54 protein-coding genes and 1 tRNA gene (1 of these 55 running past the window's edge) are annotated in these 55,835 nt (G+C 67.8%); 29 read left to right on the top strand and 26 right to left on the bottom strand.

Features of this window, described 5'->3' with window-relative positions:
* Positions 1–12 precede the first annotated feature (12 nt).
* The 10 genes from ACK4SE_RS02585 to ACK4SE_RS02540 all read right to left on the bottom strand — a co-directional run bounded on the left by ACK4SE_RS02585 (position 13) and on the right by ACK4SE_RS02540 (position 8,879).
* Positions 13–1,560, bottom strand: a complete 1,548-nt coding sequence (locus ACK4SE_RS02585; RefSeq protein ID WP_409688346.1) for an alpha-N-arabinofuranosidase — start codon at positions 1,558–1,560, stop codon at positions 13–15.
* Complete coding sequence (locus ACK4SE_RS02580; RefSeq protein ID WP_409688343.1) at positions 1,557–3,143, bottom strand: GH39 family glycosyl hydrolase; 1,587 nt, start codon at positions 3,141–3,143, stop codon at positions 1,557–1,559. Before ACK4SE_RS02580 ends, ACK4SE_RS02585 begins: the two co-directional genes overlap by 4 nt.
* Positions 3,144–3,246: 103 nt before the next feature.
* Positions 3,247–4,179, bottom strand: a complete 933-nt coding sequence (locus ACK4SE_RS02575) for an MBL fold metallo-hydrolase (RefSeq protein ID WP_409688340.1) — start codon at positions 4,177–4,179, stop codon at positions 3,247–3,249.
* Between the two features lie 56 nt (positions 4,180–4,235).
* The gene (locus ACK4SE_RS02570; RefSeq protein ID WP_409688337.1) at positions 4,236–4,850 is read right to left on the bottom strand and encodes a superoxide dismutase; all 615 of its coding nucleotides are present in this window, start codon (positions 4,848–4,850) and stop codon (positions 4,236–4,238) included.
* 102 nt (positions 4,851–4,952) lie between these two features.
* On the bottom strand, positions 4,953–5,828 hold the full coding sequence (locus tag ACK4SE_RS02565; RefSeq protein WP_409688676.1) for a polyprenyl synthetase family protein: 876 nt from the start codon (positions 5,826–5,828) through the stop codon (positions 4,953–4,955).
* Between the two features lie 44 nt (positions 5,829–5,872).
* Entirely contained in the window at positions 5,873–6,226 is a 354-nt protein-coding gene (locus tag ACK4SE_RS02560; RefSeq protein ID WP_409688334.1) for a tRNA-binding protein, read from the bottom strand.
* Positions 6,226–6,492, bottom strand: a complete 267-nt coding sequence (locus ACK4SE_RS02555) for an exodeoxyribonuclease VII small subunit (RefSeq protein WP_409688331.1) — start codon at positions 6,490–6,492, stop codon at positions 6,226–6,228. Before ACK4SE_RS02555 ends, ACK4SE_RS02560 begins: the two co-directional genes overlap by 1 nt.
* Positions 6,493–6,558: 66 nt before the next feature.
* A complete protein-coding gene (locus ACK4SE_RS02550) occupies positions 6,559–7,182 on the bottom strand; it encodes a glutathione S-transferase family protein (protein WP_409688328.1) in 624 nt (207 codons plus the stop codon).
* Positions 7,183–7,268: 86 nt separating this feature from the next.
* On the bottom strand, positions 7,269–7,922 hold the full coding sequence (locus ACK4SE_RS02545; protein WP_409688325.1) for a histidine phosphatase family protein: 654 nt from the start codon (positions 7,920–7,922) through the stop codon (positions 7,269–7,271).
* A 39-nt stretch (positions 7,923–7,961) separates the two neighbouring features.
* Positions 7,962–8,879 (bottom strand): histone deacetylase family protein, encoded by a 918-nt coding sequence (locus ACK4SE_RS02540; protein WP_409688322.1) that lies wholly within the window; start codon positions 8,877–8,879, stop codon positions 7,962–7,964.
* Between the two features lie 62 nt (positions 8,880–8,941).
* Between ACK4SE_RS02540 and ACK4SE_RS02535 the strand changes: the two genes are divergently transcribed.
* Positions 8,942–9,469: an N-acetyltransferase family protein gene (locus tag ACK4SE_RS02535; RefSeq protein WP_409688319.1), complete on the top strand. Its 528-nt coding sequence runs from the start codon at positions 8,942–8,944 to the stop codon at positions 9,467–9,469.
* A gap of 68 nt (positions 9,470–9,537) precedes the next feature.
* Positions 9,538–10,158 (top strand): hypothetical protein, encoded by a 621-nt coding sequence (locus ACK4SE_RS02530; protein ID WP_409688316.1) that lies wholly within the window; start codon positions 9,538–9,540, stop codon positions 10,156–10,158.
* On the opposite strand, the gene ACK4SE_RS02525 is transcribed toward ACK4SE_RS02530, so the two are convergent.
* Entirely contained in the window at positions 10,155–10,829 is a 675-nt protein-coding gene (locus ACK4SE_RS02525; RefSeq protein ID WP_409688314.1) for a DUF1028 domain-containing protein, read from the bottom strand. The genes ACK4SE_RS02530 and ACK4SE_RS02525 overlap by 4 nt on opposite strands.
* Positions 10,830–10,973: 144 nt before the next feature.
* On the opposite strand from ACK4SE_RS02525, the gene ACK4SE_RS02520 reads away from it, so the two are divergent.
* The 8 genes from ACK4SE_RS02520 (at position 10,974) to ACK4SE_RS02485 (ending at position 18,693) form a co-directional block, all read left to right on the top strand.
* Positions 10,974–11,255: a hypothetical protein gene (locus tag ACK4SE_RS02520; protein ID WP_409688311.1), complete on the top strand. Its 282-nt coding sequence runs from the start codon at positions 10,974–10,976 to the stop codon at positions 11,253–11,255.
* 61 nt (positions 11,256–11,316) lie between these two features.
* A complete protein-coding gene (locus ACK4SE_RS02515) occupies positions 11,317–11,937 on the top strand; it encodes a glutathione S-transferase family protein (protein WP_409688308.1) in 621 nt (206 codons plus the stop codon).
* A 208-nt stretch (positions 11,938–12,145) separates the two neighbouring features.
* Positions 12,146–13,186 carry a rod shape-determining protein gene (locus tag ACK4SE_RS02510; protein WP_409688305.1) on the top strand — a complete coding sequence of 347 codons (1,041 nt, stop codon included), beginning with the start codon at positions 12,146–12,148 and terminating at the stop codon, positions 13,184–13,186.
* A gap of 144 nt (positions 13,187–13,330) precedes the next feature.
* Positions 13,331–14,410, top strand: a complete 1,080-nt coding sequence (mreC, locus tag ACK4SE_RS02505) for a rod shape-determining protein MreC (protein WP_409688303.1) — start codon at positions 13,331–13,333, stop codon at positions 14,408–14,410.
* Between the two features lie 8 nt (positions 14,411–14,418).
* Positions 14,419–14,925, top strand: coding sequence for a hypothetical protein (locus ACK4SE_RS02500; protein WP_409688300.1), 507 nt, complete (start codon positions 14,419–14,421; stop codon positions 14,923–14,925).
* Positions 14,922–16,964, top strand: coding sequence for a penicillin-binding protein 2 (mrdA, locus tag ACK4SE_RS02495; protein ID WP_409688296.1), 2,043 nt, complete (start codon positions 14,922–14,924; stop codon positions 16,962–16,964). Before ACK4SE_RS02500 ends, mrdA begins: the two co-directional genes overlap by 4 nt.
* Entirely contained in the window at positions 16,961–18,112 is a 1,152-nt protein-coding gene (gene rodA / locus ACK4SE_RS02490) for a rod shape-determining protein RodA (protein ID WP_409688293.1), read from the top strand. Before mrdA ends, rodA begins: the two co-directional genes overlap by 4 nt.
* Before the next feature lie 143 nt (positions 18,113–18,255).
* A complete protein-coding gene (locus tag ACK4SE_RS02485) occupies positions 18,256–18,693 on the top strand; it encodes a DUF6173 family protein (RefSeq protein ID WP_409688290.1) in 438 nt (145 codons plus the stop codon).
* Between the two features lie 4 nt (positions 18,694–18,697).
* On the opposite strand, the gene pip is transcribed toward ACK4SE_RS02485, so the two are convergent.
* The 4 genes from pip to ACK4SE_RS02465 form a co-directional block, all read right to left on the bottom strand.
* Positions 18,698–19,672, bottom strand: coding sequence for a prolyl aminopeptidase (pip, locus tag ACK4SE_RS02480; protein ID WP_409688287.1), 975 nt, complete (start codon positions 19,670–19,672; stop codon positions 18,698–18,700).
* Positions 19,673–19,807: 135 nt separating this feature from the next.
* Positions 19,808–20,920, bottom strand: coding sequence for a DegT/DnrJ/EryC1/StrS family aminotransferase (locus tag ACK4SE_RS02475; RefSeq protein WP_409688285.1), 1,113 nt, complete (start codon positions 20,918–20,920; stop codon positions 19,808–19,810).
* On the bottom strand, positions 20,917–21,531 hold the full coding sequence (locus ACK4SE_RS02470) for an acetyltransferase (protein ID WP_409688282.1): 615 nt from the start codon (positions 21,529–21,531) through the stop codon (positions 20,917–20,919). Before ACK4SE_RS02470 ends, ACK4SE_RS02475 begins: the two co-directional genes overlap by 4 nt.
* Positions 21,531–21,893: a DUF423 domain-containing protein gene (locus ACK4SE_RS02465; RefSeq protein ID WP_409688279.1), complete on the bottom strand. Its 363-nt coding sequence runs from the start codon at positions 21,891–21,893 to the stop codon at positions 21,531–21,533. The genes ACK4SE_RS02470 and ACK4SE_RS02465 overlap by 1 nt, the downstream gene beginning before the upstream one ends.
* 132 nt (positions 21,894–22,025) lie before the next feature.
* Here ACK4SE_RS02465 and ACK4SE_RS02460 point away from each other — a divergent pair, with 132 nt between their 5' ends.
* From ACK4SE_RS02460 to ACK4SE_RS02435, 6 genes are all read left to right on the top strand, one after another.
* A complete protein-coding gene (locus ACK4SE_RS02460) occupies positions 22,026–23,315 on the top strand; it encodes a dicarboxylate/amino acid:cation symporter (protein WP_409688276.1) in 1,290 nt (429 codons plus the stop codon).
* Between the two features lie 75 nt (positions 23,316–23,390).
* Positions 23,391–24,524, top strand: a complete 1,134-nt coding sequence (locus ACK4SE_RS02455; RefSeq protein WP_409688273.1) for an iron-containing alcohol dehydrogenase — start codon at positions 23,391–23,393, stop codon at positions 24,522–24,524.
* A complete protein-coding gene (locus tag ACK4SE_RS02450; protein ID WP_409688270.1) occupies positions 24,521–24,955 on the top strand; it encodes an acyl-CoA thioesterase in 435 nt (144 codons plus the stop codon). Before ACK4SE_RS02455 ends, ACK4SE_RS02450 begins: the two co-directional genes overlap by 4 nt.
* An 84-nt stretch (positions 24,956–25,039) precedes the next feature.
* Positions 25,040–25,114 (top strand) — tRNA-Val (locus ACK4SE_RS02445).
* Between the two features lie 149 nt (positions 25,115–25,263).
* Positions 25,264–25,656: a surface-adhesin E family protein gene (locus ACK4SE_RS02440; RefSeq protein WP_409688267.1), complete on the top strand. Its 393-nt coding sequence runs from the start codon at positions 25,264–25,266 to the stop codon at positions 25,654–25,656.
* 12 nt (positions 25,657–25,668) lie between these two features.
* On the top strand, positions 25,669–27,000 hold the full coding sequence (locus tag ACK4SE_RS02435; protein WP_409688264.1) for a glycosyltransferase family 2 protein: 1,332 nt from the start codon (positions 25,669–25,671) through the stop codon (positions 26,998–27,000).
* A gap of 186 nt (positions 27,001–27,186) precedes the next feature.
* Here the strand turns inward: ACK4SE_RS02435 and ACK4SE_RS02430 are convergent, their stop codons facing one another.
* Positions 27,187–27,504 (bottom strand): hypothetical protein, encoded by a 318-nt coding sequence (locus ACK4SE_RS02430; RefSeq protein ID WP_409688261.1) that lies wholly within the window; start codon positions 27,502–27,504, stop codon positions 27,187–27,189.
* 192 nt (positions 27,505–27,696) lie between these two features.
* On the opposite strand from ACK4SE_RS02430, the gene ACK4SE_RS02425 reads away from it, so the two are divergent.
* Positions 27,697–29,289, top strand: coding sequence for a carboxyl transferase domain-containing protein (locus ACK4SE_RS02425; protein WP_409688258.1), 1,593 nt, complete (start codon positions 27,697–27,699; stop codon positions 29,287–29,289).
* On the opposite strand, the gene ACK4SE_RS02420 is transcribed toward ACK4SE_RS02425, so the two are convergent.
* Positions 29,290–29,652, bottom strand: coding sequence for a DUF2200 domain-containing protein (locus ACK4SE_RS02420; RefSeq protein WP_409688255.1), 363 nt, complete (start codon positions 29,650–29,652; stop codon positions 29,290–29,292). It abuts the gene before it with no gap.
* A gap of 66 nt (positions 29,653–29,718) precedes the next feature.
* On the opposite strand from ACK4SE_RS02420, the gene ACK4SE_RS02415 reads away from it, so the two are divergent.
* The 7 genes from ACK4SE_RS02415 to gor all read left to right on the top strand — a co-directional run bounded on the left by ACK4SE_RS02415 (position 29,719) and on the right by gor (position 39,715).
* On the top strand, positions 29,719–30,618 hold the full coding sequence (locus ACK4SE_RS02415; RefSeq protein ID WP_409688252.1) for an enoyl-CoA hydratase-related protein: 900 nt from the start codon (positions 29,719–29,721) through the stop codon (positions 30,616–30,618).
* 22 nt (positions 30,619–30,640) lie between these two features.
* Entirely contained in the window at positions 30,641–31,699 is a 1,059-nt protein-coding gene (locus tag ACK4SE_RS02410) for a DUF3667 domain-containing protein (protein ID WP_409688250.1), read from the top strand.
* Between the two features lie 66 nt (positions 31,700–31,765).
* Positions 31,766–33,634, top strand: coding sequence for a beta-propeller domain-containing protein (locus ACK4SE_RS02405; protein ID WP_409688247.1), 1,869 nt, complete (start codon positions 31,766–31,768; stop codon positions 33,632–33,634).
* 46 nt (positions 33,635–33,680) lie between these two features.
* A complete protein-coding gene (locus ACK4SE_RS02400) occupies positions 33,681–35,741 on the top strand; it encodes a biotin carboxylase N-terminal domain-containing protein (RefSeq protein WP_409688244.1) in 2,061 nt (686 codons plus the stop codon).
* A 54-nt stretch (positions 35,742–35,795) separates the two neighbouring features.
* Entirely contained in the window at positions 35,796–37,136 is a 1,341-nt protein-coding gene (gene glmU / locus ACK4SE_RS02395; protein ID WP_409688241.1) for a bifunctional UDP-N-acetylglucosamine diphosphorylase/glucosamine-1-phosphate N-acetyltransferase GlmU, read from the top strand.
* Positions 37,137–37,329: 193 nt separating this feature from the next.
* On the top strand, positions 37,330–38,016 hold the full coding sequence (gene rpiA, locus ACK4SE_RS02390) for a ribose-5-phosphate isomerase RpiA (RefSeq protein ID WP_409688238.1): 687 nt from the start codon (positions 37,330–37,332) through the stop codon (positions 38,014–38,016).
* Positions 38,017–38,332: 316 nt separating this feature from the next.
* Positions 38,333–39,715: a glutathione-disulfide reductase gene (gene gor / locus ACK4SE_RS02385; RefSeq protein ID WP_409688235.1), complete on the top strand. Its 1,383-nt coding sequence runs from the start codon at positions 38,333–38,335 to the stop codon at positions 39,713–39,715.
* 4 nt (positions 39,716–39,719) lie between these two features.
* Here gor and ACK4SE_RS02380 read toward each other — a convergent pair whose 3' ends face one another.
* The 6 genes from ACK4SE_RS02380 to ACK4SE_RS02355 all read right to left on the bottom strand — a co-directional run bounded on the left by ACK4SE_RS02380 (position 39,720) and on the right by ACK4SE_RS02355 (position 43,381).
* A complete protein-coding gene (locus ACK4SE_RS02380) occupies positions 39,720–40,829 on the bottom strand; it encodes a serine hydrolase domain-containing protein (RefSeq protein ID WP_409688232.1) in 1,110 nt (369 codons plus the stop codon).
* Positions 40,830–40,971: 142 nt separating this feature from the next.
* On the bottom strand, positions 40,972–41,334 hold the full coding sequence (locus tag ACK4SE_RS02375) for a DUF559 domain-containing protein (RefSeq protein ID WP_409688229.1): 363 nt from the start codon (positions 41,332–41,334) through the stop codon (positions 40,972–40,974).
* Between the two features lie 223 nt (positions 41,335–41,557).
* Positions 41,558–42,103: a hypothetical protein gene (locus ACK4SE_RS02370; protein WP_409688226.1), complete on the bottom strand. Its 546-nt coding sequence runs from the start codon at positions 42,101–42,103 to the stop codon at positions 41,558–41,560.
* 199 nt (positions 42,104–42,302) lie between these two features.
* Positions 42,303–42,521: a hypothetical protein gene (locus ACK4SE_RS02365; protein WP_409688673.1), complete on the bottom strand. Its 219-nt coding sequence runs from the start codon at positions 42,519–42,521 to the stop codon at positions 42,303–42,305.
* Positions 42,522–42,855: 334 nt separating this feature from the next.
* Positions 42,856–43,131, bottom strand: coding sequence for a DpnI domain-containing protein (locus ACK4SE_RS02360; RefSeq protein ID WP_409688223.1), 276 nt, complete (start codon positions 43,129–43,131; stop codon positions 42,856–42,858).
* Positions 43,132–43,162: 31 nt separating this feature from the next.
* Entirely contained in the window at positions 43,163–43,381 is a 219-nt protein-coding gene (locus ACK4SE_RS02355) for a hypothetical protein (RefSeq protein WP_409688220.1), read from the bottom strand.
* Positions 43,382–43,793: 412 nt separating this feature from the next.
* Between ACK4SE_RS02355 and ACK4SE_RS02350 the strand changes: the two genes are divergently transcribed.
* The gene (locus ACK4SE_RS02350) at positions 43,794–44,405 is read left to right on the top strand and encodes a hypothetical protein (protein ID WP_409688217.1); all 612 of its coding nucleotides are present in this window, start codon (positions 43,794–43,796) and stop codon (positions 44,403–44,405) included.
* A gap of 486 nt (positions 44,406–44,891) precedes the next feature.
* On the top strand, positions 44,892–45,893 hold the full coding sequence (locus ACK4SE_RS02345; protein WP_409688214.1) for a reverse transcriptase family protein: 1,002 nt from the start codon (positions 44,892–44,894) through the stop codon (positions 45,891–45,893).
* Positions 45,894–45,991: 98 nt separating this feature from the next.
* On the opposite strand, the gene uvrB is transcribed toward ACK4SE_RS02345, so the two are convergent.
* The gene (uvrB, locus tag ACK4SE_RS02340) at positions 45,992–48,322 is read right to left on the bottom strand and encodes an excinuclease ABC subunit UvrB (protein WP_409688212.1); all 2,331 of its coding nucleotides are present in this window, start codon (positions 48,320–48,322) and stop codon (positions 45,992–45,994) included.
* A gap of 45 nt (positions 48,323–48,367) precedes the next feature.
* Entirely contained in the window at positions 48,368–49,891 is a 1,524-nt protein-coding gene (ilvA, locus tag ACK4SE_RS02335; RefSeq protein WP_409688209.1) for a threonine ammonia-lyase, biosynthetic, read from the bottom strand.
* 109 nt (positions 49,892–50,000) lie between these two features.
* Here ilvA and ACK4SE_RS02330 point away from each other — a divergent pair, with 109 nt between their 5' ends.
* On the top strand, positions 50,001–50,729 hold the full coding sequence (locus tag ACK4SE_RS02330) for an extensin family protein (protein WP_409688206.1): 729 nt from the start codon (positions 50,001–50,003) through the stop codon (positions 50,727–50,729).
* A 710-nt stretch (positions 50,730–51,439) separates the two neighbouring features.
* On the opposite strand, the gene ACK4SE_RS02325 is transcribed toward ACK4SE_RS02330, so the two are convergent.
* Positions 51,440–54,829, bottom strand: a complete 3,390-nt coding sequence (locus ACK4SE_RS02325; protein ID WP_409688203.1) for a class I SAM-dependent DNA methyltransferase — start codon at positions 54,827–54,829, stop codon at positions 51,440–51,442.
* Between the two features lie 174 nt (positions 54,830–55,003).
* Between ACK4SE_RS02325 and ACK4SE_RS02320 the strand changes: the two genes are divergently transcribed.
* Both ACK4SE_RS02320 and ACK4SE_RS02315 read left to right on the top strand, forming a co-directional pair.
* Positions 55,004–55,303 carry a PadR family transcriptional regulator gene (locus tag ACK4SE_RS02320; RefSeq protein ID WP_409688670.1) on the top strand — a complete coding sequence of 100 codons (300 nt, stop codon included), beginning with the start codon at positions 55,004–55,006 and terminating at the stop codon, positions 55,301–55,303.
* Positions 55,304–55,356: 53 nt separating this feature from the next.
* On the top strand, positions 55,357–55,835 hold the start of the coding sequence (locus ACK4SE_RS02315) for an HAAS signaling domain-containing protein (RefSeq protein ID WP_409688200.1). It continues 622 nt past the right edge of the window; the window shows 479 of its 1,101 coding nt (coding positions 1–479); its start codon is at positions 55,357–55,359; its stop codon lies off the right edge, out of view.

Here is a 55,835-nt window from a genome sequence, read left to right as displayed (position 1 = left end):
CGGGCCCAAACGTCAAGGCGCAGCGGGCGCCAGGGTGATCACGACCAGCGAATGGGCGGGCAGATCGACCGCCAGCCGACCGTTCGACAGGCGCGCGCCATCAAAGGGGCGGGGCGTGACCCGGTCAGGATGAGCAAAGGTGTTGTGTGTGTCCATGGCTTCAGCCGTCAGGACGCGGGCCCGCACGATGCGGGTGGCGCCGTCCATCTCGAACCCGATGGTCGCCGCGGCGGCGGGGTCCAGATTGATCAGCGCCACATGTATGCTTCCGTCCGCCCCTCGCGCCGCCGTGCCGTCCACCATGGGCCTGCCGCTCGCGTCGCCATCGTCCAGCGTCAACGGCAGCACACCCGCGCTCTGGAACGGCTGGTAGAGCATGAAGGCGTGGTAGGTGGGCGTCAGCACCATCTCCGGGCCGTCTGTCAGGATCAGCGCCTGCAACACGTTCACCATCTGGGCCACATTGCTCATGCGAACCCGCCCGGCGTGGCGATGGAAGATGTTGAAGTGGGCGGCGGCCACCAGGGCGTCGCGCAGGCTGTTCTGTTGTTGCAGGTGGCCATCGGGTGAGCCCGGGGTGGGGTCGTACCACGTGCCCCATTCATCCACCGCGATGCCGAGCCTACGCTCCGGATCGTACTCGTCCATCACGGCCGAATGCCCCGCGATCATGGTCTCGATGCGGTAGGCGTTGTCGAAGGTGGATGTCCATTCCTGGACCGGAAAGCCCGTGGCGGCGCCCTTGGCGGACCAGTCCCCGGTGGGCAGGGTGTAATTGTGCACTGACAACTGGTCGAAGTTGGTCATGCCGTCCCGCATGAGCGTACGGGTCCAGTCATAGTCATCTCCGCTGGGCCCCGCCGCGATCATGACCGACTCCTGCCCGAAGGGCGCGATGAAACCCACATAGTGCCTCAGCAGGTCGGTGTAATAGGCCGCGCGCATGCGTCCGCCGCAGCCCCAGGGCTCGTTGCCGATGCCGATGTAATCCAGCCGCCAGGGCTGCGCCCGTCCGTTGGCCCGCCGCTCGCGGGCCATCGAGGACTGGCTGTCCGAGGTGACGTACTCGATCCAGTCCGCCGCCTGCTGGGGCGTGCCCGTGCCCACATTGATGCTGAGATAGGTCTTCGCCCCGATCAATTCGGCGAAATCGAAGAATTCGTGGGTGCCGAAGGCATTGTCCTCCTCCGTTCCGCCCCACCAGCGGTTCAGGGTCACGGGCCGCTCCCCCCGCGGCCCGATACCGCTGCGCCAGTCATAGATGTCGGCGTAGCAGCCGCCTGGCCAGCGCACGACCGGAACCTCCAGCGCCCGCAAGGCTGCCACCACATCGTTGCGGAAGCCGCGGGTGTTCGGAATGTCGGAGTCCGGACCGACCCAGATTCCGCCCGTGATGCCGCTGCCCAGTTGCTCCATGAAGTGGCCGTACACCTCCGGCTGGATCACCGCGCCGGGGCTGTCCAGCTCCAGCGTCCCGGTGACCGTTCGGGGCTGCGCGAACGCGGCGCCGGCGAACGCGGTCAGGGCGACGGCCAGGGCGGTGGCGGTGCAGCGGGTCATCGTTCGGTCTCCAATTCCACCAGGATCACGTCATGCACAGCCATGGGCAGGGTCAGGACGGCGCGGCCATCGGCGTCAGCGCGCAGTGTCATCTGTTCGGGATCGTCACGGGTCCGGGCGTGCAGTTCGGCCAGCCGGCCTTCGTCCAGGGTGTCAGGGGAGCCCATTTCGAGCCAGGCGGTGTAGGCGTCGTTGTGGCGGAAACCGACCCGGCGGACCGATGCGGTATGGTCGCCGGGCTCCAGTCCCTCAAACCGCATCATCAGCGGCGGGGCGGGCGGGGAAGGCCGCACCTGCCGGAAATAGGGACGGTTGCTGACGTCCTGATCGCGGGGCGGCTCATAGGTCCAGGCCAGCACCTGAACCCCCGTTGCGTCGCGGGTGATGATGGTCTGGCTATCGCCGCCCTCAAGCTCCTGATCGCCCAGGGCGTTGAGATATTTGTAGGCGAACCAGGCCGGCTTTCGCACGCCCTGCGGGTTCATCAGGCCGAACCCGCCCTGGAACGGCAGGGTTTGGGGGCCCGGCTCCTCGAACAGGTCCGAAAAGGCCCAGTAACTCATGTTCTGGACCAGACCCTCGGCCTGACGCGTCTTGCTCAGGATGAAGGACGCGCTGATGTGGCTGTCATGGACCGGATCGCGCGGATTGTAGCTGGCGCTCCATTCCGTGAAATACAGCGGAAGGCCCGGCCGGGTCGATGCCTCGATCTGGCCGCGGACATTGCGGATGTCGCCGATGACGGAGTCCGGCGACCGGGACAGCATGTTGTCGTCCTGGCCGAACTCATCGAGGAAGCCGCCCTCGACGCCATAGGTGTGGGTGGTGATGAAATCGACCGGCACGTCGTTGGCCTCGGCATAGGCCAGGAACTCGGGAACCCAGGCGGCTCCCGCCGTCGACGGCCCGCCGACCCGCAGCGCAGGATCGACGGCCTTTATGGTGCGCGCCGTGCGGGCGTAGTGGTCGAAATAGGCCGGCTGGTCGGCGTTTTCCCAGAAGCCGTCCAGATTGGGCTCGTTCCAGAACTCGAAGTACCAGGTCCTGACCTCCTCGGCGCCGTAGCGATCGATCAGGTGGCGCACGAAAGCGTCGATCAGCCCTTCCCATTTCTCAGGATCAGGATGGGAAGTGTTGCCCTGCCAGTAGAAGATGGTCTGGTCCGAGGTCCGCATGTCGTGCGGCGTGAAGCCCAGCTCGATGAAGGGGCGGATGCCCATCTCCAGAAACTGGTCATACAGCCGGTCGATGCGGCTGAAGTCATAGACCGGTCGTCCGTCCACCTCGCGATAGACGCCCATGTCGTCATGGAAAATGGCGTGGAAGCGGATGTAGTCGAAGCCGAGTTCGTCGCGCACGGTCCCGAGCTGGGCCAGGGCGTCGCTCCGTCCCGTTACGCCGGGATAATCCGCGCCCACCGAATGCAGCGCCATCCGGTCGCGGGGACGGGCGGGGGCGTTCAGGTCAACGGTGACTTCACGGGCGCCAGCGGCGCCCGTCTCCTGTCCTGCGGCTGCACACGGGGTCTGCGCCAGCATCAAGCCGGCGCCGGCCAGAGCGGCCAACACACCATACCACTTCAAGGCATCCTCCCTCGGTCCTTCGGACTCTCAGGAAGACGGTAGCGCTAACATTCCAGATGTGCAAACCGCTTCACCCGCGCAAAGCCGGTGATCTGCGGCGCTATCAGGTCTCTGGCGTCCAGACGAAGCCGCCGTCACGCTGCTCGATGCGGCCCAGACCGGGATAGGGGAAGTGGACGCCGTAATAGCGTTGTCCCTCGCCGGCGCCACGTTCGACCAAGCCCTGCCGGGTGGAGACGGCGGTATCGCTGTCGATGTCCCAGGCGTTGACCAGTTCCGGACGCCGGACCGAGATCACCGCGCTGTGCAGCGCGTCGCCGATGTAGAGCAGACGCTCGTCGCCGGATATGATCGCAAAGCCGGAATGACCCGCTGTGTGTCCGTCCAGGGGCACGGCCGTGAGGAACGGCGTGATGGCGGCGCCATGCTCAAACGGCCGGACCTGCGGCGTGATGGCAGTGACGAGGGCCGCCAGACCCTGCGCTTCGGCGCCGGTCTGCAGGGCGCGCCATTCCGGGGCGCTCATGCGGATGACGGCGTTGGGAAAGGCCAGGGCGCCTCCGGCGTTCAGCAGACCGCCGATGTGGTCGCCATGGGCGTGAGAGATCAGGATGTCGGTGACTTCGGCCGCATCGACGCCGGCGGCGGCGAGTGCCCCCGGTAAGCCGTTCTGCGTGCCCATCTGGCCGCCCGCACCGGTGTCGATCAGCACCACCCGGTCGCCCTGGCGCACCAGCAGCGGCTGGACCGACAGATGCACGGCGTCGCCGTCCTCACCGGCCTCGGTCAGGATCGCGGCCACCACCGCAGCGTCGCCCCAAGGAGTGTGGTCCAGCGGCAGGGTGAGGGTACCATCCCTCAACGCCGCCAGTTGCAGATCTCCTATGGCGAAGGGATGCACGTCGGCGCTGGCGGGAATGGCGTCAGCAGCGGCTTCAATCCCGGCGGGCGCTTCGGCAGGCTGGCTGCAGGCGGCGGCGCCCAGCAGGACGGCGAGGGTGAGAGCGGCCGAAGCCACTTTGATGGAAGGCGTCATGGATCTTGTCCCCGAAAAGAAAAACGCCCCGCCGGCCAGGCGGGGCGCTGCTGTCATCAGCCCTTGGCGGCCGCGAACAGGTCGTTGACCTTGTTCCAGTTCACCACAGACCAGAAAGCCTTGAGGTAGTCGGGACGGCGGTTCTGGTACTTCAGATAGTAGGCGTGCTCCCAGACATCGGCGCCGAGAACGACCGCGCCGCGCTCGTCGGCCACGTCCATCAGGGGGTTGTCCTGGTTGGGGGTCGAGGTGACCTTCAGCTTGCCGTCCTGCCAGATCAGCCAGGCCCAGCCAGACCCGAACTGGCCGGCGCCGGCGGCGTTGAAGGCGTCCTGGAACTTGTCCATGCCGCCCAGGTCCTTGTCGATCTGGGCCTTCAGCTCGGCCGAGGGCTCGCCGGTTTCACCCTGCGGGGCCAGCAGCTCCCAGAACAGGCTGTGGTTCCAGTGGCCGCCGCCGTTGTTGCGCACGGCCTTGGGGGCCTTGGAGATGCCGGCGAACAGCTCTTCCAGCGACTTGCCCTGCAGGCTGGGGTCCGCGTCCACCGCCTCGTTCAGCTTGTCCACATAGGTCTTGTGGTGCTTGTCGTGGTGGAAGGTCATCGTCTCCTTGTCGATCGCCGGCTCCAGCGCGTCATAGGCGTAGGGCAGGTCGGGCAGGGTGAAGGCCATGGGGTGACTCCTTTTGTCGGCGATCGTTCGGTCTCAACGCCTCATGTAGGTGAAGCGATGCCGGACCCAAGCCATGCGGGCCGGATTTCTGGGGATTAAGGCTCAGCTTCGACGGTGCAGCACGTGATCGACGCTGGCCTTCAGCATCTCGGCGTCGGGACCGAACGGCGCCAGGTGGTCGCGCGCCTGCTGGGCCAGGTGGGTCACCCGCTCGCGCGCGGCGTCGACACCCAGCAGGGTGACGAAATTGGTCTTGCCTCGGGCCGCGTCCTTGCCGCCTGCCGCCTTGCCCAGAAGATCCTCGTCCCCCTCGGCGTCCAGCAGGTCGTCCACGATCTGATAGGCAAGGCCCAGATCGTGGGCGAAGGCGAGCAAGGCGTTGCGGTGCTCCTCGCGCGCATGGGCGATGATCAGGGGGATTTCGAAGGCGTAAGAGATCAGGGCGCCGGTCTTGAGCCGCTGCATGCGCGCCACGCCGCCGAGGTCGTCGCGCACGCCCATGAGATCGATCATCTGGCCGCCGGCCATGCCCCGCGCGCCCGATGCGAAGGACAGGCGCAGCGCCAACTCGCAGCGCACGCCCGGATCGTCGTGGGTGTCCTCGTCCAGGATGATGTCGAAGGCCGCGGTCTGCAGCGCGTCGCCAGCCAGCACGGCGGTGGCCTCGTCATAAGCCCGGTGCAGGGTGGGACGGCCCCGGCGCATGTCGTCATCGTCCATGCACGGCAGATCGTCGTGGATCAGGGAATAGGCGTGCACGCACTCCAGAGCGCAGGCCGCGCGCAGCACCGCTCGCTCCTCGATGTCGAACAACCGGGCTGCCTCCATGGCGAAGAAAGGCCGCAGCCGCTTGCCCGGGCCCAGGGCGGCATAGCGCATGGCCTCGGTCAGGCGCGCCTCGGGACCGTCGGCGCGGGGCAGAAGCTCGTCCAGCGCCACGGTGACCAGATCGGCTACTTCCGCCACGCGGTCGGCCACGGCCTGTTCCGGCGAATTGGCGGCGGGATACGGATCAGACCGGCTCAAAACAGACGCCCTCCGACCGGAACGTCGCGGTCGACCCCCACCAGCACCACTTCGCCGTCGGCGTCGGGAAAGCCCAGGGTCAGGACCTCGGACATCATCGGCCCGATCTGGCGGGGCGGGAAATTGACCACGGCGGCGACCTTGCGGCCATGCAGCTCGTCCAGCGCGTAGTGTTTCGTGATCTGGGCCGAGGAGCGCTTCACCCCGATATCCGGGCCGAAATCGATGGTCAGGCGGTAGGCGGGCTTGCGCGCCTCGGGGAAGGGCTCGGCCTTGAGGACCTGGCCGACGCGGACGTCGACCTTCATGAAGTCGTCGAAGGCGATCTGGTCGGCCGCCGGGCCGCTCATCACGAGAACTCGGCGGCTTCGACGCCCCTGGCCTGGCCATCGGCCCCAACCACGATCTTCTCGACCCGCAACTGGGCGGCCTTCAACCGCGCCTCGCAGTGGGCCTTGAGCGCCGCGCCGCGCTCATAGATGGCGATGGACCGCTCCAGCGGCGCCTGGCCGGACTCGAGCTCGGAGACGATCTGCTCAAGCTGAGCCAGGGCGTCCTCGAAGCTGAGATCGGCGGCAATGGTCTTGGGATCGTCGGCCATGGTCTTTTCGCGCATCCGGAGAGTCGGCCGACCCTAGACCATATCCGCCCCATGTCGGAACGGCCTGAATCCAAAAAATAGTCAGGCGGCCGGCGGCGGCGTCAGGGCGTCGTCCTTGGCGGTGGCGCGGCGCCAGGCGTCGCGGTCCATCACCCGGTGGGCGTAGTCGGCGAACTCGGGGCGCTTTTCGATGGTGCCGAACTGCAGGCCCCAGCCGATCTGGGCGCCCACATAGACGTCTGCTGCTGTGAAGCGGTCGCCGGCGATATACGGGCTGGCTTTCACCGCGCCCGAAACGGCGTCCAGCACCGCCGCCATGGAGCCGTAGCCCACGAAGCCCTGCTTGTCGGCCGGCACCTGCACCTGCAGCGCCTGGTTGGTGACGGCGGTCTCCAGGGGGCCGGCGGCGAAGAACATCCAGCGATAGTAGGCGCCGCGCCGGTCCAGCGCAGGCGCGAGGCCCGCCTCGGGAAAGGCGTCGGCCAGATAGGCGCAGATGGCCGCGCATTCGGTGATCACCTGATCGCCGTGGCGAATGGCCGGCACCTTGCCCATGGGATTGATCGCCAGATAGTCGGCGCCCTTCATGGTCGTGCCGTAGTCGAGCACGGTCTCGGCGTAGTCGGCCCCCGTCTCCTCCAGCATCCAGCGCGCGATGCGGCCCCGAGACATGGGGTTGGTGTAGAGCATCAGATCCTGGGCCACGGCGGTCTCCGTTTACGGTTAAGGCTGAACATAAGCAGAACATCGACGCCGCGTCATGTGAAACCTGCGCGACAGAGTTCGCTGGCTCAGTGCTTCTCGAAGCGGCGGCTGCACCAGTATTTGAAGCCCTGGTCGCGGGTGCAGCGCCAGCCCACGGCCTTGAGGCGGTGGCCGATCATGGCGTTGAAGAAGCCATGAGCCAGGACCAGAACCTCCTCGCCCTGCTCGGCGCGAGCAATCAGGACATCGGCGGCCTTGACCGCCCGGGCGCGGGCGAGGTCGCGGCTTTCCTCGCCCTCGTCATGAAAATCAAACGCCCACCACCAGATGCGCGAGACCACGCCCCACCAGCGGGGCGACAGCTTCACCCAGTCCGGGAAGGCGGGCGGGGGCAGGGGGGCTTCGATGAACACCGGATCGACGGTCAGATCCCGCTCGCCCGCCACATGGCCCGCCGTCTCCAGCGCACGGGGGCGGGTGGAGACGAAGATGGCGTCGGCGCGGGCGGCGGTCTCCACCAGGCCGGGCGGGGGCGTCTGTTTTTTGCACAGCCCCCCCACTTCATAGGCCGCCCACCAGTCCCGGTAGCCTTGCGAGGTGAGAAGGACTTTGCGGGACAGGGCCGGGCGCCCGTGACGCGCCAGGGTGATGGCGCCGGGCGCGGCCACGCGGGCGCGATCACCGGTCGCCGGAGCGGCCGTCGGGGAAGACGATTCTATCGAGAGGTTCTGGATCGTCATGACCGGACGCGGGCCTTTGCAGACAAAAGGTTCGCGCGTCTATTCCTCCCCTAGCGCCCGCAGGTGGGCGACGGCCGACAGGCCCAGTCCGGTCAGGTCGTAGCCGCCCTCGAGCGAAGAGACAACCTTGCCGCCGCAACGGGTGCGGGCGACCTCGATCACGGCCCGCGTGGCCCAGGCGAAATCTTCGGCCTCCAGCGACTGGTGGGCCAGCGGATCGCGGCGGTGCGCGTCGAACCCCGCCGAAATGATCACAAGGTCGGGATCAAAGGCGTCCAGCGCCGGCATCAGACCTCTGGCGAAGGTCGCCCGCCATGCCTCGCGCGCCGCGTGGGGCGGCACCGGCGTATTGACGATGTTGCCCACCCCGGTCTCATCCGCCGCTCCGGTTCCGGGGTAGAGCGGCATCTGGTGGATGGAGCCCAGGAACAGGCTGGCGTCGTTTTCGAAAGCCGCCTGCGTGCCGTTGCCGTGGTGCACGTCGAAGTCGATCACCGCCACCTTCGCCAGGCCGAGCGCCTGGGCTTCCCGCGCCGCTACGGCCACGTTGGAGAACAGGCAGAAGCCCATGGCCTTGTCCGGCTCCGCATGGTGGCCCGGCGGGCGTACCGCGGCGAAGGCGCGGTTGGTCTCACCGCCCGCCACCGCGCGCACCGCCTGGATCGCCGCGCCGGCCGCCAGTCGCCCGGCCCGCACGCTGCCTGGCGACAGCACTGTGTCGGGGTCCAGAGCCACGACCCCGGCGGCGGGCGAGGCGTCGAGGATTCGCTGCACGTGGGCTTCCGGATGGACGCGGATCAGGGCCTGAACCTCGGCCTCCACCGCCTCACGCCGGTCCAGCGACAGGCTCGCGTCGTCCACGGCGTCCAGTACGGCCGCCAGCCTCGCGGAGCGTTCGGGGTGCCCCTGACCCGTGTCGTGAGCCAGCATGTCGGGGTGGGTGATGAACAGGGTCATGAGTCGCACTCTAGCGAGTGGGCGGGGTTTGCGTCACGCGCCAGGAAAGCTATGCCGGCCTCATGACCGATTTCACCATCCGTCCCGCCACCCCTGACGATGCGCCGGCCCTGTCGGTGCTGGGCCGCGCCACCTTCATCGAGACCTTCGTCACCGAGTTCGGCATTCCTTATCCGCCCGAGGATCTGGAGCGGTTTCTGGGCCAAACCTTCAGCGAGGAAACCACGCGGGCGCGCCTGACCGATCCCGAATACCGCTACTGGGCAGCCGAGCGGGACAGGGAAATTCTGGGGTTCGCCAACACCGGCCGCTGCAGCCTGCCGCACCCCGATGCGCGTGCGAGCCATACCGAGCTTCACCGGCTGTACGTCTCGAAAGCCGCACAGGGCGTGGGCGTCGGCAAGGGCCTGCTCAAGGTTGCGCTGGAGTGGATGGAGGCCAACACCGACGGGCCGCTGTGGATCGGGGTCTGGAGCGGCAATCTGAAAGCGCAGAAATTCTACGCTGGCCATGGCTTCGAAAAGGTCGGGGAGTATCAGTATCCGGTCGGCGCCTGGCGCGACGACGAGTTCATCTTGCGCCGGGGCTGACGTCCGGATTGTCGATGGACGCCGCGCCAGTCCTCTGCTGATGTCAGTGGAAAAGGGGGAGGCTCGCGATGATCTGGATAGTGCTTCTGGCCGGGCTGGCGGCCCACGATGACGGAGCGGCTGCCGCGGCGCATGCCGAAGCGGACGCTCTCATCGCCGCCGCGGGGGCCGAGGGCGTGTTCGAGAATGTCACCGCCGACACCGTCCCGACCTTGCGTCATGTGCAGAGCGGCTTGACCTGTCACTTCACGCCGGCCGCGGCGACCAATTCCGTGACGGTCTATCCCGAGGCCCCTGGATTGGATCGGGGCGACAATGTGGGCTGCAACACCCGTGGCCAGAACATGGACGTGACGGTCTATGCGACCCGCTACGCCCATGACTATTCCGCAGCGGAGGTGCTGAACGACGCCATCGCCGCGATTCGTCATCGCTGGCCTGAGGCGCAGGCTCATGAGGACGGGTTTCCTCTGCTCACACCCCCGGATCAGGAGGAGCCTCCCGCGCACGCGGTCTTCAAGGTCACGGTTCGGGATGCGCCGTCCGTGACCTTCGTTCTCGTGCAGCACCTGGGGGCGTGGAGCTACAAGATGAGGGGCACACAGGCGGGCGATGACGTCATGATGGCCGGCCTCACCGGCGGCATGATGTTCATGAATGCGCTCAGCGATGTGGGGGGCGAGCCCTAGATCGGGATTTCGCCCTCCCCCCCCGCCGGGTTTTCCCGCGTGGGCATGGTCTTGATCTCGGGCACGACCCGATCCCTGAACACATCGTGCAGGCGGCGCAGCTCCGTGATCGGCTCGGGATGCTCGTCCACGCGGATATCCCAGAGCGGATAGTCCTCCGTGTCCATCACATAGATGGTGGCGGAAACCTCGCCCTGTGCATCGCCGCCGGCGGCGACGCCTTCGGCCAGGGCCTCCAGCAGCCGGTCGGCCAGCGGCTGGTCGCGCAAGGTCTCGAAACGGTCGGCCGCGCGCTCCAGAACCTGCGGCCCCGCCAGACGATTGCCCTGGACGCTGAAGCCGTCCCGCTGCAGCGATCCGCACCAGTCGAGGCACGCGTCGCCGGTGAAAGTCGCCGTGCGGCCGACCCGGTCGATCACGGCGAACTGGCGAAAGCGGAGGGCGGGGTCGGTGGTCAACAGCGCGTCACGGACCGCCTCGGCCGACAGGCCCAGCCCCAGCAGCTTCAGCCCGTCGATGCCCAGATAGGGGTTCACCCGCGCCTGGGTGGCCACAGCGCCTACGCCCGCCGCCGCGTGGGTCAGTAGCTTGCCCACGGCCGGCACCCCCGTCACGGCGGCGACGCCGAACTGTCCGGTGTGGGCGCAGTGCGCCACGAGGGAAAAGGTCATGGGGCAGGGGGCTCCGGTCGGGAAAGGGTCCGGCCCAAACGGGCGGCGGGCGTGGCGGTTGCGCGCCCGGCCTTGCATATGGCGAAGCTGGAACCTTCCGCATCCGGATCGGTTGGCGTCTCTCGATTGAAGCGGAGACAGGCCATGAGCGCAGGAAATGCGGATAGTGCAGACACCACACCCGGCGTACGCGCCATGACCAGCGCGGCATTTTCCTCGACCCTGCGCAGCCAGGGCGGGGTGGTCCTGCACAAGGTGGCGGAAATCGATCTCGGTGGCCGCGAGGTGACGGTCTATTTCCGTCTGACCAGCCCGCGGGGCCCCCGAATTCTTCACGATCTGGCTGAAGCCGAGGACGCCTTTGATCGGGAGAGAGAGCGGTCGATTTCCCTGATTGACTGGTCGCCCGGCGCCAGGGTGGCTTGAAACGGCCCTTCAGGCTTCTCACCTTTGCAGTTCCAACCCAGCCTGACCGAGGACGCAGACCATGCTGAAGCTCTATTATTCCCCCGGCGCCTGCGCCCTCGCTTCGCACATCGCCTTCGAGGAGGCGGGCGCGGACTACGAGGCTGTGAAGATCGATCTGAAGAAGGGCGAGCAGAGGACACCGGAATACTTGGCGGTCAATCCGGCTGGCGTGACGCCGGCGCTTGAGACGGATCAGGGCGTGCTGACCGAGAACGCCGTCATCATGCCGTGGATCGCGGACAAACATCCCGGGACGAACCTCGTGCCGACGGACGCCTTCGAGCGGGCCCGCATGAACGCTTTCAATGGCTGGGCGGGAGCGTCGCTGCACCCGGCGCTGAGCCGTCTGATGTTCTCGCGTCCGCCTCTGGAGGGCGAGGCGAAGGACGCCGCGCGGAAGCTGGTGAATGACAAGCTTGCCCTGGCCGAGCAGCACCTGCTGAAGGGCCCGTTCGTCATGGGTGATCAGTACACGGTGGCCGACGGCTATCTCTCGGTTTTCACGCGCTGGTGCCGTCAGACGGGCATCCTGGACGCCAGGACCTATCCGAAGTTGAACGCCCATCTGGACGCCGTGCAGGCGCGCCCTGCCGTTCAGCGCGCCCTCAAGGCCCAGGGGATCGAGCTGGTCGGCGGCTGACCATTGGTCGCCCACCGCAAGCTTTCCACAAGCCCTCGGATGAGGGCTTGTAATCCAGCCGATTGAGGGGCAAACGGGCCGTCAGGTCGGCCGAAGACGATCAGGGTGCGGTGCGTGACGGGATGCGCGCTCCGCCAGGGCTTCGCTGAGGCGGACTGACCGCAGACAAGCCCTTTTCAAGCCGCACAGCCACGGTACCCTAACGCCCATGAGCTTTTCCCTTTTCGGCGCCATCTCCAACGACATCGCCATCGATCTCGGCACCGCCAACACCCTGATTTACCAGAAGGGCAAGGGCATCGTGCTCAATGAGCCCTCGGTGGTGGCGCTGAGAAACGTCGGCGGGCGCAAGATCGTCCACGCCGTGGGCATCGAGGCCAAGCAGATGCTGGGCCGCACCCCCGGCCACATGGAGGCGATCCGCCCCATGCGCGACGGGGTCATCGCCGACTTCGAAGTGGCCGAGGAGATGATCAAGCACTTCATCCGCAAGGTTCACAACCGTAAGGGTTTCGTGAACCCCAAGGTGATCGTGTGCGTGCCGTCCGGCGCCACCGCGGTCGAGCGCCGCGCCATCAATGATTCCTGCCTGAACGCCGGCGCCCGCCGCGTCGGCCTGATCGACGAGCCTATGGCTGCGGCCATCGGCGCCGGCCTGCCGATCCACGAGCCCACCGGCTCCATGGTCGTCGACATCGGCGGCGGCACCACCGAGGTAGCGGTGCTGTCCCTGTCAGGCATCGTCTATTCGCGCTCGGTGCGCGTGGGCGGCGACAAGATGGACGAGGCGCTGATCAGCTACATGCGCCGCAACCATAACCTGCTGATCGGCGAGACCACCGCCGAGCGCATCAAGAAGGACATCGGCACCGCCCGCATCCCGCCGGACGGCGAGGGCCTGGGCATCGAGGTCAAGGGCCGCGACCTGATGCAGGGCGTGCCGCGCGAGGTGCGCATCTCCGAACGTCAGGCTGCTGAAGCCCTCGCGGAACCGGTCAGCCAGATCATCGAGGCGGTCAAGGTGGCGCTGGAAGCCACCCCGCCTGAGCTGGCGGCGGACATCGCCGACAAGGGCATCATGCTGACCGGCGGCGGCGCCCTGCTGCGCGGCCTCGATACGGAAATCCGCGACCAGACGGGCCTGCCCGTCTCGGTGGCCGACGATCCGCTGTCGTGCGTCGCGGTCGGCTGCGGCCGGGTGCTGGAGCATCCGCGCTGGATGAAGGGCGTGCTGGAAGCCACGCTCTGATCCAGGCCGCCTCGGGGACTGATGATTACAGCGTGATCAGCCGTTTCATTCCGCCCCGGATTTTGCGATAGGCTGGCGTGTCGGCGTGGGGCGTCCCGCTGATTCCAATCCGATGTCGGGCCTGAAAGCCCAGGAAGGCGCGCCGTGGCGTTTCGCGACGGACCGTTTGATAATCTGAAGGCTCCGCTGGCCTGGGTGTCGGCGGGGGCGGTGATTCTCGCGGTCATCGCCGCCATCGTGTTGCTGCTGTCCGACCGGCGCGATGTGGAGGACCCGAACTACGCCCTTGCCCGCTCCGGCGTCGACGCGGTCGCCGCTCCCGTCGGCGGCGTGTTCGCCGCGCCGGTGCGCTGGGTGGGTCAGGCCAGTGACTATGTGCGCGGCTATTTCTTCGCCGTATCCGAAAACCGCCGGCTGCGAGCGCAGGTGGCGGAGCTGGAGCCTTGGCGCGATCAGGCCATTGCGCTGAAGAACGTGAACGCCCGCTACGAATCCATGCTGGGCCTTCGGGTCGAGCCTGCGGTGGACATGGTCACCGCCCGGTCGGTGTCGGAATCGCGCGGGCCGTTCGTCAACGCCCGGCTGATCGACGTGGGCCGCGACGGCGGTGTCCGCATCGGCAATCCCGTCATCAACGAGCATGGCCTGGTGGGCCGCGTGGTGGGCGCCACCGGCGGGGTCAGCCGTGTTCTGCTGGCGACGGATGTGGCCAGCCGCACCCCCATCCTGATCGACCGCACCGACGCGCGGGCCATGCTGACCGGAGACGGCAGCGGCAACCCCCGGTTGGACTATCTGCGCGGCGAGGATGCCGTCCGTGAAGGCGACCGCATTCTCACGTCCGGCGACGGAGGCGGCATTCCCCGCGGCCTGCCGGTGGGCGTGGCCGCCCGGGGCATCGACGGCACCTGGCGGGTCAAGCTGTTCACCGATCGCGACGCCATAGATTATGTCCGCGTGCTGCTGTTCCAGGACTTCGCCCAGCTGGCGGATCCCGAGGCCCTGAATGCACCGCCGCTGGCTGCGGCGAACACCGCGCCGCCGCCCGACGCCGCGACCACTGCCCGCATCGCAGATCAGGAGGCTCGTCGCCGCACGCGCGACGAGGAAGAGGTGCGCCGCGTGGCCGAGGCCGAGGCCCAGCGTCGTCGGGACGCCGCAGCCCAGGCGGCCGCACCGGCCCCTGCCGCCCCCCAACCCGCGCCAGAGGAGCCTCAGGAGTGAGACGGGCGATGGCCGTGCGGGTCGTGGGGCCGATGCAATGGATGGTCTGGCCGGCGGTGATCGCGGTGGCCGGGACGGTGATCCTCGCCACGCCGGCCCAGCTGTTCGGCCTCAGCCTGCCCGAACCGATCCTGCCGCTGGCGCTGGCCTTCGCCTGGCCGCTGATCCGGCCGTCGGTGCTGGCGCCGCTGATTCTGCTGGGCCTCGGCCTGTTTCTCGACATTTTCTGGTATGCGCCGCTCGGGCTATGGCCCCTGTCGCTGCTGGCGGTGTACGGCGTGGTTCTGGCCGCCCGCAGCCTCCTTGCGGGGCAGGACACGCGCATGCTGTTCGCATGGTATGCCGCCTGCACCATTCTGGCCTTCATTCTGGCCTACATGATCATCAGCCTCATGGCGGGCAACGCGCCCAGCCTCCTGGCCCTGTTCTGGCAAGTGCTGCCAACCCTGGCCCTGTTCCCCGTCGCGGCCTGGATGATCGAGCGTTTTGACGACGGGGACGTGCGTTTCCGATGAGCAGCGAACCGTCGATCTTCTTTTCGGACGTCAATGAGCGGCAGGGCTCGTTCCTGCGACGCACCTTCCTGCTGGGCGGCGCCACCGCTGTCGGCCTTCTGGCGCTGGGCGGGCGTCTGGGCCAGTTGCAGGTCGTTCAGGCGGGCGAGTACGCCACGCTGGCGGTCAACAACCAGTTCAACTTCCGTCTCATCCCGCCGCCGCGCGGCCGCATCCTTGATCGGGACGGCGTGGTCATCGCCGGCAACCGGCCCAGTTTCCGGGTCATGGTGGTGCGTGACGAGACGCGGGATCTGGACCAGACGCTGGATCTTCTGGGGCGTCTGCTGCCCGACACCCTGGAACGTCGCCGCACCATCGTGCGAGAGGTCAACGCTGCGCCCCGCTTTGTTCCCGTGCCGGTCAAGAGCGACCTGACCTGGGAGGAGTTCTCCCGGGTCAACCTCTACGCCAACGAACTGCCGGGCGTCATGGCCGACATGAACGAGGCCCGCTTCTACCCGCATGGGGGCGCCTTCGCCCACACAGTGGGCTATGTGGCGAAGGTGTCGGACCGGGACGTGGCGGCGGTTCGCGAGCGTGGCGAGACGGTTTCCACCCTGATGTATCACCCCGGCTTCCGCATCGGACGCCAGGGCATAGAGCAGACGTTGGATGCGGATCTGCGCGGGGTGCAGGGCGGTCAACGGGTGGAGGTGGATGCGCGCGGCCGCGTCGTAGGCGAAGACGTGGAGGGCTCCGTCGCGCCGACGCCCGGCTCGGAAGTGATCCTGACGCTCGACACCGACATCCAGACCCGGGCGCTCGAGGTGTTCGGCGAGGAATCCGGCGGCTGCGTAGTCATGGACGTCCGCAACGGCGACGTTCTGTGTATGATGTCGGCCCCCGCCTTTGACCCCAACCTGTTCGTCTCGGGGGTGCCCGGGACCGTATACCGGGCGTGGGCGGACTATGAGCGCCGGCCTCTGCTGGATAAGACCATCTACGGCACCTTCCCGCCGGGCTCGACCTTCAAGATGACGACTGCCCTGGCGATTCTGGACGCGGGCATTGATCCGTCCGAGCGGGTGACCTGCGGCGGCGGCTACCGCTTCGGCAACCGCACCTTCCGCTGCCACCGGGCCAGCGGCCACGGCGCCCAGAACATGCACGACGCCATCAAGAACTCGTGCAACGTCTATTTCTACCACATGTGCAACCGCGCGGGCATCGACCGTATCGCGCGCACCGCCGAGGCTCTGGGCTTCCACCGCACCTATGATTTCGGTCTTTCCGGCCAGCGCGAAGGCACCATGCCCTCCACGGAATGGAAGCGGCACGCCTTCCGCAACAATCCCAATCCCGACTCCCGCAACTGGTATCCGGGCGAGACCCTGTCGGTGGCGATCGGGCAGGGCGCGACCGAGGTCAGCGCCCTTCAACTGGCGGTCATGACGGCGCGCATCGCCAACGGCCGCAAAGCGATCGAGCCGCGCATCATCAAGTCCGTGGGGGGCGTCGATCGGCCGTCCGGCGCGGCCGTTCCCGACCTGCCGTTCTCGGTCCAGCATCTGGACATCGTGCGCGCCGGCATGGCGGCGGTGGCCAATGACGTGACCGGCACGGCTTACCGTGTCAGCCAACTGGGTCTCGGCGACATTCAGATGGCGGGCAAGACCGGCACCGCCCAGGCGCGTTCGGGGCTTCGTCGCGGCACGACCGTGGAGTGGGCCAGCCGCGACCACGGCCTGTTCGTCGCCTTCGCGCCCCATGATGCGCCCCGCTACGCCATCGCGGTCGTTGTCCAGCACGGCGGCGGCTCGCGCGTAGCGGCCGAAAAGGCGCGCGAGGTCATGCGCGTTACGCTGCTGAAGGATCCGGACATGCGCACGCGCATCGAACGGCCGCTGCCGCCCGAGCCCGTTGGACCGCTGGAGGAGGAAGATCCCGCCGCCATCGCGCCGCCCGCGCCCGCTGCGCCGGCCGCAGCGTCCCGACCACAGACGGCTCCGGCTCCGTCCGGGCCCCAACCCTATCTGCCTCAGGGCGGCGCCCAGTGACCGCCTCGGCCCTGACCCGTCCCGGCCAGCGCGAGCGCCTGCCCGTCAAGCTGGCCGAAATCGACTGGCGCCTTGTCGGCCTCCTGTGCCTCGTCGCCGGGGTCGGGGCCATGATGCTCTATTCCCTGGGGGGCACCTCCTGGGAGCCGTGGGCCGCCAATCACCTGATCCGGGTCGGCTTCTGTCTGGTGATGATGCTGGTGCTGGCCCTGGTGGATCTCAGGCTGTGGTTCGCCCTAGCCTATCCTGTCTATCTGGCTGGCTTCGTCCTGCTCATTGGCGTGGAGTTGTTCGGCTACACCGCCATGGGCGCACAGCGCTGGCTGGACCTCGGCTTCATGCGGCTTCAGCCGTCCGAAATCATGAAGGTGGGCATCGTTCTGGCGTTGGCGCGCTGGTACCATGGGACCTCGGCCAAGGATGCGAAGCTGTCCTGGAAGCTGCTCATCCCCATAGCCATGATCGGGGCGCCGGTTCTTCTGGTGGCGCACCAGCCGGACCTCGGCACCGCCATGCTGATCGCCCTGACCGGCGCGGCCATCATGTTCATGGCTGGCCTGAGCTGGAAGCTGATCCTTGCCGCCGGCGCGGCTTTCGTCGCCGCCGTTCCGCCCTTCATCATGTTCGTGCTTCATGAGTATCAGCGCGAACGGATTCTGACGTTCCTGAACCCTGAAGCCGATCCGTCCGGGGCCGGCTACCATATCATGCAGTCGAAAATCGCCATGGGTTCGGGCGGATTTCTGGGCAAGGGGTACGGTCTCGGCAGCCAGAGTCAGCTTGAGTTCTTGCCGGAGAAGCACACTGATTTCATCTTCGCCGCCCTGTCTGAAGAGTTCGGTTTTGTGGGGTCCTTCACCGTACTGGCCGTATTCGCCGCCATTATCCTGATTTCCCTGCGTATCGCCTCCCTGTCTCACAGCCATTTCGGCCGTCTGGCGGCAGGCGGGGTGACGGCCACCTTCGCCCTCTACATCCTGATCAACGGGGCCATGGTCATGGGCCTGGCGCCGGTGGTGGGGGTGCCCATGCCGCTGCTGTCCTACGGCGGCACGGTGCTGCTGACAGTGATGGTGGGCTTCGGCCTGATCCAGGCCGTTCGGGTGCATCGCTATCTGGAGCTGCCCAAGGGCCGCGGCCTGTTCTAGAGCCTGATCGTTTGAGGTGGAATCGCTTCGCGATTCCGCCGATGCCGTGACTCAGGCTCCAGATGAGAGCGAGAACATGATTCACGCTTCAGCCGGAACCCGCTGCGGTTCCGCCCGAAACGATCATGTTCTAGACTCGACGGATGTCACAGCCCGTAAAGGCCGATCCGGCCATGTTCGCCCCGTGCCCGAAGCCGGTCACGTCTGAAAAGACCTCCGAGGAATCCGCCGCCCTGGCCGAGGGGCTGCACCAGACCGACAATCCCGCCGAATGGGCCTTTGTGCGCCTGTCCCGCCTCATCAAGGAGTTCGAGTCGCGCCTGGACCCGGACGACGAGGTCGGGGTGCGGGGCGTAGGCATGCCCGGAGACGGGGTGCTGATGATCCACGACCTGGGCTTCTGGGGGCCCGACCTGTTGATGTTCTTCGGGCGCGACCCCGAAGGTCAGCCGGTGACCCTGCTGCAGCACGTCAGCCGCCTCAACGTGGTGCTGTCCGCCAGGCCCAAGCCCGAACCGGAAAAGCCCGCGCGCCGCATCGGCTTCCGTCTCGACGAGATGGTGCGCGACACGAAAGGCTAGGGGCCTAAAGGCCCGCCGCCCAGTCCGTCGCCCGGATCAGGGAGTCCACGATGCCCGGCTCGCTGGAGGCGTGGCCGGCGTCGCCCACCACGTCCAGCTTCGCTTCCGGGAACGCCTGGTGCAGGGCCCACGCCCCGGACATGGGCGTCACCACGTCGAAGCGTCCCTGGGCGATCCACGTAGGGATGTGCCGGATGCGCTCCACATTGTTGAGGATCCAGCCGTCTTCGGGGAAGAAGCCGCCATTGGTGAAATAGTGGCACTCGATGCGGGCGAAGGCGACGGCGAACTCGGGCTCGGCGAATTTCTCGGGCCGCGCGGACGGGCCCTCGACGCTGACGGTGTCGCCTTCCCAGCTGGACCAGGCCACCGCCGCCTCGTTGCGCACCGCCACATCATCGCTGACCAGACGCCTGTGGTAGGCGGCCATCAGGTCGCCCCGCTCGGCCTCGGGAATCGGCTTCAGGAACCCTTCCCACGCATCGGGGAAGATCATCGAGGCGCCGTCCTGATAGAACCAGTGCAACTCCTTCTTCGTCAGCAGGAAGATGCCGCGCAGGATCAGGCTCTCGACGCGTTCCGGATGGGTGATGGCATAGGCCAGCGACAGGGTGGAGCCCCACGACCCGCCGAACACCGACCACTTGTCGACGCCGCAGCGTTCGCGCAGTCGCTCGATGTCCTCGATCAGGTCCCAGGTGGTGTTGTCCTCAAGGCTGGCGTTGGGCCGGGACTGGCCGCAGCCACGCTGGTCGAACATGATGATGCGGTACCGCGCCGGATCGAAATAGCGCCGCATGGTCGGATTGACCGCGCCGCCCGGACCGCCGTGCAGCACCAGCACCGGCTTCCCGTCCGGAGACCCCGACTCCTCATAGTAGATTTCGTGCGCCGTGCCGGTGGCCATGAAGCCGGACGCGAAGGGCTCGATTTCGGGATACAGGGTGCGACGGTCCGGCTGATCCGCGAAAATCGTCATGCGCACAAAGGTCTTTCTTACTGGGTATGGTCAAGCTTGGGGTGTCAGTCATGGGTAGCGAGCGAGTGGAGCAAATCCAACCTATTCGCCTGTTAAGAGGCATTTCCAACGCTTCGTCGGCAAAGCGCTTCAAATTCAGGTCAACCGGCCGCGGATGACGCCGATGATCCGGGCCTGATCGGCCTCGGTCAGGGTGGAGCTCGAGGGCAGGCACAGTCCCTGGGCGAAGAGTGATTCGGCCACGGCGCCGCCCACGCGGGGCGCATCCCGGAACACCGGCTGCAGATGCATGGGCTTCCACACCGGGCGGCTCTCTGTCCCCTCGGTGTGAAGCGTCAGTCGCAGGGTGTCAGGCGTGACGGGGGCTTCAGCGCCCAGCAGCATGACGCTGAGCCAGCGGGTATGCAGCCGCCCCGGCCCTTCGGGTGCGAAGGCGACGCCCGGCAGGTCCGACAGGGCCGCGCGATAGGTGTCGAAGATGGCCCGGCGCCGCGCCACCCGCGCCTCCAGCGTCTCCAGCTGCGCCCGGCCGATGGCCGCCGCCACCGCGCCGAGGCGGTAGTTGTAGCCCACCTCGTCGTGCTCATAGTGGACGGCGGGCCTGCGGGCAGCGGTGGACAGATAGCGCGCCCGCTCCATCAGGGCCGCGTCATCGCTCACCAGCATGCCGCCGCCGCCGGTGGTGATGATCTTGTTGCCGTTGAAGGAATAGGCCGCCATCAGCGCCCCGGCGCCGGCGTGGCGCCTGTTGAGCGTTGCACCGACGGCTTCGGCCGAGTCGAGGATCACAGGCACGCCCCGGTCCGCCGCGATATCGAGGATCGGTCCGATGTCGCAGCACTGGCCGTACAGGTCCGCCGGGACCACCGCCCGTACAGTCAGGCCCCGCGCCCGGGCCACGTCGAACGCCTCGGGCAGACAGGCCGGGTCCAGACCCCAGGTGACGGGGTCCACATCCGCGAAGATGGGGGTCGCGCCCTGATAGATCACCGGCGCCACTCCGCCCATGAAGGTCAGGGTCGGACAGATCACCGCCTCGCCGGGCTTCAGGTCCAGCAGGCGCAGCGCCAGATGCAGAGCCGCCGTACCCGATGACACGGCCAGGGCGTGGGCCCGTCCGGTCAGGTCTGCAAAGGCCGCTTCGAACGCGGCCACCTGCGGCCCCATGGCCACGTCGCCCGCCGCCAGGGCCTGTGCCACCGCTGCCTGCTCCCGCGCGCCGACCTCGGGCGCCGACAGGGGGATCATCGAGTGGGCCGGGCGGGCACACCCGCCACCGTCTGGCCCTCGGCCACGTCCTTCATCACCACCGCCCCGGCGCCGACCACGGCCCAGCCCCCGATGCGCACGCCGGGCAGGACCCGTGCGCCGAGACCGATCAAGGCCCCTTCGCCCACATGGACGCCGCCGCCCAGCACCGAGCCGGGCGCCACATGGGCGAAATCCTCGACCACGCAGTCATGCTCGACGATGGCGCCGGTGTTGACGATCACATGGGCGCCGATGGACGCCCCGGCCTGAACGATCGCGCCCAGCGCCACCAGACTGCCCGCACCGATCCGCGCCGCCGGATCCACCAGCGCCGAGGGGTGCACCGCCTGCATCCAGCCGCTTGGCGGCCTGGTCGCCGCCAGATCGCGCCGCACGCTGTTGTCGCCGATGGCCAGATGGGCGGGCAGAGGGGTGTTCAGCCCCGCCGCGCAGTCCCCCGACACCACCGCCCCGTCCACGGTTTCGCCCAGCCGCTCGGGCCGCTCGTCGTACAGGGCCGTGACCCGGGCGCCCGAGGCGCGCAGGGCGGCGATGACCACCCTCGCATGGCCGCCGCTGCCGATCACCGCGCAGGCGTCCCGCGCCATCAGCCGTCACCCCGCAGAGCCGCGAGCAACAGCATCGCCCACCCCGCGATCATCAGCACCCCGCCCACCGGCGCCACCATGCCCATGGCCGGCAGGCTCATCAGGACGATCATCGACAGGGCCAGCGAGAAGATCAGTCCGCCCGCCGCCGCCAGCCAGCCGGCAATCCGCACCAGCCGCCCGCCGCCGGTCCACAGGGCGCAGGCCACCGCCAGCACGGCGTGCACCATCTGGTATTGCGCGCCGGTGGTCAGCAGCGTCTTGACCGCAGGGCCGGCGCCGTGCGCGGCAAAGGCGCCCAGCATCACGGCCATGGCCCCGTTGGCGGCGGCGAAGACGATCAGGGGGCGGTGCGCAGTCATGACGACAGCTTGCCATGGATTCGCGGGGCATGGCGCCTGTTAGCGCGCATGGCCGTCGCTGTTAGAAACTCTGCCGTTGAACGCGGGAAGGCCAGCCAACATCTTGGCGGGCTACACTGAAACGGACAGCCGATGATCAGACGCGCTTTTTCCATTCCCCTGTGGCAGAGAATCTTCGTCGGCTTCGGCCTCGGGATCCTGGCCGGCCTGATCCTGAGGGAGCAGGCGCCGGCCTGGTTCGGGTGGATGGGCGAGGTCTATCTGAACCTCATCCGCATGGTGGTCGTGCCGCTGGTCCTGTTCACCATCGCGTCCTCCATCGCCCGGCTGGGGGGCGAGACGAACGCCGCCCGGCTGGGCGTGCGCACGATTGTCTGGTTCGCCATCACCTCGCTGCTGGCGGTGCTGGTGGGTTTCGCCTTCGGGCATCTGATCAATCCGGGCCTGGGGCTGGCTGAACTGCCGCTGGGCGAGGTTCGGGAGCGCGACATCCCCACGCCGCTTCAGGTGCTGATCAGCGTGGTCCCGGCCAATCCCTTCGCCGCCATGGCCGAGGGGCGTATTCTGCAGGTGATCTTCTTCTCGGCGCTGATCGGCGCCGCGCTGGTGGCCCTTGGCGACCGGGCCCAGGGGGTCCGGCGTCTGGTGGACGAGGGCGCCGCCCTGATCTTCCGCATCACCCGCTGGGTGATCCAGTTGACGCCCTTCGGCGTGTTCGGCCTGATCGCCGGCGTTGTAGGGGGCTACGGCTGGGAGGCCCTGCTGCCGCTCGGCAAGTTCATCATCGCCGTCTATGCGGCGTGCCTGTTCCACATCCTGATCGTCTATTCGGGCCTGTTGAAGCTGCACGGCCTGAAGGTCACCAGCTTCTTCCGCGGCGCCTTCGCCGCCCAGCAGACGGCCTTCGCCACCTCGTCGTCGCTAGGAACCCTGCCCATCACCCTGCGGCAGACGGTTGAGCGGCTGGGCGTGCCGCAAGCCTACGCCGCTTTCGCCGTGCCTCTCGGCGCCAACGTCAAGATGGACGGCTGCGGAGCCATCTATCCGGCCATCGCCGCCATCTTCATCGCGCAGTATTTCGGCATCGAACTGACCCTGACGCAGTACGTGCTGATCGGCCTGACGGCGGTGCTGGGGTCCCTGGGCACCGCCGGCGTGCCGGGCACGTCCATCGTCATGCTGACGCTGGTTCTGTCGACCGCAGGCCTGCCGCTGGAAGGCATCGGCTACATCATCGCCATCGACCGCGTCATCGACATGATGCGCACCGCCACCAATGTCACCGGCCAGATGCTGGTTCCGGTGCTGGTGGCGCGCGAGGAGGGCGTTCTGAACCGCGACATCTATGATGGTCGCGTCGCCTGGCTGCCCGGCGACCCGGACGCGGACGACCCCGACGCCGTCCGCGCCTCCGGCATATGAAGCCCGCAAGCTGACCCAGGGTGATCTTGCGGCCGTCCGTCATCCGCGCTTGGCTGCGTCCCGGAGGATGCGACCATGACCGGCTTTTCGTTCGAGACCACGCCGAGAATTCTTTGCGAGGACGGCGCCGCCCTGAAGCTGGCGGCGTTCCTGAACGGCATGGGCGTGAGCCGCCCGTTCATCGTCACCGACGCAGGCCTGGTCGGCGCGGGCGTGGTTCAGCCGATTCTGCACGCCCTGAACGCGGCGGGCGTGACTGCGTCAGTGTTCAGCGAGGTGCTGGCCGATCCGCCGGAGGCCTCGGTCATGGCGGCCGTGGCGGCGGCGCGCGAGGCGGGGGCCGACGGCGTGGTGGGTCTGGGCGGCGGTTCGTCGCTGGACACGGCCAAGCTGGTCGCCCTGCTGGCCGGAACCGATCAGGCCCTGTCCGACATCTACGGCATCGGCCTGGCCAGGGGCCCGCGCCTGCCGCTGGTGCAGGTGCCGACCACGGCGGGCACCGGATCGGAAGTCACCAACATCGCCATCGTGACAACCCCTGACGACCAGAAGAAGGGCGTGGTCTCGCCCCTGCTGTATCCCGACGCGGCCATCCTCGACGCGACCCTGACCACGGGCCTGCCGCCGCGCGTCACGGCCATGACGGGCATCGACGCCATGGTCCATGCCATCGAGGCCTACACCTCGAAGCACAGGAAGAACCCGGTTTCCGACAGTCTGGCGGTCGCGGCGCTGAAGCTGCTGCACGCCAACATCCGCCGGGTCATCGCCGACGGCTCTGACCTGCCCGCGCGGCGGGCGATGCTGCAGGGCTCGCTGCTGGCCGGCATGGCCTTCGCCAATGCGCCCGTCGCCGCCGTCCACGCCCTGGCCTATCCCATCGGCGGCATCTTCCACGCGCCGCACGGCCTGTCCAACGCCCTGGTGCTGGGGCCGGTGCTGCGGTTCAACCTGCCCGCCGCCGGGCCGCTCTACGCCGAACTGGCCGCCGCCATTGGGCTCAAGTCGGACGCCGCCGCCTTCGTGGACGAGATCGCGGTCCTGACCGCCGAAATGCCCATGGAGCAGCGCCTGTCCGACCTCGGGGTCGAGGTCCAGCATCTGGACCGTCTGGCCCACGACGCGATGCAGGTGCAGCGGCTGTTGATCAACAATCCGCGCGAGGTGACGCTCGCCGACGCCCGCGCCCTGTACGAGGAAGCCCTGTGACCGAACCGCTTCCCCGTCGCGCCGACTTTCCGGTCCTGCGCTCAATCACCACGCGCTGGATGGACAACGACGTCTACGGCCATGTGAACAATGTGGTCTACTACAGCTTCTTCGACACGGCGGTGAACGCGCACCTGATCGAGCAGGGGGTGCTGGACCCCGCCACCAGCCCCGTCATCGGCCTGGTGGTGGAGACCGGCTGCCGCTACGCCGCGCCCATCACCTTTCCCGACCGGGTCGACGCCGGCGTCCGCGTGGCCCGTATCGGAACCAGCAGCGTGCGCTACGAGGTCGGCCTGTTCCGCAACGACGAGCCGGACGCCGCAGCCTTCGGCCACTTCACCCATGTCTATGTGAACCGCGAAACCCGCCGCCCGGTCCCCATCCCGGAGGCCGCGCGAAAGGTGCTGGAGGCGCTGGTCGTCGCCTGACCGCGCACGGGTCTTGCGCCCGCCCGGCGACCGGGCTATGTCCGCGCCTCCCGACGGTTCGAGCCTTCGAACCCCGGCCCGGATGGATGCGTAGCTCAGCGGGAGAGCACCTCGTTCACACCGAGGGGGTCACAGGTTCAATCCCTGTCGCATCCACCATTCCTTCCCCGACCTCCGGTTCTGACGTGCACGCCCGTGTCTTCCGGTCACCACTGTCGTTTCCCACATGCACATGACGTTGCTGTCGACTGGCCATGGCCTGGTCAGAGGTTTGCGCATAGGCTCGCCCATCTGACTGGAGTCCCCCGATGCTTGAGATGATCGCCGCCATTCTGTTGCTGACCGGGCCGAAAGGGCAGTCTCTCGCCAGCTATGGCCCGGACTGGGAGCATATCCAGCCGGGGGGCTGGACCGTTGTGGGCGTCGATGGCGGGGGCGACACCATGCTGCTCACCCAGGCCGTCGAAGGTCATTCAAGCCGTCTCTGGATTCGTGAGGAAAGATCCTTTTACCAGGAATCCCGGCGGACGCTTTACGAGTTCGACTGCAATCAGGGCCGCGCGCGACCCCTGCGCGTCGATAATCACCGCGAACCCAATCTCGGCGGTGAGGCGGACACCTCCACAAATGATCGCCCCTGGGTCGAACTATGGCCGGACTCCTTTGTGGAGATCGCGTCCCGCGAGATCTGCGGCCGGTAAGGGTTCATCCGGTTGTCCATCCGCCCGATCGCCCGCCTTCTGATCCGAAAGCGCCGCCGCTCCGCCGCCTTGGCCATGGGGGCCCTGCGCGATCCCGTCGCCCTGTCGCGGCTGGAGCTGCACCGGCTCGCAGCCCGTGCGTTTGACCGCGATCCCGCCGCCGCCCGCGCCTCTCCGGTGGAGCGCATCCGGTCCCTGACCGCCACCGGCCGGGCAGGGGAGGCGCTGGACGTCGCCCGTACCCTCGCACCCCGTCCCGAGCATGATCTGGCCCTGTCCCTCAGCGCCTTCGACCCAGCCCTGGCCCTGACCAAATACGCCGGACCGGACGCATCCCTGCGCGCGGCCCTGATGCAGGCCGCCGGGCGCGAGGACGAGGCTCGCCGCGCTCTCGACGGCGCCTCCGGCCCGCAGGCGGCTTTCCTGCGCGCCTCGCTGGACCGGCATCACGCGGCTCGTGCAGCGCCCGGCTGGCGCGAGGGCTTCGGGGCGTGGAGCCTGTCGCCGCCCGAGCCCGTCGACCCGGCCCTGCCGGTCAGCGTCACCAATGCCTGCGCCGAGGCCGCGCCGGCCGTGGACGGCCCGCTGATCAGCGTCATCATGCCCTCGAGGAACGCCTCGCGCTGGGTGGCGGGGGCGGTGCGCTCCGTGCTGGACCAGAGCTGGCGCAATCTGGAATTCCTGTTCGTCGACGACGCCTCCACCGACGACAACGCCGACCGCGCCCTGGCCGCCGCCGACGGCGATCCGCGCTTCATCCTCATCCGCCAGTCCGAACGGGGCGGGGCCTACACCGCCCGCAATGCGGCGCTGGCCCGGGCCCGGGGCCGCTGGGTGGCGGTTCAGGACTCCGACGAATGGGCGCACCCCGACCGGCTGACCCGTCAGGTCGCCGAGATGCGCGCGCGCAAGCTCACCGCCCATTCCGGCCGCAGCCTGCGGGTGGACGCCGGGGGCGATATCCACGCCCGGGGCGTCTGGCCCCTGACCCGCTGGGCGCCGTCCACCCTGATGTTCGAGCGGGCCCCGGTGATGGAGCGGGCCGGCTATTTCCATCAGGTGCTGAGCGGCGCCGACAATGAATACTGGTGGCGGCTGGTGCAGCTGTTCGGCCCCCGCCGCGCCGCCATCTCGCGCACGCCGCTGATCCTCGGGGCGTGGCGCGCCGACTCCCTGACCGGAGCGAAGGACAGCGGTTTCGGGGCAGGGGGCTTCAACCTGGACCGGATGATCTACTGGGAGCGGTGGTCCTTCTGGCACGCCCGCAACCTGCGCACCCCCGAGGACTTGCGGCTTGAACCGGGCGAGCAACCGTTCCGGTCGCCGAAGAAGATCGTTCTCTAATCCCTCTCCCGTTGGGAGAGGGCTGCGCGCACGGATGCGTCAGCATCCGTCCTTCGCGCGCAGGGTGAGGGTTGGGTGGATCTGCTTAAGGCCTGAACGACCCTCATCCCCCGCGCTAGAACGAAGCCGCGATGCGCCTTCGTGCGCGGGTTCCCCCTTCTCCCAACGGGAGAAGGACAGAAGTCCCTACTTCACCGGCATCCGGCCGATGATCTGCTTCATCGTCTCGACCCGGGTGGGCAGGTCGGCGGCCAGGCGGGAGGCGATTTCGCGCGCACCCACCGGATAGGCGTCGCCGCCCTCGGCGATCTCTTTCGACAGGGCGGTGGCCTCCAGCAGCAGACGCTCCAGCATCTCGACCTGTTCAACGGCCAGGGCGCGGGCCTCCATCTGCAGCCTCTTGACCCGCTCGCCCGTGCTCTCGGGCTTGCGCATGAGGTCATAGACCTCGGACTCGGCATTCACCACGCGCAGGGTCGGTTCGGTCGTGCCTTTGACGGCCATGGGTCGCTCCTTCCCGACAATGCTGACGCAGAATCGCCAGCAAACGAAGCATGGCCGTGGGCTGATGAACCGGCGATGGACCAATTGAGGCCGGACTGTGGCGAGCTTGCATCAGGCCCTGTTCCGCCTTGGCACAGGTCACGGTTTACACGCGCCCTTTCGCCGGGAGCCGCCACCGTTTATGCCTGCGCCATGCCCAAGCTGACCTCGGCCATCGACGCCAATTCCCCCGCCTTCAAGACTTTGGACGCCCATAACCGCCGCCTGCGCGACGAGCTGCGCGACAAGGTGGCGAAGGCCGCGCTGGGGGGCTCGGAGAAGTCCCGCGAGCGCCACGTCTCGCGCGGCAAGCTTCTGCCCCGCGACCGGGTGGAGCGACTGCTGGATCCCGGCTCGCCATTCCTCGAGGTGGGCCAGCTGGCCGCCAACGGCATGTACGGTGACGAGGCGCCGGGCGCGGGCATGATCTGCGGTGCGGGCCGGGTCTCGGGCCGCGAGGTCATGATCGTGGCCAACGATCCCACCGTGAAGGGCGGCGCCTACTTCCCCATGACGGTGAAGAAGCACCTGCGCGCCCAGGAGATCGCCGAACAGAACAATCTGCCCTGCGTCTATCTGGTGGACTCCGGCGGGGCCAACCTGCCGCACCAGGCCGAGGTCTTCCCCGACCGCGACCATTTCGGCCGCATCTTCTTCAATCAGGCCCGGATGTCGGCCCGGTCCATCCCCCAGATCGCCTGCGTCATGGGCTCCTGCACCGCCGGCGGCGCCTATGTGCCGGCCATGTCGGATGAGACGGTCATCGTGCGCAATCAGGGCACCATCTTCCTGGCCGGCCCGCCGCTGGTGAAGGCCGCCACCGGCGAGGTCATCTCGGCCGAGGAACTGGGCGGCGCCGAGACCCACGGCCGCCTCTCGGGGGTGGTGGATCATGTGGCCGAGAACGACGAACACGCCCTGCAGATCGTGCGCGCCATCGTCGCCAATCTGAACACGGTCAAGCGCGTCGAACTGGACCTGGCCGAGCCGGTCGCGCCCGCCTTCGATCCGGAAGAACTCTACGGGATCATCCCCGACGACGTGCGCGCGCCCTATGACGTGCGCGAGGTCATCGCTCGCATCGTCGACGGCTCCAGCTTCGACGAGTTCAAGGCGCTGTACGGGACCAGCCTCGTGTGCGGCTTCGCCCGCATCTGGGGCCAGCCGGTGGCCATCCTGGCCAACAACGGGGTGCTGTTCAGCGAAAGCGCGCAGAAGGGCGCCCACTTCATCGAACTGGCCTGCAAGCGGAAGATCCCGCTGGTGTTTCTGCAGAACATCTCGGGCTTCATGGTGGGCGGCAAATACGAGGCCGAGGGCATCGCCAAGCACGGCGCCAAGCTGGTCACGGCGGTGGCCAGCGCGGAGGTTCCCAAATTCACCGTCCTGATCGGCGGATCATTCGGCGCGGGCAACTACGGCATGTGCGGCCGGGCCTATTCGCCCCGCTTCCTGTTCACCTGGCCCAACAGCCGCATCTCGGTGATGGGCGGCGAGCAGGCGGCCAGCGTTCTGGCCACCGTTCACCGCGACGCCGACAGCTGGTCCGAAGACGAGGCCGAGGCCTTCAAGGCCCCGATCCGTCAGAAATACGAGGACGAGGGCAACCCCTACTACGCCACCGCGCGCCTGTGGGACGACGGCGTCATCGATCCGGCCCAGACTCGCGACGTCCTCGGCCTCGCCATCAGCGCCAGCCTGAACGCCCCGATCCCGGACACGACCTTCGGCGTGTTCAGGATGTGATCAGGGGGTCCGGAGGATTTTCTCCATCGCCTTCCCCCTGGCCAGCTCGTCGACCATTTTGTCGAGGTGGCGCACCTCGCGCATGAGGGGGTCTTCGATCTCCTCGACGCGATAGCCGCAGATCACGCCGGTGATCAGGAAGCGGTTCGGATTCATGGCCGGGGCTTCGGCGAAGAAGGTCTCGAAGGTGGACTTGGCGTCCAGATGGCCCTTCAACGCCTCCGCCGAATAGCCCGTCAGCCACAGGATGATCTGATCGACCTCCGCGCGCGTCCGGCCCTTTTTCCCGGCCTTGGCGATGTAGTGAGGGTAGACGCTCGCCACACTCATCCAGCGGATGCGGTCATTCGCGCTGAGCGCCATTGCGACAGCCCCATGTTCCGTTCGGCCCACGGTGCGTTATAGGGGTTGAAGCTTCAGGAGACCACCATGGCCGACCCCACCGACTCCGACCTAAACGCCCTGGACGTCACCGACGCCGAGGCGGCCGAGATGAACCGCATCAACCACCCGCTGGTGGCCAATCCGGCCCCGGATGCGGACGACCAGCTGGCGGTGATCGACTCCACCCCCGACGGCATGGTGTTCATCACCATCAACCGCCCGGCGAAGAAGAACGCCTTCGACGCCGCCACCATCGCCGCCCTGCACGAGGCCTTCGAGACCCTGCACGGCGCCGACCATGTGCGGGCGGTGTTCATCCGCGGCGCGGGCGGCACGTTCAGCGCGGGTGCGGATCTGAACTGGATGCGCGACGCGGCCGACTGGTCCGAGAGCGACAACCGCGACGACGCCATGGGCCTGGCCAACATGCTCAAGGCGCTGCACGACATTCCGGCCCTGACCGTGGCCCTGGTCGAGGGCGCGGCCATGGGCGGCGGAGCGGGCATCGTCGCCGCCTGCGATATGGCGGTGGCGGTCAAGGGCGCCACCTTCGCCTTCTCCGAGGTGAAGCTGGGCCTGATCCCGGCCACCATCGCCCCCTATGTGGTCGAGGCCGTGGGCGCCCGCCGGGCCCGGGCTTTGTTCCTGACCGGCAACGCCTTCGACGCCGACTACGCCGCCCATGTGGGGCTGGTGGACGCGGTGGTGCCCGACGCCGACGCCCTGCACGGCTTCATCGATCATCTGTCCGGCACCCTGACCGCCTGCGCGCCCGGCGCCATGGGCGAGGCCAAGCGGCTGGTCCATCTGGTGGCCAATCACCGCATCGATTCCGGCCTGATCGACGACACCGCCCGCCTGATCGCCCGCGCGCGGGTCAGCACCGAAGGCCAGGAAGGCGTCCGCGCCTTCCTCGACAAGCGCAAGCCGAACTGGGCCAGATAGCGGGGTCACGGGGGCAGGGGGCATGACCAACGAACTGGAGACTGCGGCGGCGGCCTCGGCGGGCGGCTGGCTGCGCTTGCGGCGCCGACAGGCGGACATCCCGCCGGGCACGCCTTGCGCCAACTGCGAGACGCCGCTGGCCGGGACCTACTGCCACGCCTGCGGCCAGCTGGCCGAGAATTTCAACAAGTCCATCTGGAAGCTGGGCAAGGAGGCGCTGGAGAGCTTCTTCCATCTGGACGGCCGCCTCGCCCGCACCCTGCCGCGCCTGATCGCGCGTCCGGGTCGCCTGACCCGCGACTATCTGGACGGCAAGCGCGCCTTCCAGGTGCCGCCGCTGCGCATGTTCCTGGTGATCCTGCTGCTGACCTTCGTGGTCGGCCAGTGCGCCCTGCGCGGCGGGGCGACCGATGAGCTGGTTCGCCAGGCCGGAACCTCGGCGGCGGACTCACAGTCTGCCCTGGATCAGGCCCGCGCCGAGATTGCGGCGGACGAGAGCCTGACCGAGAGCGAGCGGCGCATCGCCGAGGCGGCGCTGGAGCGCAACTGGGGCGGCATCGTCGCCGGCGTCACGGCGGTGCAGGAAGCCAACCAGACTTTTCAGGAACAGGCTGAAAACCCCGCTGATCGCGAGAGCGCCTCGGCCTTCGAAACCTGGCTGACCGACCGGCTCGAGGCGGTCCAGGCCGAACCGCGCCGTTTCTCCCTCCTGCTCGCGGTCTGGGCCCAGCGGGTGGTGATGCTGATGCTGCCCGTCTCGGCCCTGATCCTGGCGTGCATGTTCTTCTGGCGGCGCGGGGTGTTCCTGTTCGACCACCTGATTTTTTCCATGCACTCCCTGTCGTTCCAGCTGCTGCTGATCACCACGGCGTTCCTGCTGGCCATGGGGATCGGGCCGGTCGCGTGGAATCTGCTGTGGCTCTCGCCCGTGCACCTGTTCATCCACATGCGCGGGGCCTACGCCAGCGGGCCGGCCATGACCCTGCTGCGCATGTCCATCCTGTTCACCGCCACCACCATCGCGGGCAGCGTCATGCTGCTGCTCTGGCTGTTCCTGGCCTTCAACGAGATGGCGGGCTGACGAGAAGGCTTGTCTCAACGAACCCTGTTCGCCACAGTATCGGCAGGCGGGGGCCGGGAGGGAATCATGCGGATTATTCACGCCGCCTTGGCGGCTGTTCTCATCATCGTGTCGGGCGCCGTCGTGGCCCCGGCCGTCGCCCAGTCCGTGCCGAACTTCCGGTCGGACGATGAGCTGCGGCGCTTTCTGACCAACAGCGAGGGCTATCTGCGGGTTCGCCCGCCGGCGCCCCATGCGCCCCCGCCGCCGCCCGCGCCCCCGCCGCCGCCGGGCGCCCAGCCCGCGACACCGAACGCGCCCTCCATCACCAACACCCAGCTGGTCGGCATCGACGAGGGCGGCATCGTCAAGGTCTCCGGCGAGCATCTGGTGATCCTGCGCCGGGGCCGGGTGTTCAGCGTCTCCATGGCTGACGGCGCGCTGGAGCCGGTGGACGCCATTGACGCCTTCGCGCCCGGCGTGGAAACGAGCGACACCTGGTACGACGAGATGCTGGTCATCGGCGACATGGTGACGGTGATCGGCTTCAGCTATTCGCGCGGCGGGACCGAGATCAACCGCTTCCGCCTGTCGCCCGAGGGCCGGTTCACCTTCTTGGACAGCCATCAGCTGCGGGCCAGCGACTATTTCTCGTACAGCAACTACGCCTCGCGCCTGATCGGGACGCAGCTGATCGTCTATTCACCGCTGCGCTTCGGCTACGGCCTGGACGATGTCCTGGACAGCCTGCCGGGTATCAGCCGGTGGACCGAAGGCCAGGGCGCGCCGGCGTTCCGACGCATCGCGCGCGGCCAGGATGTCTACATGCCGCGCGTCCTGCAGCGCGCCGGGGCCGAATACGTCGCGATGATGCATGTGGTCTATCGCTGTGACCTGGCGGCGGTCGAGCTGGACTGCGCCGCGACCACGGTCATGGGCGACGACTACGCGACCTTCTTCGTGTCGCACAACGCCGCCTATCTCTGGAATAAGGTCGCCCACGAGATCGGCGAGTTCAGCTTCGTCTATCGCTTCGGCCACGACGGCGCCCCGGTGACAGCCGCCCGGGTCTGGGAAAGCCCGTGGGATCAGTTCAGCTTTCACGCCAACATGGCGGCGGGACGCCTCGATCTGCTCATGATGTCGCGCAGCTCCACGCCCCAATGGGGCGCCCAGCCCACCGGGATCGCCTTGCTGCGCCTTCCCATGTCGCGCTTCGGCGACGGGTCCCGCCCCCCCATCCTGTCGGACTACCAGTTCACGCCTTACCCGGGCATCGGCTACATCACCGCCAACCGGTTCATGGGCGATTGGGCGTTCTACAGCACGCCCACAGAGCAGGGCGCCTATTACGGGCCGCCGCCCGGCGCCCTGGCCGCTCAGCTGGCGGCGGTCCCCATCGAGCCTGGCGAGCCCATCGTCTTCGATATGCCGGACGGCGTGGCCCGCATCGAACATCTGGGGGGCGACGTTCTTGTGGTCGGCGGCCGCGAGGAAGTGGTGTTCACCACCCTTGACCTGTCTTCCGGCGCGCCCGCCATCGGTCCCCGGCACGTGCAGGCCCGCGCCAGCCCGAACGAGTCGCGCAGTCACGCCTTCTTCTTCCGTCCCGACGCAGGGGGCGAGGACGGGCTGCTCGGCCTGCCGATTCTGTCCCATCAGGCGCCCGATGAGCCGTGGAATGAATGGAAGCCCCACGCCGCCATGCTCTTCCTCAGCCGCCGGGCGCGCGAGCTGTCGGGTCTGGGCCGTCTGGACGCGTCCGATGATGGCGTCCGCGACGACGGCTGCCGGGTGTCCTGCGTGGACTGGTACGGCAATGCGCGCCCGATCTTTCTCGGCGACCGGATCTTCGCCCTGATGGGCTACGAGATCGTCGAGGGCCGTCTGGAGGGCGACGGGGTTCAGGAAGTGCGCCGGGCGGACTTCGCGCTGTCGGTTCCGGTCGCGGAATAACGACAGGGCTTTCGCCAGATCGCGTGGTCTGGGATAGGGTCGCCCCATGTTCACATCCGTTCTGGTCGCCAACCGTGGCGAGATCGCCTGCCGCGTCTTCCGCACCGCCCGCGCCATGGGCGTGCGCACCATCGCCGTCTATTCCGAGGCGGACGCCGACGCCCTGCACGTGCGCGAGGCCGACGAGGCCGTGCTGATCGGCCCCGCCGCCGCCCGCGAGTCCTATCTGGACGCGACCAAGGTGCTTGCCGCCGCCAGGGAAACGGGCGCCGAGGCCATCCACCCCGGCTACGGCTTCCTGTCCGAGAACGCCGACTTCGCCGAGGCGGTCATGGCCTCCGGGCTGGTCTGGATCGGCCCGCCGCCCGCCGCCATCCGCGCCATGGGTCTGAAGGACGCGGCCAAGACCCTGATGGACAAGGCGGGCGTGCCCGTCACCCCCGGCTATCTGGGCGAGGACCAGTCGCTGGAACGCCTCCAGAAGGAGGCCGACGCCATCGGCTATCCGGTGCTGATCAAGGCCGTCGCCGGCGGCGGCGGCAAGGGCATGAAGAAGGTCGAGCGGTCCGCCGATTTCGCCGCCGGTCTCGCGGGCGCCCAGCGGGAAGGCGAGGCCTCGTTCGGCGACCCCCGCGTCCTGATCGAGAAATACATCACCCGCCCGCGCCACATCGAGGTGCAGGTGTTCGGGGACTCGCAAGGCAATGTCGTCCACCTGTACGAGCGCGACTGCTCGCTGCAACGCCGCCACCAGAAGGTGATCGAGGAGGCTCCGGCCCCCGGCATGGACCCCGAAACGCGCAAGGCTGTCACCGACGCCGCGGTGCGCGCGGCGAAGGCCGTCAACTATGTGGGCGCCGGCACTATCGAGTTCATCGCCGACGCCTCCGAGGGCCTCAAGCCCGACCGCATCTGGTTCATGGAGATGAACACCCGTCTGCAGGTGGAGCACCCCGTCACCGAGGCCGTCACCGGCGTCGATCTGGTGGAATGGCAGTTCCGCGTCGCGGCGGGCGAGCCCCTGCCGCTGCAGCAGGACGAAATCGCCCTGGACGGCTGGGCCATGGAGGCGCGCCTCTACGCCGAGGATCCCGACAACGGCTTCCTGCCCAGCATCGGCCGGCTGGATCACTTCCAGCTGCCCTTCTCCTCCCCACAGCGTGGGGAGGGGGACCGCGAAGCGGTGGAGGGGTTGGCGGCCTCAGGCGCGATCCGAATCGACACCGGCGTCGAACAGGGCGGTGAGGTCAGCCAGCACTACGATCCCATGATCGCCAAGCTGATCGTGCATGAAGACACGCGCGAGGCCGCCGCCGCCCGTCTGGCCGACGCCTGCTGCGAGGTGGAGGTCTGGCCGGTCCGGACCAACGCCGCCTTCCTCGCCCGCTGCCTGGACCATCCCCGCTTCGTCTCCGGCGACGTGGACACGGCCTTCATCGGCGCCGAGGAGGAGACCCTGCTGGCGCAGGAGTTGAAGGATGAGATCGTCGCTGCGGGTCTGACCGACCTGTTCGAGGCCTCTCGCCAGCGCTCGAGGCTCCCCACGGACGACGGGGTGTCCCCGTGGAGCGGCCAACGCGAAACCATCACAGGTTTCCGCCTGAACGCCCCGGAGCGGGCGCTGATCACCGGCAGCGTGAATGGCGTCCCGCAAGAAGCCCTGCTGACGCCGAAGCGACAGGACGACGCGTCCTGGTACGAGGTCAGCCTCAACGGACAGACCTATCAGGTCGCACCCGGGGTCGAGGGGATCTGGATCGGTGACCGGTATGTGCCCGCGTGGTTCGGCGCGGATCAGACCGTGCTGTTCGATGAAGGCCATGCGGTCGCGTTCACGCCGGCGTCCACGGTCGCCCAGGGCATCGCCGCCGCCTCCGACGGCTCGCTCCGCGCCCCCATGCCCGGCAAGATCGTCGCCGTCTCGGCCGAGCCCGGCGAGGCCGTCACGAAAGGCCAGTCCATCGTCGTACTGGAAGCCATGAAGATGGAGCACGCCCTGATCGCGCCCTTCGACGGCGTGGTGGGCGAACTGGGCGTCGCGGTGGGCGATCAGGTCGTCGACGGCGCGGTGCTGGCTGTCATCACGGCGTCCGAACAGGTCGCGTAGCCCTTGGGATTGGGTTAGACGGACCAGACGATTCCGCCAGCACGAGACCGCCTCATGACCTCACGCGCCGCCGTCATCCTCGCCGCCGGGCAGGGTACGCGCATGAAGAGCCCGCTGCCCAAGGTGCTGCACCCGGTGGGCGGCCGCGCCATGCTGGACCACGCCATCGACGCCGCCGAGGCCTTGAACTGCGAGCGCATCGTGGTGGTGGTGGGAACCCATTCCCCCGAGGTCCGCGCCCATGTGGAAAAGCGTCTCGGCGCCGCCGCCATCGCGGTTCAGGACCCGCCGCTGGGCACCGGTCACGCCGTGCTGGCCGCCCGCGAGGCGCTCAAGGGCTTCGCCGGCGAGGTGGTCATCACCTACGGCGACGTGCCGCTGCTCAAGGCTGACCACATCGCGCCGGTGTTCGGCGCCGAGGGTGTGACCGTGCTGGGCTTTGAAGCCGCCGACCCCTCCGCCTACGGCCGCCTGATCGTGGACGAGGCCGGGACGCTCAAGGCCATCGTGGAGGCCAAGGAAGCGACACCCGATCAGTTGGCGGTCACCGCCTGCAACTCCGGCGTCATCGCCGTGGACGCCGACCTGTTGTTCCAGCTGCTGGATCAGGTCGGAAACGACAACGCCAAGGGTGAATACTACCTCACCGATATCGTCGCCCTGGCGCGCGGCGCTGGCCATCCCACCCGCGCCGTCTTCGCCGACGAGGCCGCGGTCATGGGCGTCAACAGCCAGGCCGAACTGGCCGAGGCCGAGCGCCTGTTCCAGCAGGTCCGGCGCGAGGCCTTCCTCGCCGCGGGCGTCACCATGCCCGCCCCGCACACGGTCCATTTCGCCTGGGACACCGCGGTCGAGGGCGGGGTGCTGATCGAGCCCAATGTGGTGTTCGGCCCCGGCGTCAGCATCGCCTCCGGCGCACGCATCCGCGCCTTCTCCCACCTTGAGGGGGCCACCGTGGCCTCCGGCGCCGAGGTCGGTCCCTACGCCCGCCTGCGCCCCGGCGCGTCGCTGGGGCAGGGGGCCAAGGTGGGCAATTTCGTCGAGGTCAAGAACGTGACCATGGGCGCGGGCGCCAAGGCCAACCATCTGGCCTATCTGGGCGACGGCGAGGTGGGGGCGAAGGCCAACATCGGCGCGGGCACCATCTTCTGTAACTACGACGGCTTCTTCAAACACCGCACCACGGTGGGCGAGGGGGCCTTCGTCGGCTCCAACAGTTCGCTGGTGGCCCCGGTGACCATCGGCGCGGGCGCCATGGTCGGCTCCGGCTCGGTCATCACCGCCGACGTGGCCCCGGGCGATCTGGCCCTCGGCCGCGCGCCCCAGGCCCACAAGCCCGGCTGGGCCGCCCGCTTCATGGCTACGATGCGCGCGAAGAAGGCGAAGGGAAAATGATGAAGACGTCCATGATCCTTCTCCCATTGGGAGAAGGGGGAACCCGCGCACCGGAGCGCGCAGCGCGACGGTCCTTTGCGCGGGGGATGAGGGTCGGGTGGCCGCGCTTCACGCCTTCGACCCTCGCCCTGCGCGCGCAGGACGGATGCTGGCGCATCCGTGCGCGCAGTCCTCTCCCATTGGGAGAGGGAAGATGAGCGCCGACCTCCAGAAACAGCGCGCCGGCGAAGCCGCCGCCCTCCGCATCGAGCCCGGCATGACCGTGGGCCTCGGCACCGGCTCCACCGCCGCCTGGTTCGTCAAGGCGCTGGCCGCCCGCAATCTGGCTGACCTGCGCTGCGTCCCCACGTCCGAGGCCACCGCCGATCTGGCCCGGTCGCTGGGTCTGCCCCTGACGACGCTGGAGGACGTGGCCCGCATCGACATCACCGTGGATGGCGCCGACGAGGTCGGGCCGGGCCTGGCCCTGATCAAGGGCGGCGGCGCGGCCCTGCTGCGCGAGAAGCTGGTGTGGGAGGCGTCGGACCGCTGCGTGGTCATCGCCGACGCCGCCAAGGTGGTGAAGGCGCTGGGCAAGTTCGCCCTGCCCATCGAGGTGGTCGCCTTCGGCCACAAGACCACCGCCAACCGCATCGCCGACGTGCTGGCCGACCACGAGATCGGCATGCCCGCCCGCCTGCGCACCGCCGACCGCGGCATCGTCCGCACCGACGGCGGCAACGTCATCTATGACGCGGCCTGCGGCGTCATCGCCGACCCCGCCCGCCTCGCCGCCGACCTCAAGAGCCTGACCGGCGTGGTGGAGCACGGCCTGTTCCTCGACCTGGCCGAGGAGGCGTTGATCGGTACGGATCAGGGGGTGGAGACCCTGACGCCCTGACTTTCCTTCTCCCCTTGAGGGAGAAGGTGGCCGCCGGAGGCGGTCGGATGAGGGGTGAAACACCGAGCGGCCCGGCTTCGCGCCAACGATGGTGGCCCGATGAAGCGTTGATGGAAAGATCGAGTTGCACCCCTCATCCGTCATGCTTCGCATGACACCTTCTCCCTCAAGGGGAGAAGGGCATGGAGACGTGTCCCCGCCTTGCCCCGCTGTGTTAGGCTGCCTACCTCCCCGACAGGCGGATCGCCGGCCGCGATTCGGACAATTCAGACAATTCGGACACTGTTTTTTTGGGGTCCGAAACCAGGAGCCCCGGATGCCCGAGACCTACGACTACGACCTCTTCGTCATCGGCGCGGGCTCCGGCGGGGTGCGGGCGGCGCGGCTGACGGCGCTGGGGGGCAAGCGGGTCGGGATCGCCGAGGAATACCGCTACGGCGGCACCTGCGTGGTGCGCGGCTGCGTGCCCAAGAAGTTCATGGTCTACGCCTCTGAATTCTCACATATTTTCGAGACCGCGCGCGGCTACGGCTGGACCGTGGACAACCCCACCTTCGACTGGCCGACCTTCCTCGAGGCCAAGGACGTGGAGATCGCGCGCCTGTCGGGCATCTACGCCGCCAATCTGGGCAAGGCGGGGGTCGATACCTTCCACGCCCGCGCCGTGCTGAAGGACGCCCACACCATCGATATGGGCGACAAGGGCGTGGTCACGGCCGAGAAGATCCTCATCGCCACCGGCGGCCGCCCGTGGGTCCCCGAGGACCTGCCGGGCGTCGAGCACGTCATCACCTCGGAGGAGGCCTTCCACCTGCCCGAACTGCCCAGGAGCATCATAATCGCCGGCGGCGGCTACATCGCGGTGGAGTTCGCGGGCATCTTCGCCGGGCTGGGCGTCGAGACCACCCTGGTCTATCGCGGCCCCAACATCCTGCGCGGCTTCGACGACGACGTGCGCGCCCATCTGGCGGGCGAGATCGAGAAGCGCGGCATCAAGGTGGTGCTGGGCTGCCAGCACGAGTCCATCGAGAAGACCGACGCCGGTCTGGTCAGCCATCTGGGCAACGGCATGACGCTGGAGACCGAGCAGATCATGTTCGCCACCGGCCGCATCCCCCATGTAAAGGGCCTCGGCCTCGACACGGCGGGCGTCGAACTGACCGAGCACGGCGCCATCAAGGTGGACGGGCACTCGAAGACCACCGCCGACAACATCTGGGCCATCGGCGACGTCACCGACCGCATGAACCTGACCCCCGTGGCCATCCGCGAGGCGGTCGCCTTCCACGAGACGGTGTTCAGGAACAATCCCCAGGCCTTCGACTATGAGGCCGTGCCCACCGCCGTGTTCAGCCAGCCCCCCGTGGGCGTGGTCGGCCTGACCGAGTCCGAGGCCCGCAAGGCCTGCGGCGAGATCGACGTCTATCTGACCCGCTTCCGCCCCATGAAGACCGCCTTCTACGGCGACGACGAGCGCACCCTGATGAAGCTGGTGGTCCAGGCCTCGGACGGCCGGGTGGTGGGCTGCCACATCGTCGGCCCCGACGCGCCCGAGATGATCCAGCTGGCGGGCATCGCCGTGAAGGCCGGCCTGACCAAGGCCCAGTGGGACGCCACCTGCGCCGTCCACCCCTCCGCCGCCGAGGAGCTGGTCACGATGCGCGACAAGCAGACGCCCCAGAGCATGTCGGCGGGCTGATCCCTCAGCCGCCCGCTTCGGCCCCGCGCACCGCCGCCGGGATGATGTCCCGGTCCATCAGGGCGTGCAGCGCGGGCAGGTGGCTCTCGGCCCGGGGGTGCGGATTGGGGTCCGAGATCATCACCACCGTCAGGTCCAGGCTGGGCACGATGAACAGCATCTGCCCGCCATAGCCCCAGGCGAAGTGGATGTCGTGCACGCCCGACCGCCGCGCGAACCAGCCATAGCCGTAGCCGTTGCCGCTCCACGGCGACACGCCCCGGCTGCGCCAGCTCTCCTCGACCCAGCCCTCGGGCAGGATGCGGCGCCCGTCGATCTCCCCGTCCAGCCGGTACAGCTCGCCGAACCGCAACAGGTCGCGCGGCGACATCAGCATGTCGTTGCCGCCGAAATAGACCCCTTGCGGATCCTGCGGCCAGGGCGGAATGCGGATGCCCAGCGGCTCGCCCAGCCAGTCCACCGCCAGGGCGTGGGTGCTGCGCCCCGACGCCCGGGTCAGCACCGCCGACATCAGGTGCGACGTGCCGGTGGAATAGATCATGCGCCCGCCCGGCTCATCCTCGAACGGCCGCGCCAGCGCATGCCGCACCCAGTTGGGGCTGGTCACCCAGCGCCCGTACTGGTCGCCCGAGGTGCGCCCCAGCCCGGCCCGCATGGACAGCAGGTGGCCCACGGTCAGGTCCGACAGGCGCGGGTCCGGCGCGACGGGCAGGTCCGCCGCCAGCACCGGCGCCACCGGCTGGTCCACGCCCTCCAGCACGCCCCGGCCGATGGCGATCCCGGTCAGGGCCGACAGCACGCTCTTGGACGCGGACTTGATGTTCACCGGCGTGTCCAGCCCCGGCCCGCGCAGCCGCTCCTCCACCAGCACCGCGCCGTGCCGCGCGATGATCACCGCATGCAGCCGGTCCAGCCCCCGCGCCTCAACCAGCCCCCGCTCCACCATGGCCGCGTCCAGCCCGCGCGTGGCCGACTGCGCCCGCGCCGCCTCGGCCCCATCTTCAGGGTTGGCCGCCGGCGCCGGCGAACACGCCAGCATCACGCCCCCTGCCACCGCCGCCAGCCCCATGCGGCGCGTGAGGGCGGGGGCAAGGGTCTGAAACACGCGCGACATCGGCAATCCTCAATACGGCTGCGCCACTGCGCGCCCTGAACACCATCTACGCACCGCCCCGCCCCCCGGTTTCGTCAACCCGCTTCCTTCTCCCCTTGAGAGTCGTCGAGCGCCCAACGCGACCGCTCACGTCCCTTCTCCCTCAAGGGGAGGGAGGGTGGCGCGCTGCATGCTGGCGCACGGCCTCGAGGATCAGGTTCGGGTTTCTGAGGACCGCCTCATTGCCGAACCGCAGGACGGTGAAGCCCTGCGCCGCCAGCCACGCATCCCGCCGCGCGTCGGACTCTTCCCGCAACCGATGCACGCCGCCGTCGACTTCAATGATCAGCTTGAGCGCGGGACAGCAGAAGTCGGCCACATAGGACCCAATCGGCATCTGTCGCCGGAACTTGAACCCATCCAGTCCCCGGCCCCGCAGCAGCCTCCACATGGCCGCCTCGGTCATCGTCGGCTCGCGACGTGACCGTCTGGCGCTCGCTCGGGTGCGGTCCGTGGGCTTGAGCATGGGGGGAGCTTAGCGGTGGGAAGCGACTCCCCCAATCCCTTCTCCCCTTGAGGGAGAAGGTGTCATGCGCAGCATGACGGATGAGGGGTGAATCCCGGTGCTCGCCCACGTCGCGCGGGAGCCTTCGGATCGGCCTGAGCGACATCCCGACCACCGGGTGTTACCCCTCATCCGACCCGCTTCGCGGGCCACCTTCTCCCTCAAGGGGAGAAGGAAACGACACTCACGGATATTCCTCCGCCTTCCCCTTCGGGATCCCGTGATCCTCCCGCCATTCGTCCCGGTTGGCGTCCAGGGTGATCTCGTCCAGCGCATGCAGGTGTTTCAGCCCGCCGTCCTCGCGCCAGAAGGCGTCGGTCCAGGGGTGCTTGCGCATGTAATCCCGGTCCTGCGCCGCGACCTCGGGCCCCAGCCGGGACGCGCGCCAGTCCAGCACGAAGCCCGCGTGCCACAGAGGCACTTCATGCAAAGGTCCGCCCCGCATGGCCTCGGCCAGCTTCACGGCCAGCAGCCGCGTCTCCTCGCGCCGGATCAGGAACGCGTCCAGCGCCCGCCGCGCGCGCCGCTCCCAGCCCTCCACCGGCTCCGGCGCGGGGTCCTCGGGCCGCCGCCGCCGCCACCCCTCCGACGCCCGCCGCCGCCACAGATTGGCCAGCCCCACATCATAGCGCTGCGCCAGCGACGCGCCCGTCTCCCCCGACTCCCACCCGCGCCGGATCTCCTCCCAGGTGTCCTCGCACCTGATTTTCGGCAGTTTGCGCTCGTCCATGGAGGCAGGGTGGGGCGCCCCTCCGCCAAAACCGGACGCACCACGTCCTTCTCCCTCCCCGTTCGGGGAGGGTGGTCGGCGCGAAGCGCCGGCCGGGTGGGGAGGGCTCGGCGACCCATCCGCGCTGCCTCGCCGAGCCGCCCCCACCCGCTTCGCCTTCGGCTCAGCCCCCTCCCCGAACGGGGAGGGAGAAGGGGCGTCACCCCCGCCGCCGATACGTCCCGCGCCGCTCCCCGAACGTCAGCCAGCCGCGATCGCGCAACACCTGCAGCTGCTGCCTGATCTTCTCCCGCACATGCCTGTTTCCCGGATGCAGCGCCGACAGCCGGGCCTCGAAGGCGTAGAGGTCATCCAGAACGAAGTCGGGGCGGCCGGTGCTGGCGGTGTGGTCCTCCACGCACCGCATCACGTCCAGCAGCCAGCCGCGAGCGACCGCCCCTCTCCCGGTGGGAGAGGGCTGCGCGCAGCGGGACGCGGAGCGGCCCGCTTCTTCGCGCGCAGGGTGAGGGTCCGGTGGTGGCCCTCTGACTCACCCGCCCCTCATCCCCCGCGCAAGGACCGTCGCGCTGCGCGCTCCGGTGCGCGGGTCCCCCTTCTCCCATCGGGAGAAGGTCAGGAGATGCGGTCCGTCACGCGCCCGGCGGCGCGGTCATAGCTCATGGCGAACAGGTTCGGGTTGTTCGCCGCCGCCAGTCGGGCCGTCATCGTGCGGCCGATTTCCTCGGAAATCGGCTCTTTGAGTGGGCCGAAATCTACGATTTCGGCCTGGCGCCGTCGGGGATGGAGCGCCCCAGCTTTCCCTGCTTGGCCTTGAGCTCATAGTCCTCGCCGCAGTCGTCACAGCGGAAGTCGGCCACGGGCGCGTTGTTCGGCAGCTGCGGCAGGTGATCGGCGGCGCAGTTGGGACAGAAGCCGTGCAGCGCCATCCACGCCTCGGTGACGGACCGGGCGGTCTGGGTCGGGCCCCTGAAGGCGACGGCCGGTTCGGCGAAGCCCAGCTCACACCAGCGATTGTCGTCCTGCCCCATCCTCCCACCGTAGCGGGTGGCAGGTCAGGGGTCAGCCCTTGCCGCAGGCGGTCTCTTCGATTTCGTCGCCATTCTTGTCGAGGGTGACAACCCGGCGGGCGTCGAACTCGACGGTGCCATACGGCTCCCACTTCAAGCCGGAGCCGTCATAGTAGGCGAACATGGCTGCGGCATCGGCGTCGTCGGCCTCTACCTCGGCGACGTAATCCACATACGCATCGACGCGACTGAGCACAGTGAATTTCGGCATGGCTCGCTCCCTCTCACCGGAGATAAGGGATCCATATCAGAGGCTTATATGCAAGATGGCTCTACGCGGGTGATAGGTCACACGAAACGCGGCCGATTTTCACGCCCAGCCCTTGTGGGGCAACGCATCGGGTTCGGACATGCGGGGTTAGCTCGCCCCAGCCCCCGTCATTCCCGGCCTCGTGCCGGGAATTCAGATGCGCGGCACGGTCAGGAGGAACTCGGCTCTGTCGGTGAGTCTGCGTTGAGGATGCTTCTTGTCGCCCTCACCTCGCGGCCCGGCTAATCGCTTGAGAGGACGCAATAACTCGCGTGTTTACGTTGCACCGACGTTCGTCTCGCGATACCCATTGCAGAGGTAAAGCGTCACTTTGACGCGACGCCTCATCCACGCAGGTGTCGCGACAAACCTGATGACTGACGGAACGCCTAACGAACGCCCCCGTCGGCTTACTCGCCCGATGGAACATGCAGCGGTCTCGCTGCTGCAGCAGCGCGCAGGAGTTGAGCTCCACGTGTTTGTTGCAGGCCCCTACATTAAGGGCACGTGGACGCCTGAAGAACTCGCTTTAAAAAGCGAGTCCGCAAGATTACGTCTTATTCTGCACGATTATATAAAAAATGAGCTTCTATACCTGCCTGTAATTGGAGAGCATCGCGGCACTATTGAACTCGGAGAGGAGCATCTCCGCACTAAGGCCACGGTAGTTCATACAGAGTTTCATCTTGTAGAGAACCAGTGCCAAGCGATCGTAATTTTGCCTTCTAGCCCTGGCTCATTCAGCGAGCTTGGCGCGTGGAGTCGCAACCCAAAAATATGCCGGAAGATGCTGATCGTGGCGGACATCAGGCACAAGGACGAGCAGGGATACGTTCAGATGGGCGTGTTCAAATTGGCCATGGACAGGGGGGCTCAGTTATTTTGGATGGATTACAATGATCCTGAGCCCATAAAGCGCATGGTTGAAGAATTTCTCAGCGAAATACATGATCAGGAGGTGTCCTATGCTGTCCTCCCAGCCTAGATACCGGCCAGATATAACTATGGTGCTGCTGTCGCTAAAGCTGATTCAGCCTGGAATGCTCGGGGACGTGGTTGAAGGATTGCAGAGACTGTTGCCCGAATCGATGCACCCCCTAATTCGAAAGGAGGACGTCAGGCGGCAGCTGGAAATTCTCCGAGACAGAGAACTTGTGTGCTTGTACGCCGGGCGGCGCTACATGCTGACGGAGCCAGGCACGGACTACGTCTCGGTCGTTGAAATCAAACAAAAGATTGACGCCCGCCGTCTTTACTTGCTGAAGGAAACTCGTCGCGATAGGTTCCGCAAGCGGAGCGGCACACGCGATGGGTCACTGCAGCAGTGATCGTAGTTTTTAAGGACAGGGTTAAAGGGGCTCGCGGATGGGAAGTGTCCCGCTTCCGGACGCAGCCACAACCGGGACACTTCCCATCCGCGCGCTCAAAGCAACCGATTGGTTGGTAAATCGTGTCGCTCCGCACCTATCCCTTGATCGTCCACCCGGCCTACTTGCGGTTCATTGAGAACACGCATGAGCATACGCAGATATTTGCCAACCTTCCTCCGGCGGATGTGCCATTGCACCGGCCCCGGCTGGAGAGCATTAACGACATTGCAGTCTACCTAGGCGTTGCTCCTGAAATGATCCGCTATATCCGGCGGTACAAATCGAAACACTACCGGTCATTTGAGTTTACGAAGCGGTCAGGGGGGAAGCGTCAGATTGATGCACCTCGGACGTTCCTAAAAGTGGTTCAGTGGTGGATACTGGATACTATCCTTGCCCACTCTGATGTGGCCGATCACATCTTTGGATTTGTCAGAGGTAGAAGTTTCATTGATAACGCGCGCGCTCATGTCGGCGCTTCGCACATCCTTAATGTAGATATAAAAGACTTCTTCCCCAGTGTGCGCGAGCCGAAAGTTGCGGAAGCGTTTAAGTCGTTGGGTTATGAAGCGCAAATCGCGGCTCATCTTGCTGACTTAACAACACTTAATGGTACTTTACCGCAAGGTGCACCGACCAGTCCGGCGTTGGCAAATTTATGCTTCGAACGGTGTGATCTTGCACTGCTGCAAATCGCAGCCGAGTTCGGGTTGAAATACACTCGGTATGCGGATGACCTCACGTTCTCTTCGCGCACCCGCATACCGCCCGAGACGGTGGGTATGATATCTGACGCCCTCAGGGTGCAGGGCTTCGTTCTCAATCCCAAAAAGACTGCATTCATGGGACCAAACGATAGAAGAGAAGTGACAGGGCTTGTCGTCGGCGCTGAAGGTGTCGCTTTGCCCAGAGAAACTCTCAATAAGGCGAGAGGTTGGTTCCACACTGCGGAGATGTCTCCGAATGAGCATCTAGCTCATATAGAGCGCATACGAGGTACTCTTGAACTCATTCGGCAGGTGGGAGGTCGCGGCAGCGAACCTCTTGTGCAGCAGGGTGAACGCGCTCTAGCTAAGCTGACAGCTGCAGCTCTTTTGACCTAACGCCCCGCTATCTCGCTTCATGCGTTGGAGCTCTGTCAGCTTCCACTCTATTTAATAGCTTTGCAACGCGTGTAACTGCACCTAACGAGCTTATCCCCCTACAGCCTTCCCTTCCTGAACGCCTCCGCCGACGCCGCCCGCGCCGCCGCGCGGTCCCGCTTCGGCGCCTCCTTGTCCACGGTCTCGCCCGCCGCCGTCAGGGCTTCGTTGGCGAATTCCAGGTCCATGAGCTTCATGTGCTTGATCTCGTCGCGCAGCTTCGCGGCCTGTTCGAACTCCAGGTTGGCGGCGGCCTCGCGCATGCGGGATTCCAGGTCCTTGAGGGCGGCCTGGAAATTGGTGCCGACGAAGGGGCGGGACTCCTCCTTCATGCCCGGGGCGGTGAGCTTGTCCAGGGCGCGGGATTCGTAGGGGCTCTCGATGATGTCCTTGATGTCGCGGCGCACGGACTCGGGCGTGATGCCGTGTTCGGCGTTGTAGGCCTCCTGCTTCTCGCGGCGGCGCTGGGTCTCGGCCATGGCGCGCTCCATGGAGCCGGTGATGCGGTCGGCGTACAGGATGACGCGGCCGTCCACGTTGCGGGCGGCGCGGCCGATGGTCTGGATCAGGGAGGTCTCCGAGCGCAGGAAGCCTTCCTTGTCGGCGTCGAGGATGGCGACCAGGCCGCACTCGGGGATGTCCAGGCCCTCGCGCAGCAGGTTGATGCCCACCAGCACGTCGAATGAGCCAAGACGAAGGTCGCGCAGGATCTCGATGCGCTCCAGGGTGTCCACGTCGGAGTGCATGTAGCGCACGCGCACGCCCTGTTCGTGCATGTATTCGGTCAGGTCCTCGGCCATCTTCTTGGTCAGGACGGTGACGAGGGAGCGGTAGCCGGCCAGGGCGGTGTCCTTCACCTCGGCGATGACGTCGTCCACCTGGGAGAAGCCGTCCCTGGCCACGGGGCGCACGATCACCGGCGGGTCGATCAGGCCGGTGGGGCGGATGACCTGTTCGGTGAAGACGCCGCCGGTGCGCTCCATCTCCCACGGGCCGGGGGTGGCGGAGACGTGGACGGTCTGGGGCCGCATGGCGTCCCATTCCTCGAACTTGAGCGGGCGGTTGTCGATGCAGGAGGGCAGGCGGAAGCCGTATTCGGCCAGGGTCGCCTTGCGCCGGTAGTCGCCCCGGAACATGCCGTTGATCTGGCCGATGGTGACGTGGCTCTCGTCCACGAACAGCAGGGCGTTGTCGGGGATGTATTCGAAGAAGGTGGGCGGGGGCTCGCCGGGGCTGCGGCCGGTCAGCCAACGGGAGTAGTTCTCGATGCCGGCGCAGGAGCCGGTGGCCTCCATCATCTCCAGGTCGAAGCGGGTGCGTTGCTCCAGCCGCTGGGCTTCGAGGAGTTTGCCGTTCTCGACCATCCAGTCGAGGGTCTCCTTCAGCTCGGCCTTGATGCCGGTGATGGCCTGGTTGAGGGTGGGGCGCGGGGTCACATAGTGGCTGGCCGCATAGACGGTGATCTCGGTCAGGTCGGCGGTCTTCTTGCCGGTGAGGGGGTCGAACTCGGCGATGGACTCGATCTCGTCGCCGAACAGGCTGACGCGCCAGGCGCGGTCCTCCTGGTGGACCGGGAAGATCTCGATGGTGTCGCCGCGCTTGCGGAACATGCCCCGGTCGAAGGCGGCGTCGTTGCGCTTGTACTGCAGCGCGATCAGGTCGGCCCGCAGCTTGGCCTCGTCGATCCGCGCGCCGACCTTCAGGTCGAAGGTCATGGCCGTATAGGTCTCCACCGACCCGATGCCGTAGATGCAGCTGACCGAGGCCACCACGATCACATCGTCCCGCTCCAGGATCGACCGCGTCGCCGAGTGCCGCATCCGGTCGATCTGCTCGTTCACCGAGCTGTCCTTTTCGATGTAAGTGTCTGTTCTTGGTACATAAGCTTCTGGTTGGTAGTAGTCGTAGTACGAGACGAAATACTCGACTGCATTGTCCGGGAAGAAGCTGCGGAACTCGGAATAGAGCTGGGCGGCCAGGGTCTTGTTGGGGGCCAGGATCAGGGCGGGGCGCTGGGTCGCCTCGATGACCTTGGCCATGGTGAAGGTCTTGCCCGAGCCGGTGACGCCCAGCAGTACCTGATCGCGCTCGCCGGATTCGGCGGTGGCCACCAGTTCGGCGATGGCGGCGGGCTGGTCGCCGGCGGGCTCGAACTGCGACGCCAGGCGGAACGGCGTCTTGAGGCGCGCGGCGGGCCGGGAGGGGCGGTGGGGCGCCCAGTCGGCGGGCGGGGCGGGGGCCTCCTCCGGCGTCAGGCGCGGGCCGGTGATCGGCGCGAACATGGGATCCTTGCCCCGCTTTTTCGGCGCATCGTGCACGAAGGTCCCCGACATGTCGGACACGCCCGGAGTGTGGACGGGCTTTGCGGATTTCGAAGGGGAACGGGCCATGAACACCAAGGTAGTGACGCGGGACGCGCGCGGCTAGGGGGCGCGTCAGCCGCCGCGCAGGAACATGCGGGCGGCCGGGTTGTCGGTCTCGTCCACATAGGGATAGCCGAGGGCGTCCAGCGCGGCGGTGAGGGCCGCGTGGTCAGCGGGCGGGGCGTCGACGCCGGCCAGCACCCGGCCCACGTCGTCGCCGTGGTTGCGGTAGTGGAACAGGGTCAGGTTCCACAGGGGCTGAAGCGCCGACATGAAGCGGATGAAGGCGCCGGGCCGCTCGGGGAACTGGAAGCGGAAGATGCGCTCGTGGGGCAGGCCCGAGGCGCGGCCGCCGATCATGTGGCGCACGTGCAGCTTGGCGGTCTCGTCGTCGCTGAGGTCCTCGAGGCCGTAGCCGGCGGCGCGGACGGCAGCGGCCACCCCGGCGCGCTCGGCGGCGCCGGTCTTCAGCGCCACGCCCACCACGATGCGGGCTGTGCCGTCACCGGACCAGCGGTAGTTGAAGGCGGTGACCGAGCGGCCGTCCAGCAGGCCGAGGAAGGCCAGATAGTCCTCGCGCCGGTCGGGCAGGGTGACGGCGAACAGGCCCTCGGTCCCTTCGCCCAGCTCGGCCCGCTCGGCCACGTGGCGCAGGCGGTCGAAGTTGAGATTGGCCCCGGAGTTGATGGCGATCAGATCGCCCCCGGCCGCCACGCCGGGATTGGCCGCGACCCAGGCCTTGAGCCCGGCCAGGGCCAGGGCGCCGGAGGGCTCGGGCGCGGCGCGGGCGTCCTCGAACACGTCCTTGACCGCCGCGCAGATGGCGTCGGTGTCCACCAGCACGATCTCGTCCAGCAGTTCGCGGCACAGGCGGAAGGTGTGGTCCCCCGCCCGGCGCACGGCGACCCCGTCGGCGAACAGGCCCACCTGGTCCAGGGTCACCACCTCGCCCGCCTTCAGCGCCGCATGCATGGTGGGGGCGTCCACGGGCTCGACCCCGATGACCCGCACCTCGGGCCGCAGGAAGCGGACGATGGCCGCCACCCCCGCCGCCAGGCCGCCGCCGCCGATGGGCACGAAGATGGCCGCGATGGGGGCCGAGTGGCGGCGCAGGATCTCCAGCCCCACCGTGCCCTGGCCGGCGATCACGTCGGGGTCGTCGAAGGGGTGGATGAAGACGGCGCCGGTCCGGGCCTCGATGCGGCGGGCCTCGGCGAAGGCCTCGTCGAAGCTGTCGCCGTGCAGCACCACCTCTCCGCCCAGGGCCTGGACGGCGGAGACCTTGATGGCCGGGGTGGTCACCGGCATGACGATGACCGCCTTCGCCCCCCGCCGCTGCGCCGCCATGGCCACGCCCTGGGCGTGGTTGCCGGCCGAGGCGCACAGGACGCCGCGGGCCAGGGCCTCGGGCGACAGGGCGGAGATGAAGTTGTAGGCCCCGCGGATCTTGAAGGAGAACACCGGCTGCAGGTCCTCGCGCTTGAGCAGCACGCGGCGGCCCAGCCGGGCGGACAGGCGGGGCAGGGGGTCGAGCGGCGTCTCGACGGCCACGTCATAGACGCGCGCGGTCAGGATGCGGCGGATGATGTCCTGCATGGGCGGCTCCGGGGAGGAGCGGACAGGCTGACGGGCGGGGGCGGCGGGGTCAATGAATTCATGGCCCCGGGGGTGCTAGGCTCCGCCGGTGAGTCGCAGCGGAGGCCCCATGCGCGTGTTCGCAGCCCTCGGGCTGATCCTCGTCCTGGCCGGGTGCGGGCGGATGCTCCCCGACCCGCAGCCCTATGCGCCCGCGCCCACGCCGTCGGGCGCCCCCCCGGCCTCCATCTCGGAGGTGCTGATCGACAAGCCGCTGGACGGGGCCGCCCGGGACGCGGTGCTGGCCGAGGGCGCGCACCTGGGCCGGTGCCTGGCCCAGCTGTCGGCGGCCAATGTCCGCTTCAGCCCCCAGCCGGACCGGGCCACCACCGGCAGCTGCGGCCTGTATGACGCCGGGACCCTGGGCGCCGACATGGGCACGGTGGCGCGCATGACGCCGGGCGACCCGGTGGTGACCTGCCAGACGGCCCTGGCCATCAGCATCTGGCGGCGCCAGTCGGTGGAGCCCGCCGCCCGCGAAATCTTCGGGCAAGACGTTGTTTCCATTGATCATTTCGGCACCTACGCCTGCCGCCCGGTGAACAATGTGGCCGGCAACCGCCCCAGCGCCCACGGCCTGGCCGCCGCCCTCGACTTCTCGGGCGTGCGCCTGAGGGACGGCCGCCGCATCACCGTGGCCGGCGACTGGAGCGGAAACGGCCCCGAAGCCCGCTTCCTGCGCCGCATCCGCGACGACGCCTGCCGCATCTTCGGCACCGTCCTGAGCCCCGACTACAACGCCTTCCACGACGACCACCTGCACCTGGAGGCGACGGGCGGGCGGGCGTTCTGCCGGTGATCCTCCCCCGAAGCGCAGCGCCCGGGGGAGGGGGGCCGCGGTCAGGCGGTGGAGGGGGCGGATTTCAGGCGTCAGCGGATGGGACGACCCCCTCCACCACTTCGTGGTCCCCCTCCCCCGATGGGGGAGGAAAAACAGTGTCCGAATTGTCCGAAATGTTGAAATCGGGCAGGCGGGGGTGAGACTCCCGGGGTGAAAAACAGTGCAATGAGAGTCTAACGGTTCGGAGCGAGTTCGGCTCAAGGAACTGAATTTGCACGAGACCTGCGGCGGGGGCGAGTCTCGCCGGCGCCGGGGAGTCCAATGCCGGGCGTGAGACTCCGACCGCGAAAAACAGTGCAACGGAGTCTCACGGCCCCTCTCCCGATGGGAGAGGGCTGCGCGCAGCGGGGTGCGCAGCAGCCCGCTCCTGCGCGCGCAGGGTGAGGGTCGGGTGGCGGGCTTCTGAAGCAGACGACCCCGTCGTCGGATCGGCTCCGCCGCTCCTCCTCCACCCCCTTGCAATCACCGGATCGCTACGCTCCGGTGCGCGGGTCCCCCTTCTCCCATCGGGAGAAGGAAATCAGTCCAATGGAAAAGCTCATGCGCCTCCTGTGCGGCCGGGGATGACCGGACAGGATAGGCCCGCGCCTTAGGCGTGAGTGCAAAAAGCCGGGAGAAATCGACGGGGGCCTTGGGCGGCAAGGGATTGGGCGCGGGAAATGGGGGGATTACGCCGCGCGGCGGGCGGCGAAGGTTCCGGCGGGGAGGGGGGTGGCGTCGCCGTAGCGGACGAGGGTGGCCAGGGCCTGGACGACGCGCTGCTCGATCTTCTTGCCGCCGTTCTTGAAGGCGCGGGACACGGCGGCGGCGTCCATGGGACGGCCCGAGGCCTGAAGCACGGCGCGGATGGCCATGACCTGTTCGCCCTTGTCCTTGGGGAAGGCGGGCAGAGACTTGTCGATGGCGACGACGGTTGCGCCCAGATCCAGTTCGCCGGATTTGGCGGCGGCCCCCCTGGCGAAGCGGGGAATCTGGTAGTCGGGGCGCAGCCAGCGGACGTGACCCGCCGCTTCCTCGGCCGCGCGCTCGGCGTTCAGGGCGACCAGTTTTTCCAGAATCTGCTCATCGGTCAGGTCGTGGGGCCAGCCGTAGGCGTCGGCGGTGGCCCGGTCGATCTGGTCGTGCAGGTCCTTGAGGATCAGCACCCGGCCGCGACCCTTCACGTCGGTCTCGGCGGCGGTGAGGTCGGCCCCGGCGCGGACCTTTTCCAGCACATTGTAGAGGCCGGTCAGGGTCAGGTCCGGATGCTCGGACTGCACCGTCTTGCGGGTGGCGTCCAGTTCCTCGCCGAGGGCGCGGAGGGTGGCGCGGGTGGCGTCGTCCGGGTCGGGGAAGGGGAAGGGGTCGAAGGTGCGGGATTTATTGTAGCGGGGGTCATTCCCGACACCCATCCAGCCACCCGCACGCGCCGACCACAGCGAATGTTGATGGGACGAAAGTACCCCTAGGTGGAACGGGTCGTTACTGGCCATCACGACAACCTCGTGATTGGGAACGATGTCCGCGTCAACGAACTGGAAAACGCGGTGCTTTGCCGTCCGCGTCGTCGCGATATAGCGCCCGAGACCTTCTAGCGCGGGCCGGAAGGTTCGGCGGGGCTCCCCAAAAATCCACCACCGCCGCCGGAACGACTCTCGGCGGTTCGTCTCACGTTCCGGCTTCACGGTCTCGAGAAGCAACTGGAAAGCGGCAGGGAAAGACTGGCGTGCATCGCTTTCAGAGAGGTCGAAAAAGTCGATAACGAAACCATCAAACTGGTGTCGTGTGAGTTCGCTGCCGCCGATGTGGCGGCGGATAACCCGCTGCGACAAGCTCCCGTTCCCGTCCACCTCCATCAGGTGTTCCGCGGTGGATCGATCAATCACGAACCCCTGCCCAGCCATCATCATCCCATTGCAGGACAACCCATCATTTGCTGTCAGCGGGCGGGCAGTTGTGACATCGACCCCTACGGTGAGGTCGGAGTTGATCCTCCCTTGTTGCAACTCGAAAGTGATGACCGGCTCATCGGTGTCGAGACCTGCCTCTGAACGCACGTCGAGCAGGAAGCCGTCCTTCGATCCCGCCTCAACGGCTGTCATGGCAATGCGGACTGCTGCGCTCTCCTTGGTGGCTTTGGTCCACGGATGATCGGGCACGGCGAAGATGATCGAAACCGGGAGCTTGGCGGTCAGGTGGCGCTCGATCACTCGGCGTTGCAGCACTTGGCTAATTGAATTGGTGGTGACCAAGCCGAAACGCCTAAGGGCGCTTTTCTTCCGCGCTAGCCTCTCTGCGGCGCGATCCCACCAGTACATTACGAAATCAGCTGCTTCGTTCACCTGCGGATGCGCAGCAGACAATGCATCGACGTAAGCGTCGCCCAACGGGCCTCGCTTAGCCGCACCCTTGCCCAAAAAGGGTGGATTCCCGACAATGAACTCGGCCTCCGGCCAGTCCGGCCGCCGCGCGTTCGGAAACACCTGCACCGCCTTGCCCTCGACCATCTCGAACTGCAGCTCCGGATAGCCGTCCCACATCAGGACCGCGTCCTTCTGCTGGATGTTGCCGAAGGCTTTCAGGATGGGTTCGGCGGGGTGTTCGGTGCGGTTGCGGTAGTGCTGTTGCAGGTAGCCGATCCACAGCACCAGTTCGGCGATGGCGGCGGCGCGGACGTTCAGCTCGATGCCGAGGAACTGGTGGGGGTCGACCTCCTCCAGCCCGATGCCCTCGGTTTCGCCCAGCTCGGCCAGAGCCTCCAGCACCTCGCCCTCCAGCTTCTTCATCAGCTCCAGCGAGACATAGAGGAAGTTGCCGGTGCCGCAGGCGGGGTCCAGCACGCGGGTGGTGCAGAGCTGGTGGTGGAAGTCGCGGACGGCGGCGACGGCCTCTTTGGCCTCACCGCGTCCCCTGGCGTCGGTGACGCGCAGCTGAACGTCGGCCCAGTCCTGACGCAGGGGCTCCATGACCGTGACCTGAACCAGACGCTCCACATAGGAGCGCGGGGTGTAGTGGGCGCCCAGCTTGCGCCGCTCGGACGGGTCCAGCGCCTGTTCCACGAGGGTGCCGAAGATGGCGGGCTCCACATAGCGCCAGTCGTGTTTCGACGCGGCCAGCAGTTCGCCGATCTCCTCACGGCCCATGGGGAAGGCGCGGGCGTCCTTGAACAGGCTGCCGTTGAAGTGGCGCAGGTGCGCCTTGAACAGCGAATAGAAGCGGTCCTTGTGGTCCGGCGCGTCCATCTTGCGCCACAGCTCCTCCAGCAGCGGGGCGAAGGTGGCGGGGCCGTCGAGGCAGTCTTCCAGCAGGGCGGTGAACTGCCCCTTGGGCAGCAGGTCCACGTCCTCGGCGAACATGGTGAAGATGCAGCGCATGAGGAAGTGGGCGACCTCCTCGGGCGGGTGCTTGGCCTCCAGCGTCTTCGACACTTCGGCGAGGCGCTTGGCGATTTCGCGGGTGACGCGGGCGGCCTCGCGCGAGGGGTCCAGCGCCTGCGGGTCGGTCCAGATGGCGACGAGGCGGTCGCGCACCTTGTCATCGCGCAGGTCCTCCAGTCGGATGCGGAAGCTCTTGCGGTCGGGGAAGTGGGTGTAGGCGCGGCCCGAGCCGGAGAAGTCGGCGTAGATCTCGAAGACGTAGCCCACGTCGCAGACGATGATGAAGGGCGGGGCCGGGTGGTCGGGCGGCAGGCGGAAGACATAGTCCTCGGCCTGACGGCGGGCGTTGCGCATCAGCACGTCCCACTTGCCCTGCGACGCGGCCACGGAGGTGGTCTCGTCCTCGCGGAACAGGGCCTGCTGATGCTCGTCGCGGTGTTCGGCGCGGGATTGTTTGGCCTCGAGGATGAAGCAGCCGCGCTTGTACAGGTCGATGCGCAGGGTGGAGGCCATGCCCTCGGAGTCGCGCCGCTTCACGCCGCGCTCGAAGACGTAGTCGTTATCGGTGGTGTCGTGGCCGGCCGGATCGGGCGAGGGCACGCCGATGGCCTGGCACAGCTCGCCGAGGAACATCTGATAGTTGGCGCGTTCGGCCCCGCCCCGGGCCGCGCTCCATTTGCCGATGAAAGCCTCGAGATCCAAGCCGTCCTCCCCCTGCGCCGCGCACTTCGCCCATGTCGCGCGCCGGTTGCAAGGGGGCGGTGGAGGATGGGGAAGGGTTGACTCCATCACACAGTATGCCTCATACACTGTGCGTCACACACTATGTGACGTCAGTGGAGCAGGCGCGTGGGCGAGGGTGAGCTGTTTGAGGCGATGCGGCTGGAGCTGCGGCGGGGGTCGCTGGTGCTGGCGGTTCTGGCGCGGCTGCGGAGCGAGCAATACGGCTATTCGCTGCGGGTGGCCCTGGGCCAGGACGGGGTCGAGATGGAGGAAAGCACCCTCTATCCGCTGCTGCGGCGGCTGGAGACCCAGGGCCTTTTGACCAGCGAATGGCGCGAGGAGGACCGGAGGAAGAAGCGGTTCTACCGGCTGTCGCCGCTGGGCGAGACGATGCTGGGGCGGCTGGCGGAGGAATGGCGGGGCATCTCGGCCTCGCTGGAGCGGATGCTGTGACCGGCGCGACATTCGAGAATTTTGGCAATCAATCTGGAACGGGAGGGCGGGGCATGACCCTGACGGAGAAATATCTGAAGGCGGTGGCGGCGCAGTTGCCGGCGGCCGGACGCGAGGACGTGATCGCCGAGCTGCGCGACGCCCTGATGAGCCGCATGGAGGACCGGGAGGCCGCGCTGGGCCGGCCCCTGACCGAGGCGGAGGAGGAGGCGGTGCTGCGCGAGATGGGGCACCCGCTGGCGGTGGCCGCGCGCTTCGGGGCGGGGCCGCACCATGTGGTGGGGCCGGAGCTGTATCCGTGGTGGCTGTTCGGGGTGAAGACGGCGCTGACGGTGCTGGCGATCATCACCGTGATCGGGGCGGTGGTGCGCGTGGTCGTGGGCGACGTGGACGGGGCCCAGGCGTTGGGCCAGGCGATCCACGGCCTGTTGTGGAGCGGCATGATGATCGTGGGCGTCGCCACCGTGGCGGGCTTCATCATCGAGCGCATGAAGGACAAGCCCGCCTTCCTGACCGAATGGCGGGCGCGGGA

Origin of the sequence: Brevundimonas sp. (genome assembly GCF_046293315.1) — a bacterium.
GTDB lineage: Bacteria > Pseudomonadota > Alphaproteobacteria > Caulobacterales > Caulobacteraceae > Brevundimonas.
Note: the sequence above shows the minus strand (reverse complement) of the source record. Positions and strands in the feature narration are given on the sequence as shown.

Bases quoted from the DNA above. Each gene is read 5' to 3' on its own strand.
- ACK4SE_RS02585 (WP_409688346.1), bottom strand. From the start codon at position 1,560: ATGACCCGCTGCACCGCCACCGCCCTGGCCGTCGCCCTGACCGCGTTC.
- ACK4SE_RS02575 (WP_409688340.1), bottom strand. From the start codon at position 4,179: ATGACGCCTTCCATCAAAGTGGCTTCGGCCGCTCTCACCCTCGCCGTC.
- ACK4SE_RS02570 (WP_409688337.1), bottom strand. From the start codon at position 4,850: ATGGCCTTCACCCTGCCCGACCTGCCCTACGCCTATGACGCGCTGGAG.
- ACK4SE_RS02560 (WP_409688334.1), bottom strand. From the start codon at position 6,226: ATGAGCGGCCCGGCGGCCGACCAGATCGCCTTCGACGACTTCATGAAG.
- ACK4SE_RS02555 (WP_409688331.1), bottom strand. From the start codon at position 6,492: ATGCGCGAAAAGACCATGGCCGACGATCCCAAGACCATTGCCGCCGAT.
- ACK4SE_RS02545 (WP_409688325.1), bottom strand. From the start codon at position 7,922: ATGACGATCCAGAACCTCTCGATAGAATCGTCTTCCCCGACGGCCGCT.
- ACK4SE_RS02540 (WP_409688322.1), bottom strand. From the start codon at position 8,879: ATGACCCTGTTCATCACCCACCCCGACATGCTGGCTCACGACACGGGT.
- ACK4SE_RS02535 (WP_409688319.1), top strand. From the start codon at position 8,942: ATGACCGATTTCACCATCCGTCCCGCCACCCCTGACGATGCGCCGGCC.
- ACK4SE_RS02530 (WP_409688316.1), top strand. From the start codon at position 9,538: ATGATCTGGATAGTGCTTCTGGCCGGGCTGGCGGCCCACGATGACGGA.
- ACK4SE_RS02525 (WP_409688314.1), bottom strand. From the start codon at position 10,829: ATGACCTTTTCCCTCGTGGCGCACTGCGCCCACACCGGACAGTTCGGC.
- ACK4SE_RS02520 (WP_409688311.1), top strand. From the start codon at position 10,974: ATGAGCGCAGGAAATGCGGATAGTGCAGACACCACACCCGGCGTACGC.
- ACK4SE_RS02515 (WP_409688308.1), top strand. From the start codon at position 11,317: ATGCTGAAGCTCTATTATTCCCCCGGCGCCTGCGCCCTCGCTTCGCAC.
- ACK4SE_RS02510 (WP_409688305.1), top strand. From the start codon at position 12,146: ATGAGCTTTTCCCTTTTCGGCGCCATCTCCAACGACATCGCCATCGAT.
- ACK4SE_RS02500 (WP_409688300.1), top strand. From the start codon at position 14,419: ATGGCCGTGCGGGTCGTGGGGCCGATGCAATGGATGGTCTGGCCGGCG.
- mrdA (WP_409688296.1), top strand. From the start codon at position 14,922: ATGAGCAGCGAACCGTCGATCTTCTTTTCGGACGTCAATGAGCGGCAG.
- ACK4SE_RS02485 (WP_409688290.1), top strand. From the start codon at position 18,256: ATGTCACAGCCCGTAAAGGCCGATCCGGCCATGTTCGCCCCGTGCCCG.
- pip (WP_409688287.1), bottom strand. From the start codon at position 19,672: ATGACGATTTTCGCGGATCAGCCGGACCGTCGCACCCTGTATCCCGAA.
- ACK4SE_RS02475 (WP_409688285.1), bottom strand. From the start codon at position 20,920: ATGATCCCCCTGTCGGCGCCCGAGGTCGGCGCGCGGGAGCAGGCAGCG.
- ACK4SE_RS02470 (WP_409688282.1), bottom strand. From the start codon at position 21,531: ATGGCGCGGGACGCCTGCGCGGTGATCGGCAGCGGCGGCCATGCGAGG.
- ACK4SE_RS02465 (WP_409688279.1), bottom strand. From the start codon at position 21,893: ATGACTGCGCACCGCCCCCTGATCGTCTTCGCCGCCGCCAACGGGGCC.
- ACK4SE_RS02460 (WP_409688276.1), top strand. From the start codon at position 22,026: ATGATCAGACGCGCTTTTTCCATTCCCCTGTGGCAGAGAATCTTCGTC.
- ACK4SE_RS02455 (WP_409688273.1), top strand. From the start codon at position 23,391: ATGACCGGCTTTTCGTTCGAGACCACGCCGAGAATTCTTTGCGAGGAC.
- ACK4SE_RS02440 (WP_409688267.1), top strand. From the start codon at position 25,264: ATGCTTGAGATGATCGCCGCCATTCTGTTGCTGACCGGGCCGAAAGGG.
- ACK4SE_RS02430 (WP_409688261.1), bottom strand. From the start codon at position 27,504: ATGGCCGTCAAAGGCACGACCGAACCGACCCTGCGCGTGGTGAATGCC.
- ACK4SE_RS02425 (WP_409688258.1), top strand. From the start codon at position 27,697: ATGCCCAAGCTGACCTCGGCCATCGACGCCAATTCCCCCGCCTTCAAG.
- ACK4SE_RS02420 (WP_409688255.1), bottom strand. From the start codon at position 29,652: ATGGCGCTCAGCGCGAATGACCGCATCCGCTGGATGAGTGTGGCGAGC.
- ACK4SE_RS02415 (WP_409688252.1), top strand. From the start codon at position 29,719: ATGGCCGACCCCACCGACTCCGACCTAAACGCCCTGGACGTCACCGAC.
- ACK4SE_RS02410 (WP_409688250.1), top strand. From the start codon at position 30,641: ATGACCAACGAACTGGAGACTGCGGCGGCGGCCTCGGCGGGCGGCTGG.
- ACK4SE_RS02405 (WP_409688247.1), top strand. From the start codon at position 31,766: ATGCGGATTATTCACGCCGCCTTGGCGGCTGTTCTCATCATCGTGTCG.
- ACK4SE_RS02400 (WP_409688244.1), top strand. From the start codon at position 33,681: ATGTTCACATCCGTTCTGGTCGCCAACCGTGGCGAGATCGCCTGCCGC.
- glmU (WP_409688241.1), top strand. From the start codon at position 35,796: ATGACCTCACGCGCCGCCGTCATCCTCGCCGCCGGGCAGGGTACGCGC.
- rpiA (WP_409688238.1), top strand. From the start codon at position 37,330: ATGAGCGCCGACCTCCAGAAACAGCGCGCCGGCGAAGCCGCCGCCCTC.
- gor (WP_409688235.1), top strand. From the start codon at position 38,333: ATGCCCGAGACCTACGACTACGACCTCTTCGTCATCGGCGCGGGCTCC.
- ACK4SE_RS02380 (WP_409688232.1), bottom strand. From the start codon at position 40,829: ATGTCGCGCGTGTTTCAGACCCTTGCCCCCGCCCTCACGCGCCGCATG.
- ACK4SE_RS02375 (WP_409688229.1), bottom strand. From the start codon at position 41,334: ATGCTCAAGCCCACGGACCGCACCCGAGCGAGCGCCAGACGGTCACGT.
- ACK4SE_RS02370 (WP_409688226.1), bottom strand. From the start codon at position 42,103: ATGGACGAGCGCAAACTGCCGAAAATCAGGTGCGAGGACACCTGGGAG.
- ACK4SE_RS02360 (WP_409688223.1), bottom strand. From the start codon at position 43,131: ATGGGGCAGGACGACAATCGCTGGTGTGAGCTGGGCTTCGCCGAACCG.
- ACK4SE_RS02355 (WP_409688220.1), bottom strand. From the start codon at position 43,381: ATGCCGAAATTCACTGTGCTCAGTCGCGTCGATGCGTATGTGGATTAC.
- ACK4SE_RS02350 (WP_409688217.1), top strand. From the start codon at position 43,794: ATGACTGACGGAACGCCTAACGAACGCCCCCGTCGGCTTACTCGCCCG.
- uvrB (WP_409688212.1), bottom strand. From the start codon at position 48,322: ATGGCCCGTTCCCCTTCGAAATCCGCAAAGCCCGTCCACACTCCGGGC.
- ilvA (WP_409688209.1), bottom strand. From the start codon at position 49,891: ATGCAGGACATCATCCGCCGCATCCTGACCGCGCGCGTCTATGACGTG.
- ACK4SE_RS02330 (WP_409688206.1), top strand. From the start codon at position 50,001: ATGCGCGTGTTCGCAGCCCTCGGGCTGATCCTCGTCCTGGCCGGGTGC.
- ACK4SE_RS02320 (WP_409688670.1), top strand. From the start codon at position 55,004: ATGCGGCTGGAGCTGCGGCGGGGGTCGCTGGTGCTGGCGGTTCTGGCG.